The following is a 44,706-nucleotide window of genomic DNA, read 5'->3' on the forward strand; positions in this document are numbered from 1 at the left end:
ACCTTAAAAACCAGTTTCTTTTTCTTATTTTCCAATGTAAACTTTTTATTATTAGTTTACCTTCAAATCCCCTTAAATATTAACTTCTCTCCGAACCCCCTGATATCCTCAATTTATATAATAAAAGTATACATTGAAAACACTGTAAATAAAGAGTTCACAATCTCTTATACGTTTAATCATTCACTCTCTCTTTCATCTAAAATCTGCTCAAAACAAAATTTAAAATAAACTAATTTAGTCCATCTATTTCTAGCAAAAGTTAAAATGTTAAAAATATATGGAAACAAAATTGAAATTAAAATTATTAATAGTACAAATCCCCACATTTCTTTTGAAAGAAAAGCTGAGTCTATAAAAGCACTAAATAAAACCGTCACATACATAATAATTAATGGTTGTATTCTATGTATGCTATCTTTTTACGACATTAAAATATATTAGAATTAACATGGTATGAATGATTAGTAGCAATTGATATAATTGTATTAGAAGCAATTAGGAGGATTATTAGTGGAGAAGTTAAAAGTACTATTTCAAAACACCTTATATATAGCTTACCCTCTTTTAACTGGAGTTGAGGGAAGTGAAAAGGTTTTAAATAAATGGCAACAATTCTATCAAGATGTAGAAAGAGATCTACAGGAAATTTATAACTCATCTTATTCATCACAGACTTTCGAAAGGCTAGTAAAATGGGTTTCTAAAAAGGAAGCTTTAGGATTATCAGGGATAGGCATTCTTCCAAAACTAGAAAATCATAGGGAAGAAATTTTTGAATGTCTAAGAGATGACTTATATATGGAGTTTGGAATTAAACTGCCTATTATCGCAAAAGAATTACCTGTACATTCAGAGGCTAAGAGTGATTATATAGAACGAAGTAATGCAGGGTTTATGTACCACTTATCAGACACTATTGCTAAGAATAAGTTTACAGATGACCAAGATAAGAATGTACGGATTGCTCAATTACAGGATAAACAAAATAGTCTAGTGGTAGTATCGTCACACGATGATGGTGATATGAAATTACAAAGGAAAGAATTAAAAAGATGGAATACACTGATTGATTCTACTTTTTTAACAAGAGTAATGGACGATTTGACGGCGGACTGCCTCGATATTGTAACTGAACTTTGGGTAAAGAGTGCGGAAAATGATAAGACTATTGTGCCTGTACATTACGAACAAATATTAGATATGTGTAATATGAAACAAATCAAAAATGGTAAGGCTTATTATCGAAAAGAAGACAGATTAAAAATTATGGAGCGATTAGCTGCTCTTGCTAGTATTTTTATTTATGTCAATGAAGATAATGAGATCGTGATATTAAATGAAAAAGATCCAAATGAAAGCCTAACTTATAAAAAGCAAAGAATTCGAAGGTTATTTGTAATGGATGAAATTATCATTGCAAAAGATATTGATACGGATAAAACATTAGGAATAGAGAGTATGAACGTTACACCAGGAAGCTTTTTATCAAAATATCTCTATGGATCTGAAAAGCTAACAGGTTTATTATCAAAAAAAGCCCTAGAGTATAATAGCAAGCAACAGAGATATCACAAAAGATTAACCAGATATCTAAGTTGGCGTTGGCGCATTCAACAATCCTATCAACATTTAACACATTCTTATAGTATTGGTGGTCCTAAAGGGTTATTACAAGTAATGGAGATAAGCATGAATAGAAAACCAAGTTTAATAAGACAAGTTTTTGAAAAGACTTTAGATGACCTTATGAGCGACCAAGTAATTCAAGAGTGGAAATACTCTCCCGAAATTGATGAAGAAAAATGTAAGGGAAAAAACTGGTTTGAAAACTACTGGTTAAAATTAAAAGTAAGCATTTCTCCTACAAATGAACTTGTTAAATTACAACAAGAGTTGATTACTAAGAAAAGTAAGCAGCAAGCACCATTGGTCATTGAGATGGAAGAAAAGCCACCGGTAATTGAAGAGAAGCCAATAAGTATAGTAAATCAAGAACCCCCTAATAGTATTGAGTTTTATATTGAAAAGATGAACACGTATAAAGAGAAGAATAATAAAAGTATTCGTGAGTTAGCGAAAGAAATAGATATTTCGTATTCAACACTTTCAAGGATGTTATCCGGTAAAAGAAAACGATTAAATGATGATACGAAAAATAAGCTAGATAAGTGGATAGAAAGACAGGTAGTAGTTAATCTGCTGTAAACGACGGTTTAAAAATAAATATATATAAACAAAAGGACTTAATCAAAGTAATGATCGATATTATCCTCTTTAGGTAGACAGTGTAAAAAAGACAATTAGGTAAAATGAACATGCGAACAGAAAAAGGGGTTAAGAAAGGATACGGACTATGTGGAAGACTTTTATCAGTAATGTTTCAACAGATTTTCAATTTAAAGTTCCTGCAACTAAAGATGAAATATCCCAAATCAAAGAAAAACTTAATGTTGAATTACCTAATGACTTATCCAGTCTATTAAATGAAACCAATGGAGTGTTCGATGAATACGATTGTCTTTTCATTTGGTCAATTGAACAAATTCTTAAAGAGAACCTGAATTTACGAAGTTTTAACGATTTTAAAGATTTGTATATGCCTTTTGATTGTCTGTTGTTTTTTGCAGATGGAGGAAATGGTGACTTATTTGGGTATGCAATATTAAATGGAGCCATACAAAAAGATGATGTATATGTTTGGAATCATGAAAACGATAGCAGAACGTGGGTTGCCCCATCATTAAAAACATTTATTGAATGGTGGAATAATGGTACTATTACTGTTTAATTGCACTTTCTAATTAAGTTAACGGGTGCTTTTATTAATAGCAGATAAAAAGAGAACACATATTGTATATGACTAATATGTGTTCTCCTTTATTTTTAAAGCTTTTTATAATTTAGGTCTTGATAACGTTTTGGAAAACTTATGGTTCTTTTTGTTTGCGGCAAAGTTATGCTCCTGGATTTGAAGATTATTTTTAATGTCGTTTTTTAAATAAAATGACATTGCTTATAAAAGAGGCGTAATGTTTTGAATAAAGTCTCGACGTTTTGTCCCTTAGGATCTGTTTATCTAAAGGGATATTTTTATAGTTCGAAAAAAATCTGAACGGAAAGGCCAATTAAGGAATTGTGAAGTAGCAATAAAGTTATTTCATTTTTAGTATGAGTTCTTTCTTAGAAAGACCTTCGCCACTATATTATTTAGATTAATTTGGTTGTATTCTCCAGTTCGAACAAATTTTAAAAAATAGTTGTAATTCATCTTGAATTGAAAGATAGATAAAAAACATCTTATTTTCTAGTTAAATTTTAGAAATGATAACTTTTTACACTTTTGGAGTACAAACTCTTAAGTTTATAGGGATGTACGGTGACTGCCTTGTATGTTATTCAAGGATAGTACTTTATATAAGTATGCAATTGTACATATTCATATAAAGTACATAATACATAAAATCCCATAAAGTTATATCAAAAACATTTTTTCGTATGGACTTTATTAAGATTCAGTAATACCAACAAATTTTATCTTTGATTATAGCAGTGAAATGGTATCAATTCCTGAAGTGATACTATTATGAAAACTTTTTGAATATAATTAGGAAAAAACAAAAGATTTAATGTCAGAATAATCAAACATATTATATGCGATTTTCTAGTTTACTTATAAAAAATATAGTGATTAAAATGGGGGAGAAGTAAGAACCTTATATTCTATTAAAAATAAAGAAAAAAACGAGATGCACTTACTCTTTTGAAAAATTTTTTATCCTCAAGTGTGTGTGAAGAAATCCTAACGTTAGGTTGTACAACATTTACGATCAAAACTTGTAAAAAACAATAGTGAAGAGGTGTAAGGAATGAAGAATAAAATTATTACAGGATTTTTAATAACATCAATTGCTACCGGGGCGACTATTCCTATCAATACTCTCGCAACGCCAATCGTTCAAGCAGAAACAAAACAAGATAATATAGATATTTCCTCAGCGTTACGAAAAATAGGTGCACACTCCAAATTAACACAAACCTTTATCGATGGAGCCTTAGCAAGTCCGAATGTACAACTTGTAGAAGTTCCATCTTTAAATACAACTCAATTTCTAATTAAACAAGATATGAAAGAGTGGTCATCCGAACTTTATCCCAAATTAATTCTATTAAATTCAAAAAGTAAAGGATTTGTAACTAAATTTAATAGTTATTATCCAACATTAAAAGGATTTGTAGATAATAAGGAAGATAAAGAAGGGTTTACAGATAGACTGGAAGTCCTTCAAGACATGACCATAACAAACCAAGAAAGTGTGCAACGTCAAATTAATGAGTTAACAGATCTAAAACTACAGGTAGATAAAAAGGTGAAAAATCTTGATACTGATGTGGCAAAAGCACAGAGTGTCCTTAATTCAGAGGGAACAGGAAAAATAGATAAGTTAAAAAATGAAATGCTAGATACAAAAAAATCAATTCAAAATGATTTACAGCAAATAGCATTATTACCAGGAGCCTTAAATGAACAAGGGCTAAAGGTATTCCAAGAAATTTATAGTCTATCGAAAGATATCATTGAACCGGCTGCTCAAACAGCAGTAGTAGCGTATAACAAAGGAAAAGAAATAAACAATGCTATTGTAGACGCAGAGAAGAAAGCAGAGCAAGAAGCAAAAGAAAAGGGAAAATCAGCTATAGAAATTGAGGCTGCCAAAAAAGAAGCACGTGAAGCAATAGAGAAAAGTAAAAAAGGTGAAATCGCTGCAGCTGCAGTTACAAAAACGAAAGAGTATGATCTTATGAAAGTGATTGATCCTGAAAAAATAAAAAAAACATATAATACTTTTGCTGAAATTAATAAACTAACAGCAGAGCAACGTGCATATTTAAATGATTTAGAGAAACAAAATCAGAAATTATATGACTTAACAACTAAATTAACTGTAGCGGATTTACAAAAATCAATGATTCTTTTCATGCAAAATGATTTGCATACATTTGCTAACCAAGTAGATGGAGAAATTGAGCTAATGAAACGTTACAAAGAGGATTTGGATCTAATAAATAATAGTATTACAAAATTATCGACTGAAGTTGATGCCAATAGCACTCAGTCTCAAAAAGATACATTAAGACGATTAAAAAGTGTAACAACTCAACTCGAAGAACAAGTTTATAAATTCTAATATTAAGAACATAGGTTTATCAAAAGGATTATATTGCAACTGAAAATAAGGAGGAGATCAAATGATGAAATTTCCATTTAAGGTTATAACTTTAGCCACTTTAGCAACGGTTATAACTGCTACGAATGGTAGTACTATTCATGCACTTGCACAAGAACAGACAGCTCAGGAACAGAAAATAGAAAATTATGCGTTAGGACCTGATGGATTAAAGAAAGCGTTGGCTGAAACAGGCTCTCATATTCTTGTAATGGATTTGTACGCAAAAACTATGATTAAGCAACCGAATGTAAATTTATCCAATATTGATTTAGGTTCCGGAGGAGGAGAATTAATCAAAAATATTCACCTAAATCAGGAACTGTCACGAATCAATGCAAATTACTGGTTAGATACAGCGAAGCCACACATTCAAAAAACAGCACGTAATATTGTAAATTATGATGAGCAATTTCAAAACTATTACGACACATTAGTAGACACTGTAAAAAAGAAAGATAAGGTGAGCCTCAAAGAAGGAATAGGGGATTTAATCGATACAATTCATACAAATTCAAATGATGTTACGGAAGTCATTAAGATGTTAGAGGCTTTTAAAACAAAGTTGTATACAAATACTGTAGATTTTAAAAATAATGTTGGTGGTCCAGATGGACAGGGCGGATTGACGGCTATATTAGCGGGAAAACAAGCACTAGTCCCACAACTTCAGGCCGAAATTGAGAATTTACGTTCTACACAGAAATCACATTTTGATAATGTATTAGCCTGGTCAATTGGTGGTGGATTAGGAGCTGCTATTTTAGTTATTGGAACGATCGCAGGAGCGGTAGTAATTGTTGTGACGGGTGGTACAGCTACACCAGCTGTTGTGGGTGGTCTTACAGCTCTAGGAGCCGCTGGTATCGGTTTAGGAACAGCTGCTGGTGTCGAGGCATCTAATCATATGAATTCTTATAATGAAATTTCGAATAAAATCGGAGAATTAAGTATGAAAGCTGATCTGGCTAATCAAGCGGTTATTTCACTTACTAATACCAAGGACACTCTAACATATTTGTATCAGACAGTGGACCAAGCAATCATGTCTCTAACAAGTATTCAGCAACAATGGAATAAAATGGGGGCTAATTATAAAGATTTATATGATAATATCGATCAAATGCAAGAACATAAACTTTCGTTAATACCTGACGATTTAAAAGCTGCTAAACAAAGTTGGAATGATATTCATAAGGACGCAGAATTCATTTCCAAAGACATTGCTTTTAAACAAGAAAAAACAAACTAAAAATCAATATATATTCATAGGAGGAATTAAAGTGAATAATAATTTTCCTTATAAACTACTTGCTGTATCGACGTTTTTAACCCTGACAACAACTACTGTAGTTTCACCAGTAGCTGCTTTTGCAAGTGAAAGTAAAATAGAACAAACGAGTACGGAAGATATATCTCTTTCTGTAAACAGCGAAAAGATGAAAAAAGCTTTGCAAGATGCTGGAGTATTTGCAAAATCCATGAATGATTACTCTTATTTGTTAATTAATAATCCAGATGTTAACTTTGAAGGAATTGATATTAAAGGATATACAAATCTACCTAGTCAAATTGCACAAGATCAAAAGAATGCAAGAGAGCATGCTACAAAATGGGATGCGCACATAAAAAAACAACTTTTAGATACCCTTACAGGAATTGTAGAGTATGATACCACATTTGACAATTATTACGATACATTAGTAGAAGCAATTAATGAAGGAGATGCAGATACATTAAAAGAAGGCATTACAGATTTACAAGGTGAGATTAAACAAAACCAAGCATATACACAGAATTTAATACAAGAACTAGCTAAGTTAAGAGATAGTATTGGAGAAGATGTCCGAGCATTTGGAGGTCATAAAGATATCTTGCAATCGATTTTAAAAAATCAAGCATCTGGAATAGATGAAGATGAAAAACGCCTAAATGATGTTTTAGAGCAAATAAGACATTTTAAACAAGTAGAATCGGATGGAATAATAACTGTATCATATCCCTCAATCCCTACATGGATTGCTGGAGGTGTAATGATAGGGGTAGCAAGAAATAATTTAGGTACGTTAGAGCCGTTATTAGCGCAATTACGGCAAACGGTAGACTATAAAATAACATTAAATCGTGTAGTTGGGGTTGCGTATAATAATATTGCTGAAATGCAAAATGCAATTGGATCAGCTATTAATGCTCTTACCTATATGTCAGCACAATGGCATGATTTAGATTCTCAATATTCAGGAGTACTTAATCATATTGATAAAGCATCCCAAAAGGCAGATCAAAATAAATTTAAATTTTTAAAACCTAACCTGAATGCAGCAAAAGATAGTTGGAAAACATTAAGAGCAGATGCATTTACATTAAAAGAAGGAATAAAAACATTAAAAATGGATCCTGTTTCTTCGAAAAAATAGGGAAGTATACTAAAAAGGTGGAGTTGTATCAAGAGCTTCACCTTTTTTTATTGTAGTTGAGTTGTATAAGCAAGTTTCATCTTGTTTCAATTGTGAAAGGACTTCTTTGAGCCGATTAGTGTATATATAGCTTATTTTGCTATGCACATATTTAATCGACTTGAAGAAGTTCTTTTTGTGTTGCATTCAAGTTAGGAATCACTTGTATATAGAACATCGGAGGCTAATAGTACACTAAATGAAAAAGCACATAATTTGTGCTCGTTTTTCTCATGAAACAATAGGGGTTTATTTAAAGGAAACGATCTATGATTGCAATTGTATGGAATATCTAAACATTCAAAAGTTAAATACATCCGAACAAATTAAATTTATGCATAATGGACAAATGGTATTAAGAACATTACAAGACATATGTAATGAGAGAAAATTTACTATCATCGCTTGTACTGTAGTAAAGATATTAAAATAAATAGGCACGAGGGCTTATATTTAGATATTACAACTAAAAAATAATGTGAATAACTAGCACAGCTATTAGGCTTTTTTCATTTAGAAAAATACTATGGACATTATTAAATTTTTTTGATTAGATCTGACATTTTATTAACACTCATACTACTAATAATAAAATCTATTATAAATATATATCTTATATATTAAAAAGAAATAAAGATAAAACTATTATAGGTTATCAAAAATAGGGGGAAACTCTACTCCTACAAGGGAAAATTTGATGTTAGCACGTAAAAAATCATAAATAGTAAAAAATGTATCCGTAGATTCAATAATTATAAGACTTTCAATTCTACAAAAAAGCAGAAAGAAAATCATATGTTTCTACATGAAATCGGAAAGAAATTGATACAAATTACTTTATATTTATTCAACTATGGAAATAAGCTTCATTTACTTTATTTTGGTAAATAAGCAGTATTTAACGTTCAATTATCCACATTTTGTTCAGAAAATGTAGTTATTTGTTAACATTACTCAGTATTTACACATAACTCACATTATTATTGATGATTTTTATTAGATATATACAACAACACTAGTAGTTACAATGATGTCAGAAAAATACTATTCACATTCGAGTATATTTGTCCTCATATCCACTGTTTTTATAATTTTATTTTTGATTTTTTGTAGGTATTATGAGGTATGTTTTATTACATTAGAAGAATACTCCCTGGCACTATGTGGAGAGTTATATAGTGCTAGAAGAGAATTTGTATAGAAGTGCATAAAAAAAGACTTCATTTTACATGAAGTCCTTCTGATTTTGTATTTATAAATAGAGTAGTAGAAAAAGAGTATGAATGAAACAACTACGAATAGCCCTCTAATTTCGATTTTTTCAAAAATAGAGAGCTCGTTACTATTATTTTATTTCCATTGCGTGTAGCACCTGATCTGGAGCTGTTATTGTTACACCAGCACGTACTAAGCGTTCGAAGGTACGCATAAACTCTAGTAAATTAAACTGTTTTGGTAGCTCAATCACACGCAGTTGTTCTTGTGGTAGTTTATCAATTGTTTCAATAAACCATTCACGTACATCACTTGGAATTGTGCGTTCTTTATGACCACGAACTTTTAGTTTTTCACGCATTTCAATTTCTAAAGCGATATATGCATGGAGATTCACTCCCTGATCATATGCATATTTTCTAAATAACGTTTCTTCCTGGTATTTTATATAATTACGGTGATAAGATTCTTCTGTTACTGGTACCGCAAACTTCTGCTTCAATAATGCATGCACATTTTTAAACATCTTTTTAATGTTACGAAGAGAGTACATAGAATAATGTAGGCCGAAATTAAAGATAGCTTGCTCACGTTCGCTATTTCTCTCTTTTGGTATATGCTGCGCAATAAGAGGGTAGATACCTTCTTTTGCTGCTGTATCGAGAATTTGATATTGAGATGTTTGATGCAATAGTTTCTTCAATGTATATACAATTTTCGTTGGATATCCTTCTTTTCGATCAACCATGTCACGTAGTCCGTGAATTACACTGCGAATTTGACGATGACAAGTATGCTTTAATACATGAATGAATTTATTCATGTCTGCAGAAAGTTCACCGATATTCATCTCTTGTAGGACTGCTTCGATAAATTTCGCTTTTCGAGCATAGGTAGCTTTTGGTGTAAATGGATCCCTATGTTGTTCTTCTCCAGCTTCTTTCGAACATAAGAAGTCTGAATGGATAGACAGATATAATGTTGTATATCGTTTTGTATGCTTTACACCTTTTTGCATTTTGCAAATTTTGAATAGGGGATTCCCCGTACATGGTAATGCAGTTGTTAATTCCTCGATAACTGCACGGATCTGATGCGGATATTTTTTATGTAAGAAACGATACATCCCACCGAAGTGAGTTTTGTTTCCTCTTTCGTCCTGCTTGTCTAAAGAACGCTTTAATGTTGTTTCCGTATGTTGTTGCATTGCGATGTCTAAGAATAGCTTCTTAGCTGCTACAGATAGCTTAAAGAAATCCTTTGTAAATACAACAGGACTAATATATACGTACGGATTTGCTTTTTCTGTTTCCTCATTCATAAAATGAGTGAGTTTGATTGTATAACGGCCATCTACTCCATTTTCGATGGAGATAATGTTATGTAAGTTTAATTTCTTTAATGCGATATAGAATTGAGAGTGTTGGATATAAGCAAATTCTTCTTTATATTGCTTGTAATCTTCCCACATCATATGTATGGTTACATTTGGAATGACGCCGTTTGTATAGCATTTTTTATGTAAGTACAAGAACACTTCAAGATCAGCATTCGTAATACCGTATAATTTATGTTTTCGTCCTGCTTTTTCTGCAAGTGTAGACATTGCCCGACGTGAAAAAGATGGTTTGGCTTTTTCAACAAAACCTTCTACATCCGCAATACGCTCTTCGTATGTCATGTGCTGCAAAATATCTTCTAAATATGTATCTTTATAGCTGTAGTATTTCTCCTCAAATGTTTCCACAAACTTTTGCCAAGATTTGAGTGTTACTAAAACTGCGTTTGTTGTTTTCCCATTTAAGCTACGTTGATTACGTATCACAAATAATTTTCCCATCTTTTTCACCTCCGTTCTACAAATTCAGAAATATATGTCAAAATACTATAAAATATACCAATTTTGATTATAGCAAATCGAAAAATGATGAAAGGTGCTCCTTTAAGAAGAAAATTAGCAACTTGCAACAGCTTATGAAGCTAGTTGTATCAAGGGATAAGAGAATTTCATGATTTTTTTTTGTGTTAAGGATACCGCAAACGTGTTGCAAGTTGTGTGGTATGTATAAAAGTAAGCGAAAAAGCACCTAAACCCTTGGTATATAAAGGATTAGAGTGAAAATGGTAGGGAAGTTAGGGAAAGGATACCGCAAACATGTTGCAAGTTAGTGAACGCAATCATTAAAAATGAATTGTAATAAATACCCTTGATATAAAAGGATTGGTCGGCATTTATAGAATGAAAGTAGGGAAAGGATACCGCAAACAGTGTTGCATCTTGTGAGGGAAATAAGGGCATGCATACCGCAAACGTGTTGCAAGTTGGGTAATATGTATAAAAGTAAATAGAAAAGCACCTAAACCCTTGGTATATAAAGGATTAGAGTGAAAATGGTAGGGAAGTTAGGGAAAGGATACCGCAAACATGTTGCATATTATGTATGTAACTTATTAAAAATATGAGATAAATAGCTTAAAAACTTTAAAATGACATGATTTTTTTTAGAATTACTTAGTTGAGAAATAAATTATACTGTTGCAAGTTGAAAGAGATAGGGAAAGGATACCGCAAACGTGTTGCAAGTTGATTAGAAATAGGTAAGAGAAAGAGCAAATGTGTTGCAAGTTGAGAAATATAAGGCAAACAAAGCGCAAAAAGAATGTAAGTAAGGAGAAATAGGTAAGAAAAAAAGCAACCTGTTGCAAGTTGAGGAGTTAAGGAAAGCAAGGCGCAAAAGAAATGTAGGAAGAAGAAATAGGGAAAAGAAAGAGCAGCATGTTGCAAGTTAAAGAGTTAAGGAAAGCAAAGCGCAAAAAGAATGTCAGTAAAGGAAAATAGGTAAGAGGAAGAACAACCTGTTGCAAGTTGGAGAGTTAAGGAAAGCAAGGCGCAAAAGAAATGTAAGAAGAAATAGGGAAAAGAAAGAGCAGTATGTTGCAAGTTAAAGAGTTAAGGAAAGCAAAGCGCAAAAAGAATGTCAGTAAAGGAAATTAGGTAAGAGGAAGAACAACCTGTTGCAAGTTAAAGAGTTAAGGAAAGTAAAGCGCAAAAGGAAAGTAAGTAAGGAGAAATAGGTAAGAGGAAGAACAACCTGTTGCAAGTTGAGGAGTTAAGGAAAGCAAGGCGCAAAAGAAATGTAGGAAGAAGAAATAGGGAAAAGAAAGAGCAGCATGTTGCAAGTTGAGAAATATATGGAAAGCAAAGCGCAAAAGGAATGTAAGTAAGGGGAAATAGAGAAAAGAAAGAGCAGCATGTTGCAAGTTGAGAAATATATGGAAAGCAAAGCGCAAAAGGAATGTAAGTAAGGGGAAATAGAGAAAAGAAAGAGCAGCATGTTGCAAGTTGAGAAATATATGGAAAGCAAAGCGCAAAAGGAATGTAAGTAAGGGGAAATAGGGAAAAGAAAGAGCAGTATGTTGCAAGTTGGAGAGTTAAGGAAAGCAAGGCGCAAAAGAAATGTAGGAAGAAGAAATAGGGAAAAGAAAGAGCAGTATGTTGCAAGTTGAGAAATATAAGGAAAGCAAAGCGCAAAAGAAATGCAAGTAGTTAGAAATAAGGAAGAGAAGGAGCAGTATGTTGCAAGTTAAGGAAAGCAAGGCGCAAAAGAAATGCAAGTAAGAAGAAATAGGGAAAAGAAAGAGCGCATGTTGCAAGTTCAGGAAAGAAAGTTGCAAAAGGAATGCAAGAAAAGCAGAATAGAGAAGAAAGAAACAAAAATTTGTAAATATCTGTTACAATAAATTAAATATAATAGTAGTTAAGATTTTTATACTGAGAATTATTTAATTGTGATCCATGGTTTAGGGAGGAAAAGAAAGTGGATAACTTATTACAAATGTTTCGAGATGCATTGTTAATCTCTGAGCCAATTTATAAAACTAACGAGCTAGTATGGAATAAGTGGAATGCATATTTTAAAGATGTTGAAAACAATAATAATAAAGTACTCACATCACCTCATGCTTCCCCATCATTTACTGCATTAGTGTCTTGGCTAGAGAAAAAACAAGAATCCGGTACTACATTAGTACAAATTTATGCCAAAATTGATTCCTATAAGGAAGAAATATATAAAGAAATTGAAGGATTTATAGACAAAGAATTCCAAAATATAGCTTCTTCAAGTTCCATAATAGTAGAAAATGATCAAAATATAGAAGAGACAAGTATAGTAAACCATGAGGATTATTATGAGGTAAATAACTCTGCTGTTTATTATAAGCTAAGAGATGGGATTGCAAAAAATCAATTTGAAGAAGATGAATTAAGTAAGGTTTTACAATATCCTATTGAAACAAAATCTTCTAATGGTGTAGCCCAGCTTTCTTCACACAAAGATGAAGATTTAAGACTTACTAATATAGAAGAAGCTGCTCGATGGAATACTCTTGTCGATGATGTAATGAGTAATATGGATGATTTAACGGCAGATTGTCTAGATGCAATTACAATACAATGGATAAACGAAGCAAAATCTCCAGACGAATTCATTGATTTTTCTTATGAGCAAGTTTTAGAGATGTGCAACATTCCAAAAACAGTAGTCAAAAATAAGGAATACTATAGAGCGGAAGATAAAATTAAAATAGCAAAAAGAATTGCAGCTTTAGCAAGTATTTTTATCTATTTAAATGATGAGAATGAAGTCGTAGTATTAAATGACCGTGAAGATGAAGGGGAACGACTAGAATTAAAGCGTGAGGTTGTTAAACGATTATTTGTATTAGATTCGGTTGTATTGTGGAGACATAGTGTTACAAATGAATATATGGGTATTGAATCTTGTCGTATTAAGCCAGGCAGCTTTTTAACCAATTATTTATACGGATCAAATAATACAACAGCATTATTGTCTAAAAAAGCACTTGAATACAATAGTTATAGACACAAATATCATAAAAGGTTAATACGATACTTAACATGGCAATGGAGAATTAGACAAATGTATTCATCATTGAAAAAGCCATATTCTATAGGTGGGGACAAAGGCCTGCTAGCAGTAATGGATATCCCGAAAGATTGGAAGCCTAATCGTATTAGAGAACAGTTAGAAAACGTTCTAATGGATTTAGAAAATGAAAAAGTAATCTCTCATTGGGAGTATAGTGACCCACTGGATGAACAACAAATTGGGAAACGTAATTGGTTTAAAAATTATTACACTAACTTAGGAATAACGATTTTGCCACCTGAAGAAATGCTACAGTCAATGGATAGGGTAATAGGAAAGAAGATTGTAGAGGAACCACAAGAGCAATTACCCGAAGTAACAGTTGTTAAAGAGATAAAGAAGACTGTAGAATCAGTCGAGCAAATAGAGAAAAAGATCCGTGACCAAATACTGAAAGTACACAATGAAAAAAAGGTAAGCATTCGTGAAATAGCAGATGAAATGAGTATTTCTCCGTCTACATTATCTAGGTTTTGTAATTATAAAACAAAACGTTTATCTAAAAAAGCATTAGAAAAGCTAACAAAATGGTGTGAAAGGCAAGAAATATTAGAAAAGATGTAACATAGACTAAATATTTCTTTTAATAATAGTCAAAGTAAAAATACACATACATTATGTATGTGTATTTTTACTTATTATCACCAATAATAGTCTGAATTTTCTTTATTGATGGTGGTTTTGGCGGGCGAAGATCCTACTGGAAAGTCATTATAGTTATGATATTTAATCCACTGCAATTAAATTTCTTGTCTTATCGATATGGCTCAGTAACATACGATACTCTTCTTCATACATAGTTATACGTTGTAGAAGAGATTGATTCTCTGTTTCTAAATCTTCAATTTGATTTTGTAACTTTGTCAATTCATTCACATCTTTATAATTTTGTAGAAAGAGAATAATATCATCTAATGTAATAGACAAAGAGTTTTTTTCTATTTGTGATGGGGAGAAGGGAATGTTGTTTCCCATTTTTCGGTCTTGTTTTGCTTGTTGTATTTCTTCTTGGTATTGTTTTCTCACATATGAATTCCAACGAAATCCACAAGCTGCGGGTGTTCTAGCTAGTAGTTTTGCTACTTCTTTGAATGCAGCTAACTGTGTTCCACCGTTACGAATATTCTGAAGTACTGTTGATGCGAGAAGTAAATCGTTATCATCAGTCCAGGAATCTTGTCTTGAGATTACCACGTTTTAACCCCCCTTATATGTTTTATATTATATATATGCAATTACTCAAAATGATAGAAGTTCAACTTCTCTTGAAATAATTGGGAGTAAGTTGGTAGAAGTATGTATGATTTTACATGCAAAATTGCATTTAAGGTTGACTATTCCACAAGGTGTAACTATACCGGTTACAGTAATGCAACTGAATGAATACAAAGGTTGGTATGAATTGGTTGTATTAATGATGTATAAACAAATATTAAAAAATGAATGGGGTTGAAAATATAGTCCTACATATAAAACGTTTGTATAAAAAGAAATTAGGTAATATACATTTTTTTATAATAATATATAAATAAAAAGAGGTGTGCGTTTTGAAAATTTTTAAGGGAATTCTAGTTTCTTCAATTGCATTAACAGCATTTAATGGGGTGGGCGGACTACTTCCAAATGAAAAATCAGAAGTTGCTTATGCAGCTACTTACAATTATTCAAATAAGCAATTGAATTCTACTGTACATAAGCAAGTTACTAAACAATTAATTTTGAAATTTAAAAATGAAGCGAATTTACCATATCAGGATGGAATAGAAAAATTCATTAAAGAAGAAAAACAAGATCCTGAATTAATTGGAATTTTAGCTGAATATCCAAATGTAACTATAAATCGACTTTTTAATTCTTTAAATCCTAAAGAAATTAAAAATCTTGGTAAAGAAATAAAAGATTCCGATCAAATTTCTTCTAATTTGTTAAACTATTATATTGTAGAAACTCAAGATGATATTGATGTACAAGCATTACTTACAAAAATTGAAAAATCATCTCTTGTTGAAACGGCGTATTTACAGGAAGAAGAGGCGCCACCAGCAGAGCGTTTGCCAAATTTATCTGTTAATCCATATGATGAGCCTAGACTTACAAGACAAGGTTACCTTGAACCAGCACCATTAGGAATTAATGCACCTTATGCCTGGAGCATAAAAGGTGGAGATGGAAAAGGAACTACTTTCGTAGATATGGAGTATGGGTGGTTATTTAATCATGAGGATTTAGTGAATCAAAAGATTGAATTGATATCTGGACAGAATAAAAGCGAGCACCATGATCACGGTACCTCAGTCTTAGGAATTGTTTCGGCAGAGGATAATAACATAGGTGGAATTGGGATCGCACCGAAAGCTAAGGTAAAGGTTGTATCTCAGATTAGGGATAACGGAAATTATAATACAGCTGATGCTATTTTAAGCGCAGTTAACAATATGCAAGCTGGAGATATTCTTTTACTAGAGGCACAAGCAACTTACGATGGATATGGAGATAAGAACTATTTTCCTGTGGAAGTAAAACCAGACATATTCGATGCAATTCGTATGGGAACAAATAAGGGAATTATTATTATTGAAGCAGGTGCAAACGGCGGAAATGACTTGGATCAATTTAGAGACCGTAATGGTAAACAAGTTTTAAATCGTAATAGTCCTGATTTTAAAGATTCAGGGGCAATTATGGTTGGGGCAGCTTCTGCAAGGGTTCCTCATAAGCGTTCATATTTCTCCAATTATGGTAGTAGAGTGGATGTGTATGGATGGGGGAATGCAGTAGATACTACAGATGCTAAACCAAGTGAATTTATAACAAATTTATATACATCTAGTTTTGCTGGAACATCTAGCGCATCACCTATTATTGCTGGTGCTGCAGCATCAATTCAAGGAATTGCAAAAAATAATCAGGGTAAAGTATATACACCAAGCCAGATTAGGGCTATTTTAAGTGACCCTAGCACCGGAACGAAATCCAATGATCCAACTTCTGATAAAATTGGTGTTTTACCTGACTTAAAAGCTATTTTATCTAAACTTGGTTTTTCACCAAACTTAGGTAATGATTCTTCCATTGTATTTCCTGAGGAACAAGAAATAAATAAAGGAAATAAGGGAAATGAAGGATCTACTATTACATTCCCGAAAGAAGATACCGCTAATAGTGGAGAGGACTCTAGCTTTATTTTCCCAGAATAATAGAAATACCTCCTATTAAGCATGGGGCAAAATAGTTTACTCAATAAGAACAAAGGATATGAATTCAATAGAAATATGAATTTATATCCTTTTTATTTTAAGTTGTTTTACCTACCTTACAAAAACGTAATGTTAGCGTAATGGAAATGAATTTTGGCAGCCAATAGATTAGGATATAATTTTTGTGAGAAAAGATATGAGGTGAATAATATGAAACGAATAGTGCTTATGTGTAGCGTTTTTGTGATGTTTACTGTGTTGTTATCCGGGTGTAATTTAAATCGTCTTGGTACAGATACATATTATGTGCAAATTACCAAGGATGGTGAAAAATTAAAAGAGAAAAATGTAAATGGGGATACGACTTACGAATATAAATTACCTGGATTTGATAAGGATGGTAAAGAGAAAGAAATGGAGTTTACAGCGTTAAAAAACCTTCGTAAAGAAGCGTTTTTACGTATATATTACTCTGAGAAAAAAGGTGTGAAATCTTGGGAAGAAGTGAAAAAAGATGAACTCCCTACAAAGGTAAAAGAAAAATTAAAGGTGGATTAATATATAATTATTTATTAGAGCAATATATCCTCAAACTATTAGAATGTATATTGTGAAATAGGCTAAAGTTCTTTATAGTTGTAAAAGTAAAAGGCTGACAGTTATTGTCAGTCTTTTACTTTTGCACGAAGAAAATATAAAAGGCATTTAACAGACAAGTGTTGGATTATTAACAATTATTTATGATCCAAAGCTACAATATATCTACTCCTGAACTATAATAAATTTAGGTTAGAAATAAGCTTCTAATTTTGTGAGGAGTTAAGTACTAAAAAGGTTTAATTTTGTATAAGGATTTGTAGTCGTTTAAAGGATTTATGATTGGTTATGATATAATAAAGTTCAAGTATACTAAGGGGGATTAATTAGATGATTTTTCAAAGCATGATAACAGCTATTATAGAAAAATTACAAGAGACGGTGAATCCCTATTGGATAATTGTGTTTGGATCAACGGCTGAGAAAAGAGAACGAGAAGATAGTGATATTGATATAGCTTATGTAAGTGACACAACATTAGGGAACTATGAACGTTTTTTATTAGCACAGGAGTTAGCTAACATTGTTCAAAGAGATGTTGATTTAGTTGATTTATCCGAAGCTTCTACAGTTTTTCAAGCTCAGATTATACATACAGGAAAGACAATATTTTGTTCGGATGAAAAACGTAAGGTTATTTTTGAAATGAAAACCTTAAAAATGTATTCAAAATTGAATGAAGAACGTCAGGTAGTATTTGATGATATAAAGAAAAGAGGTTCTATATATGAAGAATGAGGTTATTTTAAATAAAATTTCTACAATAGAGCGTTGTATAAAAAGGATCCAAGATGTGTATGGAAATGACCCTGAAAATTTAGAGGACTTTACAAAACAAGATTCAATAATATTGAATATACAAAGAGCTTGTGAAGCGAGTATTGATTTAGCAATGCATATTGTTGCAGGGGAAAAATTAGGATTACCCCAATCTAGTCGAGAGGCCTTTGATTTATTGGTTACAGCAGGATTACTTAGCGCTGATCTAGCAAATAAGTTAAAGGCGATGGTTGGATTTCGTAATATTGCTGTTCATGATTATCAAAGTGTGAATTTAGATATTGTTCGTCAAATTATTGAAAAACATTTAACTGATTTTAAACTATTTACAAAAGAAGTAATGGGGATATTGGAATTTTAGGCAAAAGAACAGAATAATAGGGCTAAGAAAGAAAGTAATTCTATGATTCCCAAACCAACTATTGAAACAATCACTTAATTTCGTAAGAAGAAACGTGGTCATAAGATGAATTTGTTTATGTTGTAGTGAGGCTTTGCATGAGATGTGTGTAGATAAATAGTAGGGTAAATATCCATATACAATTTTATCAACAAATAAGTAAATATTTTCAAAACTAATTTTTATACATATAATGTATACCCAAAACAAAAAAGTTTCCTTATGGAAACTTTTTTGTTTTGGGTAAATTTATAGCGGTTAATTAATATACAGTTTTTGAAAAAAATGATGACTCATGTCAAATCATCTTCATTTACACGAACATGAACGTAGTATAAAAATGAAGCATATCCAAAATAATTAAAGGGGCTGAAAAAATGATTAAAAAACTTATTATTAGTTCTATTGCTTTAGGTGCAACAATAGGAGTGAACAAATCTACATTTGCTGCTACAATACATTCTTCATCACAGTTTAAAGAAACTCGAAATGTTCATGTGCAATCCCTACACTCCCCATGGCAGTATTTAGGGAAAACTTCAAGGGAACTTCAAATTAAAAGTAAGGATCCAAAAGTACTAGCTTTTGAACTAGCAAAAGAAGCGCCATTCTACGAAGAAGAACTAGTTGACATATGTTCTGAAATTTTAGATGCAAATGTAGATGTTGTATATTGGACAAGTAAGGAATGGGTTAGATTTGAAGAAGGAAATTATGAATTTAAACATGAAATTAAAATTTTTAGAGATAAAGAACGTCAGCAATTAATTACGACACTAGAATCTTAGTTCTTTTACAAAAAAGAAGCTATCTTTAGTATGCTATTCTCCCCTCATAGTAGATAGGAAAAAGAAAACACATTAACCTATTTATTATGGAGGGGATTTTTCTATGAGGGAAATTAGAATTAATTGCTATACAAAATGAAAGGAAAAGGAAGTGGGTTTATATTTAAAAGAAGATATAAAACTGTTAAGAAAGAAATAGACATTTATTATCCAATTGTAAGAAGTTAAATGAAATGATTCGAAACTTTAGGTACTAAAGAACTAGAAGAAGAACGTGGGAAAGCAAAAGGGTTATGTTTAGGTAGAATGAACCCTAAAGGTTCGGGTACTAAGACTAAACGATTGGAAAAAGAGAATGGGATGTTAGAAAAATGAAGGATAGTATGTCGCGAAAGTAAAAATTTTAGGATAATGCACATAAAAAAGACTTCTTCATCTATCTTAAGTCCGCAAATATTTACAATTTTATAATCATCAAAGATTTCAAAAGAAATTAAATAACCTGAGTCCATACAAATATAGACTCAGGTGGCTTAACTGCGCTTTGAAAATACTGTCTACCTGACAGGTCCCTCTCTGTTTATTCTTCAAATAAACAAACTGAAACGAGACTATTTAGAATCATTAGTGAATTAGCCTCTCTTTAATTCTTATTTCGTGTCCCTTACCTTTAACAAGTACAAACATAATTCATTAATCTATATTACCTTTAAAACATTTATAAATTTGATGCTATAAAAGCAATAGAATTATGTAATAAGTGAATCAAAAAAACAACCCCAAAAGGAGGCATTGTAACCTGATATTTTTCATTCTTTTTTTTATATACCCAATAAGCATAGTTATATAAAAGACCAATTATTGTTGTACCGACTATATAAGTGATTCCATATTGATGATTTAATCCAAATATAATTGAAGCTATTAAAATGATAAGGTAATCGCGATTTTTAATGTAAGGAATCCAACTTAATAGCCAAAATAAAAATACTTGAAAAACTACTGTTTCATATATAGGTGCCGCTAATACCCCTAATAAAACTTGAAGAATAAGAGGTGCTTCTGTTATTGGGTTTTTTTGTATTTCAGGTAAGAATAGATCTAATGGTATTACAAATAAAAATGATCCTAATAAAATAAGAAAAATAAAAGAAATGGTAGGCAAAGTAAACATAAATCTATTTATTTTTTTGAGCATATATATTTCTCCTATAATCTTTTATTACATCTATACGAAAAGTAATAAATAATTGAGTCTCTTTTTGTTTGACATGTTTTCGTCTACTTTTAATGAAAACCGTTCTGTAATTGAATTCTTGGCTTATATGTAGGTGTAGCGATATATTAACACTATATTGTTAATATCAAAATATTAAAGAGCTAAGTGAGATATTAAGGTCAAACCAATTTTATGATGAATATAATATCAAGCACGTTAAGGAAATATGCTGTATAGGACACGTTTGTACTGATTATTTTACTATATGAATATTTAAGTGCATATAGTTTTGGAGGAGTATGTATTTTTGCATTTTTTAATACAAACGTTTTTTATTAAAAATTTACTTACTGCGCTAACTCATATGAATTTAAGACAATTGAAGGGTAAAGGCCAAAAGAGTCCAAGTTTAGATTGTACAGGTAAATATTATAATGTTATAGAAAAATAAGGAAAAAAGTTATAAAATAGGAGATTGAATTAAACTTTCAGATTTTATTGTTCTGCAAGATAAAAATAACTAAAGATGAGGCTCTTAAAAATTCTTATCATTATTTAAAACTAACGATATTATAAAAAATCCTCGCTGAAGGTACTGCAACAAATCTAATTTGAAAATCTTTAGGAGATAAATATGGAATTTTAAATATTCTTAGTCGTTTATTAAACATTATAGCAATTATTATAGGCAAATCCTTTAATATCATAAATTTAGAAGAAATCAGTACAAATAGAAAAGATGAAGTGGTAGAAGTACTACGTCTTCCTTTTAATAGATTTCCAGGAGCAGCTGAACATATAAAAGATGCAATTGTAAATGAAAAAAATTGGAACGTTTGGTTGAAAGATAAGTATGCTATTTTAAAGTTTAAATTAATAACAGAAAGAGAACCTCTTAATATGTTACTACTTTGTTTTTGTATTGTTGAAAATCAGAAAGGAGAAATCAATGAAAAAATATTGGCATAAGCTATCGTTGCTTCAAAAAAATGTATTACTAACGGTATTAGTAATTCTAACGCTTGTTGGAAGTATGGGAGCGTTAAGTTTTAATATGTTTCAAAATAGTATGATGTCTATATTTGAGAGGCAGTCTTTTGAAACAGGTGATGCGGTATTAAATCAATTAGATCTAGAAATAGTAAGAGATGTAGCAAAAGACCCCACAGCTCAAAGAGTGAAGAAAGAAAAATTGACGGAGCAATTAGATAAATCTATAAAAGATATGAAAAGTGTTGGACAAACATATGTTACAGGAGCCAAGCTAAATGAAAAAGCTGAATTACAAATAGTAGCTTTGGATACAGAATTAGCAAATACTGTTTCTGTAAAACCAGGTGAATACTATGAGCAGCCTACTTATTGGATGAAAACATATGATAAAGTAATACAAACAAAACAGGCACAAATGACAGAAGTGTATGAAGATGAATTAGGGTTCTGGGTAACAATTTTAGAGCCAGTTACAGATGAAAATAAAAATATAATTGCAATTGTTGCAGCGGATTTGGAAGCTTCTATTATTCCACTTACAAAGAAAAACTTTATGATACAAGGTTTACTATTTATTATAATTTCATTAACTATCGCAATTACAATTCAAATATTTATCTCACGAAACTCTCTATCGCCTTTAAAGGATTTACAAGAAGGGTTACGTAAAGTTGGTGAAGGGGATTTAAGTATTAAATTGAATGAAAGATCTGATGATATAGGGATAACTAATATCTATTTTAATAACACTATTAAAAAGTTTAATAGGATTATAGATAAAGTAAGGCAGACTGCTGAACAGGTTTTGACATCTTCACAGGAATTGTCGGTAAGTACAAAAGAGAATAGCATAGCCTTTAAAGAAATTGCAAGTGCTATTACAGGATTAAATTTAGGAGCACATTCTCATGAATATGTAGTGCAAAAATGTTTAGAGATTGTTCAAGAAATGGAAAGTAAGATGAAAGAAATTAAAGGAGCTGCAAAACAAGTTGGCAATGCTTTGGAAGACATGGAACAGCATTCTGTAGAGGGAAAAGATTTGATTAAGCAAATCGTGAATCAAATGAAAAGAATCCAAGATACAGTTCAGGATGTACCTTCTAGTATTTATGCATTCGAAGCACGATCTAAGGAAATTCATGAAATTCTTACTGTAATTACAACCATTTCTAATCAAACAAATTCATTAGCTTTAAATGCTTCTACTGAATCCTCATGTGCTGGAGAGATGGGGGAAGAATTTTCAGGTGTTGCGGACGAGGTACGTATATTAGCGGAAAGAACCGAGGCATCTGCAAGGGATATAGCTAAATTAATTGGTGAAACCCAGGCTGAAGCAGAGAGAGCTGTAAGATCCATACAGAAGAGTTCAAAGGAAGTAGAAGTAGGAATAACACTTGTTCAAAGTAGTGGTGCTTTTTTTGAAAAGATTTCAGAATCTGCACAATCTGTTACAAATCAAATTAAAGCGACTTCGAATCATTCAAGTGAAATTCTAACAGATAATCAAACTATTGTTCAGTTTATAAATGAATTATCACACATTGCGAATACATATGTGAATAGTAGTAGTAATGTGGAGACAAGTATGAAAGAGCAAGAACTATATGTACAAGATATTGCAGAGTTAGCAAATTCTTTAAATTGGCTCTCGCAAGAGTTACAGGGGTTAATAGGGGAATTTAAAAGTAAGTAGGATAGAAGAAGGTAAAGGTATAGGTATAGGGTATGACCTATACCTTTATTTATTCCCACATAAGGGATGAAAGCTTAGGTATATATGTAAAATAGCTAAACGAATAATTTTTTTGCATATTTTGTTGGAAATAGAGCATGATATTACCAAATTCAACGGAGGTGTTTAAAAAATGCAAATTCGCGAAAATAATAATTCAAACGAAATCTTAATAGCAGCTGCAGCAAGTGCAATTGAACAAATGAAATATGAAATTGCTCAGGAGTTTGGTGTTACACTTGGACCGGATTCAACTGCGCGAGCAAATGGTTCAGTAGGTGGAGAAATTACAAAACGTTTAGTTCGTATGGCGCAAGAGCAGCTATCTGGTCAATATAAAATTCACTAAAACTAAAGGTATATCCCATTGAAGGGATATACCTTTTTAATTTGTTTTTAAAGAGGATCGTTACATTTTTTATTGTTGGCTAAGTTTAGAAACAGCAAATTTAGCTGTAAAATTCATTTTCTTCATGTACGTAGAATTTACACCTGCTTGAAATTGTACAGAAATATTACCGTCTTTTTGCGCTTTAAATACGCGACCATATGGGGAATTAGCATTGAATGTGCCAATTACTTGATTATCCGCATCAAAGACCGTATAAGAAATTGGGAACCCTGAATTTTGCACAAAGACTGTAAGTTCTTCCCCTTTTTTAAGATTAAATGATTCTTTTTGAGACACTTCATAGGAACTCATAGAGTAGTATTTTGTGACTTCTTGAATTTCTAAATTCGTAGTAGCTGCACTCGCTTTTGATGCCTCAGCCCCTGGTAAGTTCATACCTGAAAATACTGCAATTCCTAGTGCCCCTGCTAAAATCAATTTTTTCATAATAGTATTTCCTCCTTTAATATATTGTGAGATTTGAAACGAAAGTGAAAATTTCAATCCCTGAAACCATTATAGTTACAATGAGAATTATTTTCAATAAGGGTTAGTATGTAATTTTGCATATATAAAGTATTAACATAAGGTAATCAGTCAAGTTTTGAAGTATTCTTAACAGAAGGGAAGGAAAAAATTAAAAAATCATGAATGATATTGTAACCGAACTATATATCTTTTGAGCATATTCCGTCTGCATCAAGTGAATATATTATTAATTTTATTTTTATTTGTTTTTTATTATAAAACATTTTAAGGTTGATAAAGTTTTATTCAATGGAATTATTAAACAAAAATGATAAATTATATGTTATGATGAAAAGGCAATAAAGTACATCATCCTGACTTTATTGTGTATGTTTAGCCTATGTATGTCGTTTGTATTAGAAATAAGAAGTCTCCTTAAAAAGAGACTTCTTATTTTTTGTATGGAGGGGGTATTACAGATGATGGATTATTATCAATTTTTTTAATTACCATGGCAGGCATTGCCTTATTTTTTTATATACAACATGCTGGAAAACCAACGAAAAGAAACAAATGGAAGTTTTTAATTATAGTATTTTTATTTTATCTTTTGAATTATTTATTTCTTAAATTTTTATAAATAAATATAGGAGGGGATACGTATTGAATTCTAAAATATAAGAAAAAGGAAGGGATAATCCTTCCTTTCATCATCCAGTATGCCCATGTGAATATTTAATAACATTTATGGTACTTTGAGAGCCTGTTGAAGAATTTGATCCAAAAGTTACTGTTACAACAATTAAAATACCTAGTAAGCTAACCGCTAATTTTTTCATTTTAATGCTCCTTTTTTAAAGTTTTTTTCACTGGCTTTACTAGCTTCATAAAAATAATAGCTGGCTTTTTTATGATTATTTTCTTTGTAAAATTGGGTTGCTAACTTTTCAGTATATTCATTTATATACTCATATAGTTCTTCTCGTTCAAAATAAGAAATTCCTTCTAAAACAGCTTTTTCTAAATCAGTAGCACAGCTATGTAGATTTATTTTTTCTAAAATATTAAAGTGATGAATATAACCTTCAATTCCCAATTGAGTAGAGAGTTGAAGGCCCTTTTTTATTAATTCTTGAGCAATTTCATGTTCTCCTAATTTATAATGCTCTCTAGCTTCAATGAATACAGCTTTATAATCGCTGGGTAGTTTCTGATTAACTTCGGATAAATATCGTAATGCTACTTCAGATAGATTCTGCGTAGCGTACATAAACCCTAGATTGTGACGGACAATTAAAATATTGTATTCTAAATTTTCTTTTTGGAATGTATCCATAGCAGAGATAAAGTGTTCCTCAGCTAATTCCCATTCCTTTAAGTGAGTGCATGCTAATCCATATAAGTTATTACAGAAGGCAACTTTTAATTCATATCCAGGATGCTTTGAAAATATATCTTTCGCCTTTATTACATGATTAATACATAAAATTGATCTATGTGTATGACAATAGAAAATGGCTAACTCATAATGGAATTCAGCATGTTCAATCTCATCAGGTATGGTTTCTAACAAGTATTCGGCTTTATCGTAATGTATTTTTGCAAGGCTATGATTGCCAGTAACATTGGAATGAATGGCTTTAAAGAAGTGATAATAGTATGAAAGGAAATCGTCTGTAGGAGTTTTGTAAGCATCACTTTGTTTAAAGCTATCTTTAGAAATACTTAAGCTATCAATTAAATATTGATGTCTAAAATCTAGTAGTGAGTAGTATAATAATATCGTTTGATTTTCTTCTATATTATGGATTTTGTTTTCAATTTCTTGTTTAAGTAATTGAGCGGCGTCTACATGCCTAGCCCTAATTTCTTGATACCATTCATTTAATAAATGAGTTATTTGCTCGTTCCCCTGTATATGAACATTCATTGTTCAATTTCATCCTCTCCAAAGATATTATTCAGCAATTAGTATCATATCAAAATTTTACTCTATTAAAATATGTTCTAACTCATTTTTCAATATAAAACAGAAAATTCGGAAATAAAAAAGGTTAAATGTATATAAACACATCCAGTAGAGAGAATATATTATTTAGGATAATTTACAATAACTTTAACAGTAAGTATAATGAAAAATTTGTACTTCAAGTAGAAGGGGGGGTATGGGACCCCATTAGCTAAAGTACTTTTATAAAGGTGTTCACAGGAAATGGAAAAAATTTAATGAATGAATTACAGAAGAGATTATTTATAAGATAACATGGCTTGGTCCTAATGGAGAGAAGGTTAAAATCGTTCGAATATATATAATTTGCGTATTACTTGCACAAAGCGTTGAACTACTCACCACTTAACGTCCTAACGGACTGTTTGAAGTGGGAGATTCCTGCGAACACCGATGTATCCACCAGTTATCTTAGCAGGCTCTACCCGCAGTCCCTACGGTGAGAACATAAGTATCTTGTACGTTGACTCACCACACTCCCTACTTTAGCTTGGTTTTCGCAATTTTGAGAAGCGTGGGGCGATAGAACGTTGAAGATTTTACGGTTGCAACGTTTTTCTGCAACCAACCTCATATCTTCAGTTTTCGAAGAGCAATCTGTACAAGTAAATGATAGCAAATATGTTGGCTTATGCTAATCGACATTCATCTCCCACCTAAAATTGGTGTTTCACACCTTCACATTTTTGAGGAAGGAGTCTTCTGTCGGAAAACAATAAAGGCTGGACCTAATACAGAACCTAACTAACCTAATACATTAAAAGAGGTATATGTTAAGTTTTATAATTTAGAAGACAGCAAACGTCAAAATACCAAATACTAAGCATCCAAAATGTTTGTAAAGATTTAATCGTTTTTCTATAATCAATTACAAGCTTTTTTTGCTGTTTGTATGATTACATTCACTAACTGGTTTAGTAGCATGTCCTTGTTTATCTGTACACCAAGATTGAGATTGAAATGCCAGAAACATACCTACCCATCTCTTTTCTTCTTCAAATTGAATAAGGATGCCGCCATCTTGCCAAATTCCATCGTCACCTTTCCAATTAGAGCTATTGCCTTGATTCATATGAATATCATGAATACCTCTACCTGGTGAAAAACCAAAATATTTATCCTTATTTTTTTCATTTTTGAATTTTTCCCCGTAAGCGTATACAGTAGCATTCTTCTCTTTAGCTTCATTAATATATCGATTCACTTTCTCATTTAAATCATTATCTGGTCCATTTTCTGTTGCAGGAAGGGGAATCATTTTTGTTGGATCAAACAGGTTACCACGAACATAATCTAATGCAATGTCTTGGTTATCGTTGGTGACTTGTGTAAATCCTTCTTCTAATGTTGGAATAATTGTGATTTGTTCTGAGTTGAAATCTTCACTTACATAGTATAAAACCTCTGAAGGACTATCTTGAGATGCAACGTTGATGGCAATTCGATAATCATTACCAGCAGCTTTAATATGTACTTCGTAATGAGGAGTACGATCCTTTGAATTTACGGGTCTCACATCAAAAACTTTACCTTTTAATACTCCATATTTAAATAAGGGCATGACTATTAAAACCTCCAGTTTAATTTAATATCGTTGCAAAGTTATAATTTGCTAATGATATCTATTTTATGTATTAATTGAGAGTGATTTTAAATTGGTAGTTTATGAAAATATTCTTATATACCTATAAATGTTTCCTATGTATAGTTTAGTTTTTTAGATAAATAATACATTTGATTTGTGTTTTATTATATAAAAAGGAGATGATTTATATGGATATCGGTAAAATAAATGTAGAAGAATTACAAAGAAAGCTAGCTGAGGCTAATGCAACCTGGGAAGCAGAAGAAACACATTTATCATTACTTACAAGTCAAGAACAACAAAATTGGTTGGGGCTTACACCTCCAACGAATGCACCAAGTATTACGGAAATTGAACTAAAAATACCTTCCATTTTAGAATCCATCCAAACTGAGACTTTAGGAGCAGTAAATTTACCTCCTGTCTTTGACTTGCGAAATATAAATGGGAAAAATTTTGTAACATCAATAAAAAATCAAAAAGATTGTGGCTCATGCGTTTCTTTTGGAACAATAGCCACTGTAGAAGCGAGCTTACGCATGCAACACAATGATCCAAATCTTCAAGTCGATTTTAGTGAGGCTCATTTGTTTTTCTGTCATGGACAAGCTGAAGGTAGAAATTGTAGTACTGGATGGTGGCCTCAAAGTGCGTATGAGGCTTTAAAAACCAAAGGAGTTGTTGATGAATCTTGCTATCCATATGATGAAGGGCTAACAAAAAAAGATTGTAGTGGATTATGTACGGATTCAAATAATCGCCTTACAAAAATTAAAAATTATACAGAATTGACGGGGAACCCTGCAAAAATTAAGGAGTGGTTATCTACTAAAGGACCAGTAAGCGCAGCTATAATTGTTTACCAAGATTTTTTAAGTTATAGAAAAGGCGTATACAAACATGTCACAGGTAATCAGGTTGGAGGACATTGTATATCGATAGTTGGCTATGATGATAGCCAAGGCTGCTGGATCTGTAAAAATAGTTGGAACAACACTTGGGGCGAACAAGGTTTCTTCCGTATAGCATATGGAGAATGTGGAATAGATCATTGGTGTAACCATGGTGTGGATACTATTTAAGACCTTTATATTACGAGGAGAATACTTATAAATAGTTAAATGCAGCTATATTGGATTATTTTGGTGCCAATTGAAGTGAGAAAGTATTATACAAGTACGTTTTTAGTCATAGGATAATTATAATACATTTAAGTTATATGCATCCATCCAAAACGTATCTTAGTTATTATTGAGGATGGATGTATATAGCAAGGAGGTGCTGAATTATGATATTAACCAAACAAGATTCTGGACGTACTGTTACTATGAGTATAGGAGATATTTTTTCTATACAATTAAAGGAAAATCCAACAACAGGATATCGATGGGCATTAGAAGAAATAGAAGGTATTGAATTAGTACAAGATGATTTTAAGTTAAGTAATAATGATATTGGTTCATCTGGTTTAAGAATTTTTCAACTTCGTACCACAAAGGATGGGGTATATGAGATTTATATAAAAAATTGGCAAGAATGGTCAGGGGAAGCCTCAATTGTTGATCGGTTTTATATTACAATTCATGTATCTTAAGTATATATGAATTTTATATTTTTATATTGAATTGTGTTTCAATCACTTATGTTAATCAGTATAATTTTTTATTTAGTATCGAAAATAAACTGTCAGAAATGTCGGTCTCATTCGAATTCTTTCACTACATAATACTGTCAGTACTTGTCTCAACAATCTTGTAGCTTTTAACGTTTATTATTCTGTAGGCCCATTAAAACGTAATTAATATAAAACCGATACCCCTCGTTATGAAAAGGAGAAATCATCTTCATTGTACAACTCTATAACAAATTTATTTCGAAAGAAATAAGTGTCGCTAACAACCGCTGTTATATCATGAATATTACGTATTACATTGTTAAATTTTGCATAGAGAACAGGAACAGTTCCAGTTCTCTATATGATGTAAATATTACTTTCCATTGGGATAAGATGAGATCTTTGTTTATTAATTCAATGGTTTGTTTAAGCACAACTTTATACCAATTGATTCGTACCCAACATTCAAAAGTTGAGATTTAATAATTAGTATATTGCTGTTCCTCTTTAAGGAAATAATTCTATAGTTTCAGCACCTAACACGTGGGGAAATTCTTTATATAGCACCATGATTGGGTTTATGCTTTTTTCTATTTGTTATAAGAAGTTCTAAAAATCTTTCACACCTGTAAGTTTTATTTATCTTTTTACCTAACATAAGATAGATGGAGATATATACAAAGATCATTGTAAATAGATAAAACTCATTTATTTCTAGACTAATCTATTCTGGATCCACAGGTATATTAGTAGTCTATAAAGCTAAAGGTTAGATATAGAAAGGGGAGTCATATCTCAATGCTTCAAATGAAAGTATTACATTGAAGATATGGAGTACAATGATTAACTATTTAAAAACGGAAAAGGAGAAAGGCGAACGATAGGAAAAAGTATGATATATAATATTGATAATAATAACCTTACTATGTAATATATAGTTATATTGTTAGTTTATTTGATTCCGTTTATTCCCACACCTTATGTGTTGTGGTAGAGGTGTAGAAACAAGTTTTGTTCTTGTTTTGATTTTGAAAGGGCTTCTTTGAGCCGATTAGTGTATATAGCTTATTTTGCTATGCACAATTAATCGACTTAAAGAAGTCCTTTTTTTGTTTAAGTGGATATATGTAGAAGACATTGAGTCAGAGAGAAAAATCGTTGTTTAGAAGGAATGTGTAAAAAAAAGAAATAAAGGATAGAACATCTAACAAAAAGAGTTATATGAAATTATAGTAAGTTAAATCTCTTATAGAGATTTCAAAATACCGAAGTAATAAGCGTAGTTAAAGGGGAAGGTCTCAAATTTTTAAAGGGACACAATAATGCATCTATAGAAGAGGAGAATAAAAATTGAAACCAACTAGAGAAAAGTACGTAATTAATGGGGAGTATACAATAGAACGTAAGCTTTTACATAATGAAATCATTAAATTATTTCTAAATGATCAACCGCAGCAAGAGCAAGAACCTGAGGCTATATTACTTGGTGGTGGTTCTGCTGCTGGAAAAAGCTCAATTGGAGAGTTAGTAAGTAAGGGATATAAACATCAGAAACAAAACATGGTTTGGATAGATCCTGATAAGATCAAAGAACAAATACCAGAATATCAAGAGTTAATAGAATCTGGGAATATTGAATTAATGAAACAAGCAGCTTTTTTAGTTCATGATGAAAGTAGTGATATTACCATGAAACTTTTAAAAATCTGCATGAAAAGAAAAATAAATTTTATGTATGATGGTACAATGAAAAATGAAGTAAAATACAAAAAGTTAATTCAACAATTAAGACTAGCAGGTTTTAGCATTAAAGCAATTATTGTAGATGTCCCAATAAAGGTTGCTTTAGAGCGATCCAATTTGCGTTTTAAAGTAACAGGAAGATTGGTACCTCAAAATATAATTGAAGAAAGCCATATGAAAGTAGCAACTACTTTTTCTAACATTAAAGATTTAATAGATTGCTATACTTTATATGATAATACCGGGAAGGAACCAGAAGTTTTTGCTTTTAAAGAATCAAAACGAGTAAAAGAAATTATTGTTGATGAATCTCGAAATAATCAATTTATCGAGAAATCAGCTCTTGTTTTTTAGTGAATATATATCTTATAAATTTTATAAGATAATTAATAGATATTATCCTGACATTTTATTATATTATTGATATAATAAATACAGGAGGCGATATAAATGGAACTGAAAGACCTTATGAATTATATTGAAGAAAACAAAGAAGAACATTTTCATGATTTAATCGCTAAAAATGAACGGGAAATTGCAAAAAAAGAAGAAGAAGAGAAATAAAAAATTTAAAATAGAAGAGTTGACCTTTTGGGTCAACTCTTTTGTTTTTATAAATGGATATAAAATTAAATTTCTCAATTGTTGAGTAAAAGGAATTGCAGAATTTTTCTGTAGAAAAGGTTGTTTGGTATTGAAAATGAAACAGACAATTTGCTAATCATAGGAGAGTTTTTTAGTATTATATTAAATAGAAAATAGCGTAATGAGTTAACGCTTTAGGAGAGAGTATATGAATCATTTTATTGTTATGCAGGGGCATACATATCAAGAGGAAAAAGGATTAGAAATTATTTGGTCACCTAAAAAGGATAGAGGCGGTAATGTACCACATTCATGGAAAAGAATGATGGATGTAAAAGAGGGGGATCGAATCTTTCATTATGTAAAAGGGAATATTGTAGCAGTTAGTATAGCTGAAGAAGATTGTAAGGAATCGAATAAACCATCGATTATGAAAAGTCATGATCAATGGAATGATGAAGGCTATTTGGTATCTTTAAAATATCATGAGTTAGAAAAACCAATTAATATACGTGAGAAATTTGAAGAGATATCGCACCTGTTGCCAATTAAATATTCACCTTTTCAATCAGATGCAAATGGAAACCAAGGTTATTTATATCCATGTAATGAAGAATTAGCCCTTAAATTAATGGAACTAATTGGTGATTCAAACATTTATAAAATAAATGATGAGCAATTAGAGTTAGCAGTTGATCCGGTAAGAAGGACAGAAAACAATACATTAATTCCGGTTATAGCTGAGACGGAATCCGAAGTAAAAGCGAAAATCCGAATTGGACAGCAAAAATTCAGAGAAGAATTAATGGAGATTTGGAATGGAAAATGTGCATTATGCGGAATAAATTTACCAGAATTGTTAAGAGCAAGTCATTCTAAGCCATGGAAAGATAGTACAAGTATGGAACGCTTAGATCCGTATAACGGTGTACTACTGTGCTGTAATCATGATGCTCTTTATGATAAAGGGTTTATCACATTTGATGGACAGGGACGACTGCATATTTCCTCATTAATAGTGGAAACAGATTATTTGAAATTTGGATTAATACCAAAAGCTAAGATAGGAATTCAACCGGAGAATAAATTATACTTTAAGTGGCATAAGAGGAATATTTTTAAAGTAAAATAGTATAATTTTTAACTTCAAGGACAGGAAGAACATAAGAGAGACGAATTGTGTTATCCAGTAAAGGGGAATGGTACGTGTATAACTGTAATCAATGTGGAACAGAAATGATTATGCAATTACAAGATAGATATAGAGAATATTGTCCCAAATGTGAAGGGCTTAAACCAAATAACTTGGTATACTATAATCTATATGAATTACTAGATTATATGGAAGCGAATCGCTACATGAGTAAGGAAAATATGCTACATAATTTTTTGAAGTGGGAGTTTGATTTAACAAAAGGGAATATATTTAAGTTATATCTAGGCGTAGATAAATATGATCAATTCAATGATGAGGATTTTACAAGACAATTAGAGGACTATATGAAGGGGATTCGATTAAAATTAAATGTTAAATATGAAGATGATTATATCTGGATTAAGGTTAATTAGATGGAATTATAGATGTAATGAATTTTGTTTTAAAGAGATAGTAAGTAATTGAGAGGAGATTAATAGTGATGGAAGATTTGCAAAAGGCAGTAATAAAGTTTCGAGATGAGAGAAATTGGGGGCAGTTTCATAATGCGAAGGATCTAGCAATCTCCTTAAATTTAGAAGCATCAGAGTTGCTTGAGACTTTTCAATGGAAGTCTAGTGAAGAAGCAACAGAGACGAAAATGCAGGAAATAAAAGAAGAAATGGCCGATGTAATGATTTATTTACTTATGCTAAGTGATAAATTAGATATCGATCTAGAAGAAGTAGTACATGCTAAGTTGGAAAAGAATGCAGAGAAATATCCTGTAGAAAAAGCATTTGGAAGTAATAAAAAATATAACGAACTGTAAAGCGATAATCGTTTTACAGTTTTTTGAAATGGTTATGAGAAAGCAGATGGTTGAGATCATGATTTGGATGTATGGATTGTATTTTAAAAGTATGCAATCCACACATCCTCAAATAATCTTAAAATTAAAAAATAGGGAGTTATTCAAATGCTATCATTTGCAGCAAAATTATCTTCATTTTACATAATTAAAAAGAAGCGAAAAGAGTTTGAGCAAGGTTGTATCAGAGATCCTAAAATGGATGGAATACCAGTAGTTTATATTCAACGAGATAAAAAGAATTTATATGTAGGTAAGTCCACAGATATTTATGGCCGTTTCATTGCACATTTAAATGATGAAGATAAAACATTCAAGGAAGTTATTGTGATAAAGAGTGATTTATTTAATGAAAGCTCAATTAAACATATTGAAACATTATTAATTGAATATTTATTAGCGGATGAAAAATTTAACTTACTGAATAAAGTCAGAGGACAAAAAATTCATTCCTATAATGGAATTGAAAATGTTGAAAATATGTTTGGAGAAATTTGGGCTCAGTTAATGAAAGAAGGTATAGCTAGTGAGAATTTAGGTGAGATACATAATAAATTTATTTATAAATATTCACCATTTAAAGAGTTATCGGCAAATCAAATTGAGGTTTGCAAAGACATTTTTAATACAATGCTTACTACATCAAATAGTCGACATTTGATTACAGGGGACCCGGGTACCGGTAAAACAATTGTATTAACAAATATCTTATATGCGCTTGCTTATGATGATAAAACTGGTAAAGCACGTGAGGGGCTGTCTCATGAAGACATTGCACTTATTGTCCCACAAAATCATTCTTTAAATTTATATAAGAGTTTAATGAAAAAACTAGGTTTACAAGGTATTACAGTACTTTCACCTTCATTATTTATTAAGAAAGCAAAAAGTAGAGGATCTAAATATAAATATGTTTTTGTAGATGAAGCTCATCGTCTGAAACAATATTTTGGTAAACAAGCACGTGATTTAAAACATTTAGTTACTGATGATGGTTATACAAATGAGTTGGAATTAATAGAAACATTTGCATATCATTTAACAATAGTTTATGATCCATACCAAACGATTCGACCAGCAGATATAGATACAGATGCATTCCAACGGTTGACAGCGAATTATAAGAGGCATCCCTTACATAAACAATTCCGTTTAAAATCTGGAGATCAATATCTAGCATGGCTTCGTAAATATTTACAAATAGCAAATAATGTTGGAGTGTATGAAGAAGGGTTATTGCAGGGCTATGACTTTAAGGTAATGGACTCTATTACAGAATTAAATGAATCTATGAAAATGTTAAATGAAAAACATGAATTATGTCGTGTAGTCGCAGGTTATTCTTGGGAATGGATTACACAAAAGGATAAAAATCACTATGATATAAAAGATCCCGTTACAGGTGAGACATTCAAATGGAACTCAAAGGTAAAAGGTTGGATTAACTTTGAGAATAGTATAGAGGAAATAGGATGTATACATACTACACAAGGTGCGGATTTAAATTATGTTGGAGTGATTTTAGGAGCTGAAATTGATTGTGATTACGCAGGTGAAGAAAATGGAGACTATGATTTAAATAAGGCTAAGATTGTAGTGAATCCAAAAGAATATAAAGATCGAAACGGTCTTCCAATTAAGGGAACAGATATAAATAATGAGGAGTTAACATCCTATATTAAACGTATTTATTATGTATTATTATCTCGCGGAATAAATGGATGTTATGTCTATGCAGTAAATCAAAATATGCAAAGATATTTAAAGGAGATAGCAAAAGTAAGTCAATAATTATGAAAAGGGGTTACCTTTAATGCGGTAGTCCCTGCCAATTAGATGGCATTTAATAAGTATTTAAAAAGCCTTACTACACACAAATTGTAGTAAGGCTCTTATTATCTCTATAGAAATAAGGATTAGAAAATAACTTATCCCCTCGGAAGAAAAAAGACTTTATTTTAACTTCCCTATTGATAGGTTAACACGATAATTCCCATATTTTAATAGTCGCCCTAGAAAGTTATCCAATTCTTCATTAGAAGAAAAATGTGTTTTTAATAAATAACATCCTTCACCACTTACACGATGTACTTCAGATATTTCTTCTTCTTTTTGAAAGAAGTTCATAAACTCTTGATGATTAGCTGATGTGACAAACAAAGTAACAAATGCAGTCACTGTTTGTCCTAGTTTGATTCGGTTTATTGCGATTGTATATTGTTCAATAATCCCTAAATCCTCTAATCTCCTAATTCGATTTCCTACAGCCTGCCCAGTCATATGTATTTTTTGACCTAGTTCTTTCCATTGTATTCTTGAGTTTTCTCCTAATAATTTCAGTATCTCAAAATCTGTTTGATCAATAATATAAACCAATCCTTTCATCGTGAAAGTAGAAAAGCAGAAAGTGTTTCGCCAACTTATTCAGCTTATCGATACAATTCACTATACTAAGTTTATCCTCTTACATCGCATTGTTTATCAGTTATATTTACTTATAACACAGAGGACGCAACAAAAAAATACATCTAGATTTAAAGGAGGTTACAAATATGTTATTACAAGATATTTTATCGTTCAATGAAAAATTTGTAGAAAATAAGAAATACGCCCCCCGTGAAGCAACAAAAATGCCTAAGAAACGTATGGTTGTTGTTTCTTGCATGGATGCTCGTTTAATTGAGCTACTTCCAAAAGCTTTAGATATACACGATGGAGATGCAAAAGTTATCAGAAATGCAGGTGGTAAGATTGCTTCTCCTTTCGATAGTGTTATGCAAAGTGTTGTAGCATCAGTATATGATCTAAATGCAGATGAAATCTTTCTTATCGGACACCATAGATGTGGTGCAAGCCAAACTAATCCCAAAGGAACACTTCAAAAAATATTAGATCGTGGAGTAGCTTCACCAGAAATTTTAGCAGCAATTGAATATGCTGGTGTTGACCTTGAAAAATGGCTATTTGGATTCGATGATATCTGTGATTCGACTCAAGCTAATGTTGATTTAGTAAGAAATCATCCACTTATTCCAAAAGATGTTCCTGTACATGGTTTAGTTATTGATCCTCACACAGGTAAATTAGATGTAGTAGTTGATGGATATAAAACATTAAATGGTATGAAACATTAATCATTACTTAAATGAAGGGAAGTTATTAAATATGAATAGACAAGAAGCTACGCAAAAAATTATGGAAGCAAAAATCGCAAAAGGTTTAACATGGGAAGAAATTTCAAAAGTAAGTGAAAACTCTGAGACTTGGGTTGTAACAGCATTATTAGGGCAGGCTACAATGACACGTCCGGAGGCAGAAAAAATCGGTAAACTATTAAAATTAGATGAAGAAGTAGTTCAGGCATTAACAGTAGTTCCACTTAGAGGTCAAGTAATGCAAATGCCTCCGACAGACCCAATCTTATATCGATTATATGAAATGATGTTACAATACGCACCAACTCTTAGAGAATTAATATTAGAAAAAGCTGGAGAAGGTGTAATGAGTGCAATCAACTTCAATCTAGGTGTGGATACACAAGAAGATCCAAAAGGTGGCGATCCTCGTATCGTTATTACACTTAACGGGAAATTCTTACCGTTCCGTACTTGGTAATTAATTAAAAATCTATCTATATAATTAAAATGATTTTATAGAGTTACAAAATCCATCCTTTTTAATTTAACTGTATAGAAAGGATGGATTTTTACTATGAGATTCTTTTTCGGTAAAGGAGAATAATATGAATAAAAAATACTTTAATACAAGCTTTAATATTCTACAGTGGTTTGTTTTTTTATTAGCAAATGCAATTGCATTGCCTATCATTATTGGTGGCATATTCCATTTATCAGTAGAAGATATTTCAACATTAATGCAGCGAACTTTTTTAGTCGTGGGAATAAGTTCATTTATACAAGCATGGTTTGGGCATCGCTATCCCATAGCGGATGGTCCAGCCGGTTCATGGGTAAGTATATTTGTCATACTGGGACAAGTTGCTATGCATCAGGGACAAAGTGCAAAAGACGTGTTGCAACTTTTAGAAGGTGGGTTAATTATTGCAGGTATATTACTCTTCGTTCTTGGTATAACAGGTCTTGTTCATCGAATCTTACGTTTATTTACTCCTTTAGTTACAGGGACATTTCTTTTAATTTTAGCACTTCAACTTAGTGGTGTGTTACTAAAAGGAATGATGGGATTACAAGGATCTGCAACTCATCCTGATTATCCAACAGCTACTATTGCGCTCTTTGTTTTTGCCCTTATTACTTTCTTATCAATTAAAGAGACAGGATGGATGAAAAGGTACGCTGTGTTACTTGGAATTTCATGTGGTTGGCTTTTGTATGCTCTTTTAGGAAAATCATCTTATATGCCTTCACACACAACGCTAGTTAAGTTACCAGAGATATTTGCTTGGGGCACACCTAGATTGGATATTGGAATGACCCTAACTGCAACTTTATTTACATTTCTTTTAGTTGCAAATACAATTGCGGCTATTTCAGCTGTAAAACAAGTAGCTCCCTTATCTAAAGAAAATGAAAAGCAAACACTGAACCGTGGTGTATGGGTCGGAGGTATATCACATATTATCTCGTCGTTGTTTTCTACAATGGGTATTGTACCATTACCTGCATCAGCAGGATTTATTCAATTAACAGGACAAAGAAAAGTGAAGTCATTCCTTATAGCAAGTCTTATATTAGCAGGAATTTCTTTTGTTCCCTCAATCGTAAGCTTTATATCCTTGCTTCCAGGCCCTATTGCCAATGCTGCACTTTTAGCAACATTTGTCCAAGTAATAGGCATTTCATTTCAATCGATTTTACGCGAAGAATTAAATCAGCGCCAATTAACTATATTAGGAATTACATTATTAATGAGTTTAGGAATAATGTTTCTTCCAGAAAGCGCATTTAGTGGCATTCCTTCTTCCTTACAATATGTTTTAAGGAATGGATTGCTCGTGGGTACCGTCATTGTCATTTTATTGGAACAGTTTTGGAAAGAGTAAAGTATTTATAGGCTTTTTCATTTAGAAGAAAATAAAGAATGAAAATCAGCATTTGGAAATATTTTAAAATATCTTGATATAAATCTATGTATTTTGTAATATATAGGTATATTGTTAGTTTATTTGATTCCGTTCATTCCCACACCTTATGTGTTGTGGTTGAGTTGTAGAAGTAAGTTTTTTTCTTACTTTAATTTTGAAAGGGCTTCTTTGAGCCGATTAGTGTAATTAGCTTATTTTGCTATGCACAATTAATCGACTTGAGGAGGCCTTTTTTGTTTGGGTTTAAACAGGTATAAATATATATTTCTGTATAAAACAACAGATTAAGATAGGAAATTTATATAGGGGGAGAAAACATATGAGTAATTGATTTGTTTATCAGGGAAATTGGAGGGATATGTAGTTTTTTTACGTTAAATGTATACACGGATATATGAAACTGTGATTGTAAAATAGATACATAATAGATTTACGAATCGCAGCAAAAATAATTATATAGAAGTTTTGTAGACGACATAAATGTACTCATTATAAGAAGGATGAATAGAATTTTACTGTGAATTTTTTAAAAAACGTATCAATTGATACGTTTTTTATTGTAATTCTAGTAAATATGAGGTACGATTTGAAAGGGGAAAGAATTTTAATGCATATTAGCTTTCAAAATAGGGAGACAAAAAAGCACACTAATTTTACAATCGGGGAGATTGAGCAGTACATATTAGAGTTTAAAAAATTAATTAAAAATAATCGATTTACGGTTTCTCGAAATGAAAAAAGGAAAGAGAATAGTGAATTTTTAGAGGCTAATAAGATTAACGCTAGTAAAGTGAAAGAGATTCTTCTTAATATAGGAGTACGTGATTTTTGTTATGCAGTTGATAATAAAAATCCAAATTTTGCTCATGAAAAATTGTATATCTTTTGTCCACAATATGAGTTAGATAATTGGGGACAAAAGAAGTCGGTAGACATATATATTAAGATGAATCTAATTGAAAATAAGGACAGGAACAAATACATGATTGTTGTTTCTTTTCATAAAAGGAATAAACCAGTCACTTATCTTTTTAGGTAAAGATAAGTGACTAATGGTTTTAGAATGAGGGAGGATTTTTATGTTGGTTTTATGTGAGTTTTGTCGAGATATGGTAAAGTATTCTACTAAAGATGTTTCAAAAGTGACAGTCATTAGAGGGAAGCAATATCATTATGTAGGTAAAGAAGCAAATTGCGAGGAGTGTAAATCTGAAATATTTGTTCCTAACATTCATGATTATAATTTAGAACAATTAGATCATGCCTATAGACAACAGGAACAGTTAGTTACTATTTCTGAAATAAGAGAGGTTTTAGAAAAATATAAGATTGGAAAACGTCCATTGTCTTTACTTTTAGGTTGGGGAGAGGTTACCCTAACAAGGTATGTAAATGGAGATATTCCGACGAAGCAGTACTCGGATATATTGAAAAGATTAGGTAGAGATCAATCTTTTATGCTAGATATTTTGGAAAGAAATAAAGATTTAATTACTCAAAAAGCATATAGAGTCTCTAAAGAAGCAATCGCAAAGCTACAGGAAAATGATGATATTCCTTCTACGCAGACTACGAAAATCGAGGAAGTTGCTAACTATTTGCTATATAAAAATGATGATATTACTCCTTTAGCTCTTCAAAAGCTGTTATACTATGCGCAAGGATTTTGTAAGGTGTTTACTGGGACATATTTATTTGAAGATGATTGTGAATTAGGAAGTCATGGCCCGGTATATCGAGTTATTTTTAATAAATATAAAGTATATCAGTACGACAATCTTGAAGTTAATTATGATAGTACAAATCAATTAACTCAAATAGAAAAGGAAATATTAGACTGTGTAATCAATACTTTAGGTTGTTATAGTGGGAAGAGTTTAGAAAAAATGATTCTATTTGACTTACCATGGGAAGTTACGCATCTAGAATTAGAAGATAATGATCCTGGTAAACCTATTATGGAAAAAGAAGAGATAGATAATTGCTTTAATACAATGAAACAGGCATATAATTTAGTTACAATTTCTGATATAAAGAAATATGGCATAAAAGCATTTGAAAATATAAACAATTCAATGTTGTAACTATATCATTTTTAATATGATTGATATATGAATTTTTTACTGTTAATCAGGCCTCTATAAAGGTATTAAAAGATAGTACTAATTACAAAAGGTTAGGATTGCAGAATATAAACATTATTAACACGATGTAAATATGCATATTAAATAAAAAGTAAAGTGGATTGATACATTATATGGTAAAATGATATATATGAAAACGTCTTATGAAGTAAATTTTACGCTTTGGACCTTTAGCTCAGCTGGTTAGAGCAAACGGCTCATAACCGTTCGGTCGTAGGTTCGAGTCCTACAAGGTCCACTTATAAACAAGGAGAAAGCACTCAAATGAGTGCTTTCTCCTTGTTTATAATAAATAAAGGGGATTGTGACATGAAAATAATTGATTTAGAGACAGAAAGAAAAAAGAAGGGAAAATTAATGGTAACTATTCCAATTATAGAACTAATATATGGAGAAAAAGGGGAAATTGAATTTAAAGTAGTGGGAAAAAAAGTTGTTCCGCAATCCATGTTAGAGATGTATAAAATCTAGAAATTTAGACGAGTTATGTTTTAAGCTGAGTAAAAATAAAGGGATGCCCTAGATATAGTACTAGGACATCTCTTTTTGTTTTAACGACATTTAATTTATTATGATTTATAGGGTACTTATTGCATGTATATACTTATTACTTAATCCTAACCTACATCGTTTTAAAATTAGGTTATCGTATTAATTTGTAAGAAAGGATGAACGTGGTCCAGCAAGACATGCATCTATACGATCTACTTGACCTTTTGTAAACATAACCATAGTATCATCATCAACATAATCCATATAGTTCATAAACATATCGCCATCAGGTCCATTGTTACAAGAAGTATGTGGAAATGTTATTACAGGACGACCAGGTGCACCTTGTGAACTACCAACATTATCTCCTCCTTGATTAGGCGTATCATCAACTCGATCAGAGCCATTGCATGCATTTGCATCATCACCCCAAATATGGAATAAATTGAACCAATGGCCAATTTCATGAGTAGCTGTACGTCCTAGATGGAAAGGTTTTGCAGCAGTACCTGTAGTACCAAATGCAGTGTATGTGATAACAACGCCATCTGTTTTAGGTGGTCCACCAGGGAATTGCGCGTATCCTAAAAGGCCGTCCTCTAATTGACATACCCATAAATTTAAATATTTGTCAGCTGGCCATGCATCTGCTCCATCTGTACTTTGTGATTTGACAGAATTATCATCTGCTGAAAAAGCTTGTTTAGTTGTATGGGTACGAGTAATACCATTTGTTTGATTTCCGTCAGGGTCTTTTGTAGCAAGAAAGAATTCAACTCTAGCATCACTTACAGAATGTTTAAATGCAGAAGGTACATTTGCTACATCAGAGTTCGTTGCTCGAAAATCGCGATTTAAAACATCAATTTGACTATTAACTTGTTTCTCAGAGATGTTTTGTTCCTCAGTATTCCATACAACATGAACTACTACAGGAATTTTGACAACTGGTCTTTCTGATGATGCTAAGCGTGCATTATTCAGAAATTCATTCGTTATACTTTCAATTTTAACACGTGCATTTTTATATTCTTCAGATTCATTTAGTAATTTATGATGAAGCTCAATAGTTGCGCATCTACGCACAGTAGGTGTATTTGTTCTTTCTGATGAGTTAGTTTGATTTGGCATTTTAATTTCTCCTTTTTAGTTGATATTGTGTAAGTTTCAGTCATTGTTCCAGGAAATGTTTGATTCGAAAATTATTGTATAAGCGTTTATTGTTTTTTATTTTTAATAAATTCTTCAGTCATTTTCTCAATTTTTTCTCGTTCTTTTCGATATTCTTCAGATTCCTTCAATAATTTTTCATGCATACTCATAGTTCCACAATTACGTCTGGTAGGGGGAGTTTGTTTAGAATCGTTTGTTGAGTTATTGAAACTTTCTTGATGGGTAAAGTTGTTCATGAGAATTCTCTCTTTCATTCTAAATTTGTAACTTGAGAAGCAATAAAAGCTACATTCATTCGTAAAATATCGAGAGCAAGCGGATAATGGATATGTTCAAGAGTATCGTTTGCGGTATGGTCATTAGGATTCAAAGAGTCTTCGCCCTCTATTGTTAAAACAGCAGGGATCCCCTTATTAAGAAAAGATACATGGTCGCTATCAAATGGATTTAGAGATACCTTAACATCGAGATTTGTATATAAAGATGCTACATTTTTTAATCCATTAATGAGCTCTTCAGATAAAGGTGAACCTTCAATTAATACTGCTGGTGTCGAAGTATTTAATTTTCCTATCATGTCCATATTAATAACTGCTCGAATGCGATTTTTATCTGGAGTAGTTAGGTTCTCAACATATTGTTTACTACCTAATAATCCTTGTTCTTCTCCTCCAAAAAGGATAAAACGCAGATCATGTTGTACGGGAATATCTTTGAATACACGAGCAATTTCCAAAACTCCTGCACTACCACTGCCATTATCATCGGCTCCAGGAGCATTAGATGAAGGCCCTCCACTATGGTTAACAGAATCAAGATGTGCAGTAATAATAATTAAGTGTTTCTCTTCATCAGGATTTGTGCCCATTTTATTTGCGATAACATTTTGGCTATTTTCATTGTTTACGCGTATTGTTTCGCTACTAGTTGTATATCCCATTTCATTTAATATCTCACGAGTCCATGTTGCGGCTTCTTCATAAAAAGAGCTAGTAGAAAACCTTGTTGGATATGAAACTAAATGGGTTAAATATGATTGGAACTGATTTTCGCTTACTTGATTGACTAGTGATTGTATAGAATTTACAGTTGTAGAATGATTACGAAAACTGCCGGAAACAAGTAATTCATTTTTAAGATCATTAGTACCACCAGGGAAAATAGGTGTTTTCATTCTTATAGTTTCACCACCTTAATTATATTTTTGCTTAGAAAGCAGTATTTCAAATATAACTTGTGAACGAACTCATTTGTTTATACAAGTATTAACTGGAAAATTTGCATTTATAATGGTTAATTATTTTTTGATATATATGAAATTACATGAAGTTATTGGATATAAATACCATTTGGAAGTATTGTTTAAATCTTAGATAATCCTCAAAATTTTCAGGGTTAGAGAAATATAAATATTTTATTTTAAAAGTGTAGATGAAATACCTAGTGAAGTAAAACTGATACATGCTCGGTTAGTATGGGAGAAAAAGAAGAAAGGAAAGGACATAGCTATTGCGGTTTTAGATACGGGTTGCAATATTAATATACAGACGTTATTCTTTCCTATGATTTCTCAGAAAGAATAACGCCTTTTTCATTTTAGAGAGTATTTTGTCTTGTTAGCTTGATAGCGATAGGGTAGCGCCATCAAAACGCAAATTTCGTACACTAAGAGAATTTGGGAAGAGCTAAGGCTCTGATTCCCTTAAAGGACAAAACGAAGGAGAATTCCTAACATTGAACTACTCACCACTTAACGTCCTAACGGACTGTTTGAAGTGGGAGATTCCTGCGAACACCGATGTATCCACCAGTTATCTTAGCAGGCTCTACCCGCAGTCCCTACGGTGAGAACATAAGTATCTTGTACG

The 44,706-nt window shown here is 31.5% G+C and carries 40 protein-coding genes, 1 tRNA gene and 1 pseudogene; 30 read left to right on the plus strand and 12 right to left on the minus strand.

What is annotated here, in order from left to right:
* The first annotated feature begins 513 nt into the window (after positions 1–513).
* The 5 genes from D1166_RS20060 (at position 514) to hblA (ending at position 7,645) form a co-directional block, all read left to right on the plus strand.
* The gene (locus D1166_RS20060; protein WP_097861749.1) at positions 514–2,208 is read left to right on the plus strand and encodes a helix-turn-helix domain-containing protein; all 1,695 of its coding nucleotides are present in this window, start codon (positions 514–516) and stop codon (positions 2,206–2,208) included.
* Between the two features lie 148 nt (positions 2,209–2,356).
* The gene (locus D1166_RS20065) at positions 2,357–2,791 is read left to right on the plus strand and encodes an SMI1/KNR4 family protein (protein ID WP_097861748.1); all 435 of its coding nucleotides are present in this window, start codon (positions 2,357–2,359) and stop codon (positions 2,789–2,791) included.
* 1,078 nt (positions 2,792–3,869) lie between these two features.
* Positions 3,870–5,189 (plus strand): hemolysin BL lytic component L2, encoded by a 1,320-nt coding sequence (gene hblC / locus D1166_RS20070; protein WP_097861747.1) that lies wholly within the window; start codon positions 3,870–3,872, stop codon positions 5,187–5,189.
* Between the two features lie 61 nt (positions 5,190–5,250).
* On the plus strand, positions 5,251–6,480 hold the full coding sequence (hblD, locus tag D1166_RS20075; RefSeq protein ID WP_097861746.1) for a hemolysin BL lytic component L1: 1,230 nt from the start codon (positions 5,251–5,253) through the stop codon (positions 6,478–6,480).
* A 31-nt stretch (positions 6,481–6,511) separates the two neighbouring features.
* Positions 6,512–7,645 carry a hemolysin BL binding component B gene (gene hblA / locus D1166_RS20080; protein WP_001063467.1) on the plus strand — a complete coding sequence of 378 codons (1,134 nt, stop codon included), beginning with the start codon at positions 6,512–6,514 and terminating at the stop codon, positions 7,643–7,645.
* A 1,384-nt stretch (positions 7,646–9,029) separates the two neighbouring features.
* Here the strand turns inward: hblA and D1166_RS20085 are convergent.
* Positions 9,030–10,739 (minus strand): hypothetical protein, encoded by a 1,710-nt coding sequence (locus D1166_RS20085; RefSeq protein ID WP_098339883.1) that lies wholly within the window; start codon positions 10,737–10,739, stop codon positions 9,030–9,032.
* A gap of 1,978 nt (positions 10,740–12,717) precedes the next feature.
* Between D1166_RS20085 and D1166_RS20095 the strand changes: the two genes are divergently transcribed.
* On the plus strand, positions 12,718–14,415 hold the full coding sequence (locus D1166_RS20095) for a helix-turn-helix domain-containing protein (RefSeq protein WP_000369384.1): 1,698 nt from the start codon (positions 12,718–12,720) through the stop codon (positions 14,413–14,415).
* 162 nt (positions 14,416–14,577) lie between these two features.
* Here D1166_RS20095 and D1166_RS20100 read toward each other — a convergent pair whose 3' ends face one another.
* Complete coding sequence (locus tag D1166_RS20100) at positions 14,578–15,045, minus strand: RsfA family transcriptional regulator (RefSeq protein ID WP_097797585.1); 468 nt, start codon at positions 15,043–15,045, stop codon at positions 14,578–14,580.
* A gap of 106 nt (positions 15,046–15,151) precedes the next feature.
* Here D1166_RS20100 and D1166_RS31630 point away from each other — a divergent pair, with 106 nt between their 5' ends.
* The 6 genes from D1166_RS31630 to D1166_RS20125 all read left to right on the plus strand — a co-directional run bounded on the left by D1166_RS31630 (position 15,152) and on the right by D1166_RS20125 (position 19,613).
* Positions 15,152–15,304 (plus strand): hypothetical protein, encoded by a 153-nt coding sequence (locus D1166_RS31630; RefSeq protein WP_218940419.1) that lies wholly within the window; start codon positions 15,152–15,154, stop codon positions 15,302–15,304.
* A 94-nt stretch (positions 15,305–15,398) separates the two neighbouring features.
* Positions 15,399–17,048, plus strand: a complete 1,650-nt coding sequence (locus D1166_RS20105; RefSeq protein WP_097856260.1) for a S8 family peptidase — start codon at positions 15,399–15,401, stop codon at positions 17,046–17,048.
* A 210-nt stretch (positions 17,049–17,258) separates the two neighbouring features.
* Complete coding sequence (locus tag D1166_RS20110; RefSeq protein WP_000822914.1) at positions 17,259–17,606, plus strand: YxeA family protein; 348 nt, start codon at positions 17,259–17,261, stop codon at positions 17,604–17,606.
* 369 nt (positions 17,607–17,975) lie between these two features.
* The gene (gene mntA, locus D1166_RS20115) at positions 17,976–18,383 is read left to right on the plus strand and encodes a type VII toxin-antitoxin system MntA family adenylyltransferase antitoxin (RefSeq protein WP_097856259.1); all 408 of its coding nucleotides are present in this window, start codon (positions 17,976–17,978) and stop codon (positions 18,381–18,383) included.
* On the plus strand, positions 18,373–18,786 hold the full coding sequence (gene hepT / locus D1166_RS20120) for a type VII toxin-antitoxin system HepT family RNase toxin (protein WP_089149172.1): 414 nt from the start codon (positions 18,373–18,375) through the stop codon (positions 18,784–18,786). Before mntA ends, hepT begins: the two co-directional genes overlap by 11 nt.
* 416 nt (positions 18,787–19,202) lie before the next feature.
* Positions 19,203–19,613 (plus strand): hypothetical protein, encoded by a 411-nt coding sequence (locus D1166_RS20125; protein WP_097856258.1) that lies wholly within the window; start codon positions 19,203–19,205, stop codon positions 19,611–19,613.
* Between the two features lie 718 nt (positions 19,614–20,331).
* Here the strand turns inward: D1166_RS20125 and D1166_RS20130 are convergent.
* Complete coding sequence (locus D1166_RS20130; protein WP_097856257.1) at positions 20,332–20,811, minus strand: CPBP family intramembrane glutamic endopeptidase; 480 nt, start codon at positions 20,809–20,811, stop codon at positions 20,332–20,334.
* Between the two features lie 765 nt (positions 20,812–21,576).
* Between D1166_RS20130 and D1166_RS20135 the strand changes: the two genes are divergently transcribed.
* The 3 genes from D1166_RS20135 to D1166_RS20145 all read left to right on the plus strand — a co-directional run bounded on the left by D1166_RS20135 (position 21,577) and on the right by D1166_RS20145 (position 23,912).
* The gene (locus D1166_RS20135) at positions 21,577–21,801 is read left to right on the plus strand and encodes a hypothetical protein (RefSeq protein ID WP_097856256.1); all 225 of its coding nucleotides are present in this window, start codon (positions 21,577–21,579) and stop codon (positions 21,799–21,801) included.
* The gene (locus D1166_RS20140; protein ID WP_097856255.1) at positions 21,782–23,524 is read left to right on the plus strand and encodes a methyl-accepting chemotaxis protein; all 1,743 of its coding nucleotides are present in this window, start codon (positions 21,782–21,784) and stop codon (positions 23,522–23,524) included. The genes D1166_RS20135 and D1166_RS20140 overlap by 20 nt, the downstream gene beginning before the upstream one ends.
* Before the next feature lie 172 nt (positions 23,525–23,696).
* Positions 23,697–23,912: an alpha/beta-type small acid-soluble spore protein gene (locus D1166_RS20145; protein ID WP_001167047.1), complete on the plus strand. Its 216-nt coding sequence runs from the start codon at positions 23,697–23,699 to the stop codon at positions 23,910–23,912.
* A 69-nt stretch (positions 23,913–23,981) separates the two neighbouring features.
* Here the strand turns inward: D1166_RS20145 and D1166_RS20150 are convergent, their stop codons facing one another.
* From D1166_RS20150 to D1166_RS20160, 4 genes are all read right to left on the minus strand, one after another.
* On the minus strand, positions 23,982–24,401 hold the full coding sequence (locus D1166_RS20150) for a hypothetical protein (RefSeq protein ID WP_086412292.1): 420 nt from the start codon (positions 24,399–24,401) through the stop codon (positions 23,982–23,984).
* Between the two features lie 731 nt (positions 24,402–25,132).
* Entirely contained in the window at positions 25,133–25,261 is a 129-nt protein-coding gene (locus tag D1166_RS31855; RefSeq protein ID WP_000732002.1) for a hypothetical protein, read from the minus strand.
* On the minus strand, positions 25,258–26,352 hold the full coding sequence (locus D1166_RS20155; RefSeq protein ID WP_098213362.1) for a Rap family tetratricopeptide repeat protein: 1,095 nt from the start codon (positions 26,350–26,352) through the stop codon (positions 25,258–25,260). Before D1166_RS20155 ends, D1166_RS31855 begins: the two co-directional genes overlap by 4 nt.
* Positions 26,353–27,298: 946 nt before the next feature.
* Positions 27,299–27,991: a YukJ family protein gene (locus tag D1166_RS20160; protein WP_001127956.1), complete on the minus strand. Its 693-nt coding sequence runs from the start codon at positions 27,989–27,991 to the stop codon at positions 27,299–27,301.
* Between the two features lie 212 nt (positions 27,992–28,203).
* Here D1166_RS20160 and D1166_RS20165 point away from each other — a divergent pair, with 212 nt between their 5' ends.
* Complete coding sequence (locus D1166_RS20165; protein ID WP_097856253.1) at positions 28,204–29,097, plus strand: C1 family peptidase; 894 nt, start codon at positions 28,204–28,206, stop codon at positions 29,095–29,097.
* 206 nt (positions 29,098–29,303) lie between these two features.
* Positions 29,304–29,609: a protease inhibitor I42 family protein gene (locus D1166_RS20170; protein WP_097856252.1), complete on the plus strand. Its 306-nt coding sequence runs from the start codon at positions 29,304–29,306 to the stop codon at positions 29,607–29,609.
* 228 nt (positions 29,610–29,837) lie between these two features.
* On the opposite strand, the gene D1166_RS32390 is transcribed toward D1166_RS20170, so the two are convergent.
* Entirely contained in the window at positions 29,838–29,942 is a 105-nt protein-coding gene (locus D1166_RS32390; protein WP_422386221.1) for a hypothetical protein, read from the minus strand.
* A 1,038-nt stretch (positions 29,943–30,980) separates the two neighbouring features.
* On the opposite strand from D1166_RS32390, the gene D1166_RS20180 reads away from it, so the two are divergent.
* The 5 genes from D1166_RS20180 (at position 30,981) to D1166_RS20200 (ending at position 35,755) form a co-directional block, all read left to right on the plus strand.
* Positions 30,981–31,727, plus strand: coding sequence for a zeta toxin family protein (locus tag D1166_RS20180; RefSeq protein ID WP_097856251.1), 747 nt, complete (start codon positions 30,981–30,983; stop codon positions 31,725–31,727).
* A gap of 439 nt (positions 31,728–32,166) precedes the next feature.
* The gene (locus tag D1166_RS20185; RefSeq protein WP_001015286.1) at positions 32,167–33,090 is read left to right on the plus strand and encodes an HNH endonuclease; all 924 of its coding nucleotides are present in this window, start codon (positions 32,167–32,169) and stop codon (positions 33,088–33,090) included.
* A 74-nt stretch (positions 33,091–33,164) separates the two neighbouring features.
* Positions 33,165–33,527 (plus strand): hypothetical protein, encoded by a 363-nt coding sequence (locus D1166_RS20190; protein ID WP_000282138.1) that lies wholly within the window; start codon positions 33,165–33,167, stop codon positions 33,525–33,527.
* Between the two features lie 68 nt (positions 33,528–33,595).
* Entirely contained in the window at positions 33,596–33,925 is a 330-nt protein-coding gene (locus D1166_RS20195) for a nucleotide pyrophosphohydrolase (protein WP_000389841.1), read from the plus strand.
* Between the two features lie 147 nt (positions 33,926–34,072).
* Positions 34,073–35,755, plus strand: a complete 1,683-nt coding sequence (locus D1166_RS20200; protein WP_097856250.1) for a DUF2075 domain-containing protein — start codon at positions 34,073–34,075, stop codon at positions 35,753–35,755.
* A 162-nt stretch (positions 35,756–35,917) separates the two neighbouring features.
* Here the strand turns inward: D1166_RS20200 and D1166_RS20205 are convergent, their stop codons facing one another.
* On the minus strand, positions 35,918–36,349 hold the full coding sequence (locus D1166_RS20205; RefSeq protein ID WP_000677475.1) for an Lrp/AsnC family transcriptional regulator: 432 nt from the start codon (positions 36,347–36,349) through the stop codon (positions 35,918–35,920).
* Positions 36,350–36,516: 167 nt separating this feature from the next.
* Between D1166_RS20205 and D1166_RS20210 the strand changes: the two genes are divergently transcribed.
* From D1166_RS20210 to D1166_RS31350, 7 genes are all read left to right on the plus strand, one after another.
* The gene (locus tag D1166_RS20210) at positions 36,517–37,098 is read left to right on the plus strand and encodes a beta-class carbonic anhydrase (protein WP_000926479.1); all 582 of its coding nucleotides are present in this window, start codon (positions 36,517–36,519) and stop codon (positions 37,096–37,098) included.
* 31 nt (positions 37,099–37,129) lie between these two features.
* Positions 37,130–37,579, plus strand: a complete 450-nt coding sequence (gene cynS, locus D1166_RS20215) for a cyanase (protein ID WP_097856249.1) — start codon at positions 37,130–37,132, stop codon at positions 37,577–37,579.
* Between the two features lie 127 nt (positions 37,580–37,706).
* Positions 37,707–38,987: a purine/pyrimidine permease gene (locus D1166_RS20220; protein ID WP_097856248.1), complete on the plus strand. Its 1,281-nt coding sequence runs from the start codon at positions 37,707–37,709 to the stop codon at positions 38,985–38,987.
* Between the two features lie 649 nt (positions 38,988–39,636).
* A complete protein-coding gene (locus D1166_RS20225; RefSeq protein ID WP_000548170.1) occupies positions 39,637–40,068 on the plus strand; it encodes a hypothetical protein in 432 nt (143 codons plus the stop codon).
* A gap of 40 nt (positions 40,069–40,108) precedes the next feature.
* The gene (locus tag D1166_RS20230) at positions 40,109–41,113 is read left to right on the plus strand and encodes a type II toxin-antitoxin system antitoxin SocA domain-containing protein (protein ID WP_061661869.1); all 1,005 of its coding nucleotides are present in this window, start codon (positions 40,109–40,111) and stop codon (positions 41,111–41,113) included.
* A gap of 224 nt (positions 41,114–41,337) precedes the next feature.
* Positions 41,338–41,411, plus strand: a tRNA-Ile gene (locus D1166_RS20235).
* Between the two features lie 71 nt (positions 41,412–41,482).
* Positions 41,483–41,644, plus strand: a complete 162-nt coding sequence (locus tag D1166_RS31350) for a hypothetical protein (protein ID WP_161508230.1) — start codon at positions 41,483–41,485, stop codon at positions 41,642–41,644.
* 180 nt (positions 41,645–41,824) lie between these two features.
* Here D1166_RS31350 and D1166_RS20240 read toward each other — a convergent pair whose 3' ends face one another.
* The 3 genes from D1166_RS20240 to D1166_RS20250 form a co-directional block, all read right to left on the minus strand.
* Positions 41,825–42,796, minus strand: a complete 972-nt coding sequence (locus tag D1166_RS20240) for a zinc metalloprotease (RefSeq protein ID WP_098316035.1) — start codon at positions 42,794–42,796, stop codon at positions 41,825–41,827.
* An 86-nt stretch (positions 42,797–42,882) separates the two neighbouring features.
* Positions 42,883–43,074 carry a hypothetical protein gene (locus tag D1166_RS20245; protein WP_025687278.1) on the minus strand — a complete coding sequence of 64 codons (192 nt, stop codon included), beginning with the start codon at positions 43,072–43,074 and terminating at the stop codon, positions 42,883–42,885.
* Between the two features lie 14 nt (positions 43,075–43,088).
* Positions 43,089–44,012: a M28 family metallopeptidase gene (locus tag D1166_RS20250; protein ID WP_097856246.1), complete on the minus strand. Its 924-nt coding sequence runs from the start codon at positions 44,010–44,012 to the stop codon at positions 43,089–43,091.
* 235 nt (positions 44,013–44,247) lie between these two features.
* Here D1166_RS20250 and D1166_RS31860 point away from each other — a divergent pair.
* A pseudogene (locus D1166_RS31860) lies at positions 44,248–44,379 on the plus strand (serine protease); the annotation flags it as partial.
* Between the last annotated feature and the right edge of the window lie 327 nt (positions 44,380–44,706).

The sequence above is a fragment of the Bacillus sp. ISO11 genome (assembly GCF_003458115.1).
In the GTDB taxonomy this organism is placed as follows: domain Bacteria; phylum Bacillota; class Bacilli; order Bacillales; family Bacillaceae_G; genus Bacillus_A; species Bacillus_A cereus.

Coding starts and splice junctions, on each gene's coding strand:
- D1166_RS20220 (WP_097856248.1), top strand. CDS start 37,707: ATGAATAAAAAATACTTTAATACAAGCTTTAATATTCTACAGTGGTTT.
- D1166_RS20155 (WP_098213362.1), bottom strand. CDS start 26,352: ATGAATGTTCATATACAGGGGAACGAGCAAATAACTCATTTATTAAAT.
- D1166_RS20125 (WP_097856258.1), top strand. CDS start 19,203: ATGATTAAAAAACTTATTATTAGTTCTATTGCTTTAGGTGCAACAATA.
- D1166_RS20185 (WP_001015286.1), top strand. CDS start 32,167: ATGAATCATTTTATTGTTATGCAGGGGCATACATATCAAGAGGAAAAA.
- hepT (WP_089149172.1), top strand. CDS start 18,373: ATGAAGAATGAGGTTATTTTAAATAAAATTTCTACAATAGAGCGTTGT.
- D1166_RS20195 (WP_000389841.1), top strand. CDS start 33,596: ATGGAAGATTTGCAAAAGGCAGTAATAAAGTTTCGAGATGAGAGAAAT.
- D1166_RS31630 (WP_218940419.1), top strand. CDS start 15,152: ATGATTTTACATGCAAAATTGCATTTAAGGTTGACTATTCCACAAGGT.
- D1166_RS20210 (WP_000926479.1), top strand. CDS start 36,517: ATGTTATTACAAGATATTTTATCGTTCAATGAAAAATTTGTAGAAAAT.
- D1166_RS20245 (WP_025687278.1), bottom strand. CDS start 43,074: ATGAACAACTTTACCCATCAAGAAAGTTTCAATAACTCAACAAACGAT.
- D1166_RS20225 (WP_000548170.1), top strand. CDS start 39,637: ATGCATATTAGCTTTCAAAATAGGGAGACAAAAAAGCACACTAATTTT.
- D1166_RS20110 (WP_000822914.1), top strand. CDS start 17,259: ATGAAACGAATAGTGCTTATGTGTAGCGTTTTTGTGATGTTTACTGTG.
- D1166_RS20130 (WP_097856257.1), bottom strand. CDS start 20,811: ATGCTCAAAAAAATAAATAGATTTATGTTTACTTTGCCTACCATTTCT.
- D1166_RS20230 (WP_061661869.1), top strand. CDS start 40,109: ATGTTGGTTTTATGTGAGTTTTGTCGAGATATGGTAAAGTATTCTACT.
- D1166_RS20240 (WP_098316035.1), bottom strand. CDS start 42,796: ATGCCAAATCAAACTAACTCATCAGAAAGAACAAATACACCTACTGTG.
- mntA (WP_097856259.1), top strand. CDS start 17,976: ATGATTTTTCAAAGCATGATAACAGCTATTATAGAAAAATTACAAGAG.
- hblC (WP_097861747.1), top strand. CDS start 3,870: ATGAAGAATAAAATTATTACAGGATTTTTAATAACATCAATTGCTACC.
- D1166_RS20250 (WP_097856246.1), bottom strand. CDS start 44,012: ATGAAAACACCTATTTTCCCTGGTGGTACTAATGATCTTAAAAATGAA.
- D1166_RS31855 (WP_000732002.1), bottom strand. CDS start 25,261: ATGAAAAAATTAGCGGTTAGCTTACTAGGTATTTTAATTGTTGTAACA.
- D1166_RS20165 (WP_097856253.1), top strand. CDS start 28,204: ATGGATATCGGTAAAATAAATGTAGAAGAATTACAAAGAAAGCTAGCT.
- D1166_RS20170 (WP_097856252.1), top strand. CDS start 29,304: ATGATATTAACCAAACAAGATTCTGGACGTACTGTTACTATGAGTATA.
- D1166_RS20205 (WP_000677475.1), bottom strand. CDS start 36,349: ATGAAAGGATTGGTTTATATTATTGATCAAACAGATTTTGAGATACTG.
- D1166_RS20085 (WP_098339883.1), bottom strand. CDS start 10,739: ATGGGAAAATTATTTGTGATACGTAATCAACGTAGCTTAAATGGGAAA.
- D1166_RS20140 (WP_097856255.1), top strand. CDS start 21,782: ATGAAAAAATATTGGCATAAGCTATCGTTGCTTCAAAAAAATGTATTA.
- hblD (WP_097861746.1), top strand. CDS start 5,251: ATGATGAAATTTCCATTTAAGGTTATAACTTTAGCCACTTTAGCAACG.
- D1166_RS20145 (WP_001167047.1), top strand. CDS start 23,697: ATGCAAATTCGCGAAAATAATAATTCAAACGAAATCTTAATAGCAGCT.
- D1166_RS20150 (WP_086412292.1), bottom strand. CDS start 24,401: ATGAAAAAATTGATTTTAGCAGGGGCACTAGGAATTGCAGTATTTTCA.
- D1166_RS31350 (WP_161508230.1), top strand. CDS start 41,483: ATGAAAATAATTGATTTAGAGACAGAAAGAAAAAAGAAGGGAAAATTA.
- D1166_RS20065 (WP_097861748.1), top strand. CDS start 2,357: ATGTGGAAGACTTTTATCAGTAATGTTTCAACAGATTTTCAATTTAAA.
- cynS (WP_097856249.1), top strand. CDS start 37,130: ATGAATAGACAAGAAGCTACGCAAAAAATTATGGAAGCAAAAATCGCA.
- D1166_RS20160 (WP_001127956.1), bottom strand. CDS start 27,991: ATGCCCTTATTTAAATATGGAGTATTAAAAGGTAAAGTTTTTGATGTG.
- D1166_RS20200 (WP_097856250.1), top strand. CDS start 34,073: ATGCTATCATTTGCAGCAAAATTATCTTCATTTTACATAATTAAAAAG.